36 protein-coding genes (2 of these 36 running past the window's edge) are annotated in these 57,671 nt (G+C 61.4%); 11 read left to right on the plus strand and 25 right to left on the minus strand.

Annotation, left to right across the window (positions count from 1 at the left end; genetic code table 11):
• The 3 genes in view from IPM84_09520 to IPM84_09530 are tightly spaced (at most 3 nt apart) and all read right to left on the minus strand, a layout consistent with a single transcriptional unit that may run on beyond the window.
• Window positions 1–1,268, minus strand: the 5' end (the start) of a protein-coding gene (locus IPM84_09520; protein ID MBK9093003.1) for a S8 family serine peptidase. It extends 1,660 nt beyond the left edge of the window; 1,268 of the gene's 2,928 nt are visible here — the first part of the coding sequence; its start codon is at window positions 1,266–1,268; the stop codon falls past the left edge of the window.
• Between the two features lie 3 nt (window positions 1,269–1,271).
• Entirely contained in the window at window positions 1,272–5,072 is a 3,801-nt protein-coding gene (locus IPM84_09525) for a hypothetical protein (protein MBK9093004.1), read from the minus strand.
• Window positions 5,069–7,477 carry a CHAT domain-containing protein gene (locus tag IPM84_09530; protein MBK9093005.1) on the minus strand — a complete coding sequence of 803 codons (2,409 nt, stop codon included), beginning with the start codon at window positions 7,475–7,477 and terminating at the stop codon, window positions 5,069–5,071. The genes IPM84_09525 and IPM84_09530 overlap by 4 nt, the downstream gene beginning before the upstream one ends.
• 287 nt (window positions 7,478–7,764) lie before the next feature.
• Between IPM84_09530 and eno the strand changes: the two genes are divergently transcribed.
• Together eno and IPM84_09540 are read left to right on the plus strand one after the other, a co-directional pair.
• Complete coding sequence (gene eno, locus IPM84_09535; protein ID MBK9093006.1) at window positions 7,765–9,063, plus strand: phosphopyruvate hydratase; 1,299 nt, start codon at window positions 7,765–7,767, stop codon at window positions 9,061–9,063.
• Window positions 9,064–9,299: 236 nt separating this feature from the next.
• Window positions 9,300–9,572, plus strand: coding sequence for a hypothetical protein (locus IPM84_09540; protein ID MBK9093007.1), 273 nt, complete (start codon window positions 9,300–9,302; stop codon window positions 9,570–9,572).
• Between the two features lie 2 nt (window positions 9,573–9,574).
• Here IPM84_09540 and IPM84_09545 read toward each other — a convergent pair whose 3' ends face one another.
• Window positions 9,575–9,892: a hypothetical protein gene (locus IPM84_09545; protein MBK9093008.1), complete on the minus strand. Its 318-nt coding sequence runs from the start codon at window positions 9,890–9,892 to the stop codon at window positions 9,575–9,577.
• Between IPM84_09545 and IPM84_09550 the strand changes: the two genes are divergently transcribed.
• Window positions 9,891–10,172: a nucleotidyltransferase domain-containing protein gene (locus IPM84_09550; protein ID MBK9093009.1), complete on the plus strand. Its 282-nt coding sequence runs from the start codon at window positions 9,891–9,893 to the stop codon at window positions 10,170–10,172. The genes IPM84_09545 and IPM84_09550 overlap by 2 nt on opposite strands.
• A 25-nt stretch (window positions 10,173–10,197) precedes the next feature.
• Window positions 10,198–12,732 carry a DUF87 domain-containing protein gene (locus IPM84_09555; protein ID MBK9093010.1) on the plus strand — a complete coding sequence of 845 codons (2,535 nt, stop codon included), beginning with the start codon at window positions 10,198–10,200 and terminating at the stop codon, window positions 12,730–12,732.
• 711 nt (window positions 12,733–13,443) lie between these two features.
• Here the strand turns inward: IPM84_09555 and IPM84_09560 are convergent.
• Both IPM84_09560 and IPM84_09565 read right to left on the minus strand, forming a co-directional pair.
• Window positions 13,444–14,313, minus strand: coding sequence for an SUMF1/EgtB/PvdO family nonheme iron enzyme (locus IPM84_09560; GenBank protein MBK9093011.1), 870 nt, complete (start codon window positions 14,311–14,313; stop codon window positions 13,444–13,446).
• Window positions 14,314–15,246: 933 nt separating this feature from the next.
• On the minus strand, window positions 15,247–16,404 hold the full coding sequence (locus IPM84_09565) for a serpin family protein (protein MBK9093012.1): 1,158 nt from the start codon (window positions 16,402–16,404) through the stop codon (window positions 15,247–15,249).
• Window positions 16,405–16,733: 329 nt separating this feature from the next.
• Between IPM84_09565 and IPM84_09570 the strand changes: the two genes are divergently transcribed.
• Window positions 16,734–17,537, plus strand: coding sequence for a DUF4397 domain-containing protein (locus IPM84_09570; protein MBK9093013.1), 804 nt, complete (start codon window positions 16,734–16,736; stop codon window positions 17,535–17,537).
• A gap of 172 nt (window positions 17,538–17,709) precedes the next feature.
• Here the strand turns inward: IPM84_09570 and IPM84_09575 are convergent, their stop codons facing one another.
• On the minus strand, window positions 17,710–17,967 hold the full coding sequence (locus tag IPM84_09575) for a hypothetical protein (protein ID MBK9093014.1): 258 nt from the start codon (window positions 17,965–17,967) through the stop codon (window positions 17,710–17,712).
• A gap of 270 nt (window positions 17,968–18,237) precedes the next feature.
• Between IPM84_09575 and IPM84_09580 the strand changes: the two genes are divergently transcribed.
• Complete coding sequence (locus IPM84_09580) at window positions 18,238–19,446, plus strand: 6-phosphofructokinase (protein ID MBK9093015.1); 1,209 nt, start codon at window positions 18,238–18,240, stop codon at window positions 19,444–19,446.
• 104 nt (window positions 19,447–19,550) lie between these two features.
• Here IPM84_09580 and IPM84_09585 read toward each other — a convergent pair whose 3' ends face one another.
• Entirely contained in the window at window positions 19,551–23,627 is a 4,077-nt protein-coding gene (locus IPM84_09585; protein MBK9093016.1) for a helix-turn-helix domain-containing protein, read from the minus strand.
• A 184-nt stretch (window positions 23,628–23,811) separates the two neighbouring features.
• Window positions 23,812–24,795: a hypothetical protein gene (locus tag IPM84_09590; protein MBK9093017.1), complete on the minus strand. Its 984-nt coding sequence runs from the start codon at window positions 24,793–24,795 to the stop codon at window positions 23,812–23,814.
• Between the two features lie 173 nt (window positions 24,796–24,968).
• Between IPM84_09590 and glgP the strand changes: the two genes are divergently transcribed.
• The 3 genes from glgP (at window position 24,969) to IPM84_09605 (ending at window position 33,308) form a co-directional block, all read left to right on the plus strand.
• Window positions 24,969–27,512 (plus strand): alpha-glucan family phosphorylase, encoded by a 2,544-nt coding sequence (glgP, locus tag IPM84_09595; GenBank protein ID MBK9093018.1) that lies wholly within the window; start codon window positions 24,969–24,971, stop codon window positions 27,510–27,512.
• Window positions 27,513–27,583: 71 nt separating this feature from the next.
• Window positions 27,584–31,321 (plus strand): glutamine synthetase adenylyltransferase, encoded by a 3,738-nt coding sequence (locus IPM84_09600; protein ID MBK9093019.1) that lies wholly within the window; start codon window positions 27,584–27,586, stop codon window positions 31,319–31,321.
• Between the two features lie 19 nt (window positions 31,322–31,340).
• Window positions 31,341–33,308 (plus strand): hypothetical protein, encoded by a 1,968-nt coding sequence (locus IPM84_09605; GenBank protein MBK9093020.1) that lies wholly within the window; start codon window positions 31,341–31,343, stop codon window positions 33,306–33,308.
• 72 nt (window positions 33,309–33,380) lie between these two features.
• Here the strand turns inward: IPM84_09605 and IPM84_09610 are convergent, their stop codons facing one another.
• The 11 genes from IPM84_09610 to IPM84_09660 all read right to left on the minus strand — a co-directional run bounded on the left by IPM84_09610 (window position 33,381) and on the right by IPM84_09660 (window position 47,615).
• The gene (locus tag IPM84_09610) at window positions 33,381–33,593 is read right to left on the minus strand and encodes a cold shock domain-containing protein (GenBank protein MBK9093021.1); all 213 of its coding nucleotides are present in this window, start codon (window positions 33,591–33,593) and stop codon (window positions 33,381–33,383) included.
• Window positions 33,594–33,883: 290 nt separating this feature from the next.
• Window positions 33,884–35,377: a glycoside hydrolase family 32 protein gene (locus IPM84_09615; protein ID MBK9093022.1), complete on the minus strand. Its 1,494-nt coding sequence runs from the start codon at window positions 35,375–35,377 to the stop codon at window positions 33,884–33,886.
• A 76-nt stretch (window positions 35,378–35,453) separates the two neighbouring features.
• Entirely contained in the window at window positions 35,454–36,485 is a 1,032-nt protein-coding gene (locus tag IPM84_09620; protein MBK9093023.1) for an ATP-binding cassette domain-containing protein, read from the minus strand.
• Window positions 36,466–37,485 carry an ABC transporter ATP-binding protein gene (locus tag IPM84_09625; GenBank protein MBK9093024.1) on the minus strand — a complete coding sequence of 340 codons (1,020 nt, stop codon included), beginning with the start codon at window positions 37,483–37,485 and terminating at the stop codon, window positions 36,466–36,468. Before IPM84_09625 ends, IPM84_09620 begins: the two co-directional genes overlap by 20 nt.
• Before the next feature lie 37 nt (window positions 37,486–37,522).
• Complete coding sequence (locus IPM84_09630; GenBank protein ID MBK9093025.1) at window positions 37,523–39,733, minus strand: GH32 C-terminal domain-containing protein; 2,211 nt, start codon at window positions 39,731–39,733, stop codon at window positions 37,523–37,525.
• 13 nt (window positions 39,734–39,746) lie between these two features.
• Window positions 39,747–40,946, minus strand: coding sequence for an ABC transporter permease (locus tag IPM84_09635; GenBank protein ID MBK9093026.1), 1,200 nt, complete (start codon window positions 40,944–40,946; stop codon window positions 39,747–39,749).
• 24 nt (window positions 40,947–40,970) lie between these two features.
• Complete coding sequence (locus IPM84_09640) at window positions 40,971–41,957, minus strand: ABC transporter permease (GenBank protein MBK9093027.1); 987 nt, start codon at window positions 41,955–41,957, stop codon at window positions 40,971–40,973.
• Window positions 41,958–42,068: 111 nt separating this feature from the next.
• Window positions 42,069–44,030 (minus strand): hypothetical protein, encoded by a 1,962-nt coding sequence (locus IPM84_09645; protein MBK9093028.1) that lies wholly within the window; start codon window positions 44,028–44,030, stop codon window positions 42,069–42,071.
• Window positions 44,031–44,197: 167 nt separating this feature from the next.
• Complete coding sequence (locus IPM84_09650) at window positions 44,198–45,214, minus strand: LacI family DNA-binding transcriptional regulator (GenBank protein ID MBK9093029.1); 1,017 nt, start codon at window positions 45,212–45,214, stop codon at window positions 44,198–44,200.
• A gap of 74 nt (window positions 45,215–45,288) precedes the next feature.
• A complete protein-coding gene (locus IPM84_09655; GenBank protein ID MBK9093030.1) occupies window positions 45,289–46,365 on the minus strand; it encodes a helix-turn-helix domain-containing protein in 1,077 nt (358 codons plus the stop codon).
• Between the two features lie 257 nt (window positions 46,366–46,622).
• Window positions 46,623–47,615 (minus strand): LacI family DNA-binding transcriptional regulator, encoded by a 993-nt coding sequence (locus IPM84_09660; protein ID MBK9093031.1) that lies wholly within the window; start codon window positions 47,613–47,615, stop codon window positions 46,623–46,625.
• A 383-nt stretch (window positions 47,616–47,998) separates the two neighbouring features.
• Here IPM84_09660 and glnA point away from each other — a divergent pair, with 383 nt between their 5' ends.
• Window positions 47,999–49,405: a type I glutamate--ammonia ligase gene (gene glnA / locus IPM84_09665; protein ID MBK9093032.1), complete on the plus strand. Its 1,407-nt coding sequence runs from the start codon at window positions 47,999–48,001 to the stop codon at window positions 49,403–49,405.
• Window positions 49,406–49,912: 507 nt separating this feature from the next.
• On the opposite strand, the gene IPM84_09670 is transcribed toward glnA, so the two are convergent.
• A complete protein-coding gene (locus IPM84_09670; GenBank protein ID MBK9093033.1) occupies window positions 49,913–52,993 on the minus strand; it encodes a response regulator in 3,081 nt (1,026 codons plus the stop codon).
• 168 nt (window positions 52,994–53,161) lie between these two features.
• Here IPM84_09670 and mutM point away from each other — a divergent pair, with 168 nt between their 5' ends.
• Window positions 53,162–53,974 (plus strand): bifunctional DNA-formamidopyrimidine glycosylase/DNA-(apurinic or apyrimidinic site) lyase, encoded by an 813-nt coding sequence (mutM, locus tag IPM84_09675; protein MBK9093034.1) that lies wholly within the window; start codon window positions 53,162–53,164, stop codon window positions 53,972–53,974.
• 6 nt (window positions 53,975–53,980) lie between these two features.
• On the opposite strand, the gene IPM84_09680 is transcribed toward mutM, so the two are convergent.
• The 4 genes from IPM84_09680 to ftsH all read right to left on the minus strand — a co-directional run.
• The gene (locus IPM84_09680; protein ID MBK9093035.1) at window positions 53,981–54,199 is read right to left on the minus strand and encodes a hypothetical protein; all 219 of its coding nucleotides are present in this window, start codon (window positions 54,197–54,199) and stop codon (window positions 53,981–53,983) included.
• 58 nt (window positions 54,200–54,257) lie between these two features.
• Window positions 54,258–54,869: a hypothetical protein gene (locus IPM84_09685; GenBank protein MBK9093036.1), complete on the minus strand. Its 612-nt coding sequence runs from the start codon at window positions 54,867–54,869 to the stop codon at window positions 54,258–54,260.
• Window positions 54,870–54,980: 111 nt separating this feature from the next.
• Window positions 54,981–55,706, minus strand: a complete 726-nt coding sequence (locus tag IPM84_09690) for a PspC domain-containing protein (protein ID MBK9093037.1) — start codon at window positions 55,704–55,706, stop codon at window positions 54,981–54,983.
• Window positions 55,707–55,969: 263 nt separating this feature from the next.
• Window positions 55,970–57,671, minus strand: the 3' portion of a protein-coding gene (gene ftsH / locus IPM84_09695) for an ATP-dependent zinc metalloprotease FtsH (GenBank protein ID MBK9093038.1). Its footprint extends 284 nt past the window's final position; 1,702 of the gene's 1,986 nt are visible here — the last part of the coding sequence; its start codon lies beyond the right edge, outside the window; the stop codon is at window positions 55,970–55,972.

A 57,671-nucleotide genomic window follows, 5' to 3' on the forward strand; every position in this document is an offset into this window, starting at 1 on the left:
CCGGCCACATGCGGCGCGGCCATCGAAGTACCGCTGTAGTTCTGATAGCCGCCGCCGGCAATGCTCGAACGCACCATCACCCCGGGCGCGGACACCTCCGGCCCGGTCCGCCCGCTGAAGGGATTGGGGCCGCGCGAGGATGAACCGGCGATGGCGTCGCTGCTGTCGGTGGAACCAACGCTGAACACCAGCGGATTGTCGCCCGGCGAGCCGAGCGTGCCGCACGCGCTGCCCATGTTGCCGGCCGAAATGCTGGAAAAGATGCCGCTGGCGCGTAAGGCGGCGAGCGCTGGCTGGAAAATCTCACTGCCGCCAGGCCCGCCCCACGACTGATTGAGCACATGCGGTCGCAGGTCAGGGTTGGCGTTGGCCCCGGCCAGGTCCGTGGGCGCCAGCATGAACTGCTGCGCCAGCAGCAGGGTCAGGTTGTCGGGGCAGCACCCGTACGCGGCGATCCAGGTCGCGCCGGGCGCAACGCCGATCTGATTGGCGCCGCCGTCCCAGCCCACCTCCGTGCCCATGACGTGCGTGCCATGACTACCCTCCACGGCCACAGGCGCGGGGTGTACGCCGGTCGGGTCATACCAGTTGAAATTGTGATCGAACACACCGTTGCTTACTGCGTTTTCTCCGAAAACGCTCAGGTTGCCGCGGTATTGGTTGACCAGCGCCGGATGGGTGAAATCCACGCCCGTATCCACATTGGCCGCCACCGCGCCCGCGCCATTGACCCGATAAGTCGTCCAGACCTCCGGCGCGCGAATTTTGCTCACGCCCCACTCCACCCCCGCGGGCGCCTGCGCCTGGCCCGCGGCCATTTCCACGCCCGGCGGCTCCAGCTTGCGATTGGGCACGATGCGCGCCACCTCCGGCCACGCGGCCAGCGTTTTCAGCGTCTCCGCGTCCGCGCGCACAGCAATTGCATTCACAATCCACAGCGGCTGCACCGCCTGCACATGGCCGGCCGCCTTCAGCCGCGCCAGCCGGTTCAACACACGCGGCTGCGTGCGCCCGGCCACCTCGCTCAGCGCCGCGTAAACCGCCCGCCCCCGCGCCGTCCAATCTTCGATCGTGGCCGCGCTCGTCAAATCTGCCTGCTCCCCCAACAACAAGAACACCGAGGAAAATTCCGCCCCGGCATCCCCAATCTCCGCATCGGGCGCCCCCGCACGCCCGGCCTCCAACCCGACGCCCCTTGCAGAAACCACCGCCCCCGCCATCAGCACCGCCACCACACCGATTCCAGCCAGTAGCCATTTCCCACACACTTCCTACCTCCTCACCGCCAGCTCATACAAATACTTCTGCCGCTCTTCCGCGGTCAGCTCGCGAGTCACATGGCTGGGCGCCAGGGCCAGCAGGTCGTCCAGGCTGCCGCAGACGTTGCAGTCGTAGACCTGCGCGGCGCCATCCGCGCCCGCGCTGGCGAAGTGACGACCGTCCGCGCTGAAGCTCAACCCGCGCACGCCCGCGGCATGTCCCCAAAAGGTCATCAGGGTCTGGCCGGTGCGCAGGTCCCACAGGCGCACCGTCGGGTCGCCGGTGTCACCGCCGGTGATGGCAAAGCGGCCATCCGGGCTGAACGCGGCCGCGGTGACCGGCGCCTGCTGGCCGGCCAGCCTGAACAGGCGACGACCGCTTGCCGCGTCCCACAGCGCCGCGGTCTGATCCTGGCTGGTGGTGAGCACGAAGCGGCCATCCGGGCTGAACAGGGCGTGCGTGACCGCGCCTTCGTGCGCCAGCGGAGCGCCCTGCGGCTGCCCGCTGCTCGCATCCCACAGGCGGGCCGTGCCATCGGCGCTGGTCGTGGCGACCAGGCGGCCGTCCGGGCTGAAAACCGCGTCATAGACCAACGCGCTGTGCCCGCTGAGGGTGCTTTGCGCCTCGCCGCGGCCCACATTCCAGATGATGGCGCTGCCGTCGGCGCCGGCCGTGACCGCACGCGTCCCGTCTGGGCTGAACGCGCCGGCCAGCACCGCGCCGCTGTGACCGCGTAGCGTTGCCATGACCTGGCCGCTGGCGACGTCCCAGAGCAGGGCGGTCTGATCGTTGCTGGTGGTGAGCGCCCGCTTGCCGTCCGCGCTGAAAACCGCGTGGTTGACCGGGCCGCTGTGCCCGCGCCAGATGACCGGTTCACCAGCGGGGTTGACCGGCCACAGACGCACGCTGCCATCTTGACCGGCGCTGAGGATCTGCTGTCCATCCGGGCTGAAGGCCGCCTGGTAGACTGCGCCCTCATGGCCGGCCAGCGTTGCCAGGCGGGCGCCGCTGAGCGCGTCCCACAGGCCGACTGTGCCGTTGGCGTTGGCGGTCACGACGCGACTGCCGTCCGGGCTGAAGATCGCGCTCCAGACCGGGTTGCACGAACCGTCGCAGCCGGGCGCGGTAGAGGGCATCTCCGCCAACACCTGCAAGGGCTGCCCGGCGTTGGCGGTCCACACGCGCACCGTGTTGTCCTGACCCGCGGTGATGACCAGGTGGCCGCTGGCGTCGAACTGGCTGCAGTTGACCGCATCGGTGTGGCCGCGCAAGGTGGTCAGGCGCTGCCAGGTGCGCGTGCTCCACAGGGCGGCCGTGCGATCGGCGCTGCTGGTCAACAACAGGCGCTCATCAGGGCTGAGTTCCAGGGCGGTGATTCGATCCTGATGGCGCAGCTCGGCCTGCGGCTGCCCGCTGGCCACATCCCAGACGATGGCACGACCGTCGGCTGAAGCGGTGAAAAGACGGCGGCCATCTGCGCTGAGCCTGACCACCAACACGCGGTCGGTGTGACCGCGAAATTCGCGATGGAACTCGCCGGCGGGCAGCTTCCACACGCGAGCCGTGTCATCCCCGCTTGCGGTTGCCAGCCATTGCCCGTTGGCGCTAAACGAGACATCTACGATCTCGGCATCATGGCCGGCCAGCACGGCCAGTGGCCGGCCGGAGGCTGTCTCCCACAGGCGCGCCGTGTTGTCCTGGCTGGTCGTGGCAATGACCGAGCCGTCGGGTGAAAAGACTGCACTGATGAGGCCGTTGCGGTGCCCTTCGAGAAAGAGGGTCATCTCCCCGGCCTGCACGTCCCACACGTATCCGGTGTGACTGCCGCTGCCAATCGCCAACAGGGCGCCGTCGGGGCTGAAATTGACATGATAGACCTCACCGCCGAGATTGGCGATCTCCGCGTGCAGGGCGCCGCTGGGCACGTCCCACAGACGCACGACCGCGCCGGTGCCGCCGCTGGCGAGCAGACGGCTGTCCGGGCTGAAGGCCAGATCGAAGATGCGCGGCGTGTGACCGCGCAGCCAGGCCACATGGCGAAACGTGGCGGCATCCCAGATTCCGATCAACCCGTTGTAGTCCGCGGCCGCGAGATAGCTGCCGTCAGGCGAGAAAATGGCCTTGACCACGCCACGTTCATAACCCGAAAGAATCGCACGAATGGGAGAGGCGATCAGCGCCTGGCGCAGGGCATCTTCGGCCTGCAGATTGGGGTACAACTGCGCGGCAGACTGCGCCAGCAGCACGCTCAACTCGGGGTCCGTCTGCATCTGCAGGTTGGCGCTGACGGCAATGTTGCGCGACGCGGCGTCCCTGGCCGCAACAGTGGCCTGCGTCGCGATCAGGTACTGGTTGCGCGCATAGGCCGCCAGGCCCACCATGAGCAGGAGCAGGGCGAGAAGGCCCAGCGCGGTCAGGCGCAGGCTCCGGACTCGGCGGCGTTCCTGGGCCAGGCGGGCCGCGGCTTCGGCCTGCTGCTGGCGCAGGCGCTGCTCGGCCGCGGCGCGTTCGGCCAGCAGGCGGGCCGCGGCCGCGGCCTGTTCCACCGCATGGACGTAGCGCGTCCGCCAGTCCAGGATGGGCGCGGCCAGGACATCGTGAAAAATCTCGAAGCGCGAGACAGCCGCCTGATCGGGCGGCGGCGCCACCGGGCGCAAGATGCGCATACTCGAACTGGACAGTTTTTCCAGCACCGGCTCCAACTGGGCAGGCGTCAGTCCGCTGTACTCGGCCAGGTCGGGCACGCTGTGCGCGATCTTGGTGCCGGACGGCGTGACCAGATGATGAAAGATACGCGCGGCGTGATCCTGCTCGGCGGGCGTCAGTGTGCTGATGACGGTGTCGAGATGGGTCCGTACGATGCGCTCCGCGCCGCCCAGACGCTGCAAGGTCGCCAGGCGCAGGACCGATTCGCCGGCCTGCACTTCTTCGGCCCACAGACGGCTCATCACCAACTGCAGATAGGGCGTCTCCACACGCGCCGGACCGCCGGCGCCGCTCACGGCGCCGCGGCCCGATTCTCCCACAAACACCTGGTTGGTCTGCACCTGCGCCAGCACCTCATCCACCAGGGCCGGTTCGATGGTGACGGGCTGGACTGGCGCCATGAGGCGGTTATAGGTCAGCAGCGGCTGCTCGATGGCGTCGCGGGCGGCCGCCACATCCAGGTGTTGGATGCGCAGGTAGTTCTCGAACAGGCGGGGAATGCGGCCCTTGAAGCGATCAAGCCGGGCCAGGGCATCCTCACGAATGGCAATGAGGAAGTTGACGCGCAGATCGGGGTGATTGACCGCGCGCGGAAACTCCATCGCCAGGGTGCCCAGACCATCTTCCGTGGCATGGTAGAAGAGGTATTCCTCGAATTGATCGAGGATCAGCAGGAGGTCGCAGTCGAGCGCGGTGGTCCAGGCCTGCAGGGTGGGCACGAACGCGGCGGCAGAGGGCGGAGCCAGGGAGGCGACGGCCGGATGCAGAGGTCCCAAGTCGGCCTGCAGGGCGGTGTAGACGCTGTTCAGCAGGCTGGTCAGGGGGTCATCGCGCCAGGCGTTGACGATGACGACGGCGAACTCCGGGTTGCCGTGGTTGGCCAGGTCCTCGGCGGCCAGGTGACGCAGGTGATGGACGACTCCGGCGCGCAGCACGGAGCTTTTGCCCACGCCGCTGGCGCCATAGAGCAGCGTCAGGCGTGTGGCAATCAGGTTGGCCTCGATCATGTCGCGCTCACGCTGGCGGCCAAAGAAGAAGTTGGCGTCATTCTCGCTGTAGGGAATCAAGCCTTTGTAGGGCGAGAATGGCAAGGCATGATCGTTCATGAACGGCTCCCGGTTCCCCGTCCCCCGTCGTTAAAGAGGTTTTGCAGACGTTCACTCAAGCCGGCCACGAACTGCTCCAGGCTCAGGTCGAGGATGTCCACGTTGTGACGGCTCCAGAATTTTTGGCTGATGATGGCCGGTTCCGGCTCCACGGCCCAGGCATAGCCACGCTTGGGGGAGAAAACACGGTGCAAGACCGTGCGCGAGTTCCAGGCGCTCAGATCGAAGCCGAGGAAGAGAAAGTAGCTGCGTTTGAGAAAGGCGAGAAGCGGCGCCGGCGCAATGGCAGCGATGTCCATGCGCGGGATGAAGTTGATGAAATGATCCTCGGTGATGACATAGCTGTCAGCGTCGTCGTGCTGGCGGTCAATGGCGCCATGAAGCTTGAGAATGAGCATGCGCCGGGCCGCGGTCTGATCAATCGGTAGATCCAGGTACTCATTGGGCCGCTCGATCAGGATATTCTCTGTCTCGCCGCTGGGGTCGTGCAGGAAAGATCCCCGCTGATCGCCTTCCGCCACATAGGTTACGACATCGCACGGTTCGCCCGCGGCCTGCAAGGTGCGCTCCAGAACATCATCGTAGTTAAGAGTAATAATTAGTTGATGCGGATAAGCGCAGCCCTGCTTGCGCAGCGCGGCGGGCAGAGCGGCCAGCAATTGGTGTACCGGCGTTGGCGGATAGTTGGCATCGAAGATAGGGTGCAGTTCTTCATAGAGCGGGCCCACATCGCGCATGACCGCGATGACTTGCGCGACTTTGGCCAGATTTGAGCGCTCGGTCAGGGGATACCCAAAGGTGTCAGCCAGGTGCGTGGACAGTTCATCGGCCGTAGGCAGGTATTGGCCGGTCTGCCAACCGACGCCGGGCGGCCGGCTGCACAGGTTGACGCCTGGCCCCAACACCGGCACCAGGCGTCCGGCCATCAGCGCCTTGATGATCGGACCATACACCAATTGCGTTTTCTCCGAAAACGCATGATCGGTAGCAGCGGGCTGGCGGGCGATTGGCTCGGGTTGTTCGCTCTGCGCGATCTTCATCTTGACGGTGGCCAACAGGCCAAAGACCCCCCTGAAGTTGCCGCCCAGGTCTTGCACGCGCAGGAAATAATCGAGCGCCTGCCGCCAGCGGCCGGCGTTATAGTGCTCCTGCCCGCTGGCAAAGGCTGCGACCATTTCCTGCTGTTTTTGCACATCACGCAAGCAACGAGCCGCTTCGGTCTGGTTTGGATCGAGTTGCAGAATCGTCTGTAGTTTCTGAACGGCGGTGGGCCAGTCCTCGCCGGCCTGTGCGCCCGCGGCCTGACGCAGCAGCGTGGCGATCTGATTCTGCTGCCGTTCAGCCTGGCTCAACGGCTGCACATCGAACAGGCGGCCATCCGGAGCGCGCATGAACAGCACCGGCACGCCCCATTCCAGCGGGTTGCCGGTGGCAAACACGGCTTTACGCGCTTCCACCAGCGCGCTGTCCACGGCATAGCCATCAGCCAGCGCGCCGTAGAATTCCTGGCTCAGGGCCACGGCGGCCGCATCGCTGATGGCGGTCTGCATGGCGATGACGGCAGGGATGCCCTGCTGTACCAGGCTCTGCGCCACCCCGGCAAAGGCATTACCGCTGCTGCTGGCCGCGCCTTCGCACGCGTTGAGAAACACCAGCGCGGGCGGGCGGCCGCCCAACAGGGTGCCCACGGTTTGTCCGCTGACCAGCCGACTCTGGCGCGCCTCATCCTCGAAGATCAGCAGCCCCTCCTGGGTGGTTGGATCGAAAGCGCCGTGGCCAATGAAGTGCAGCAAATGCACATCCTGCTGGCGTAAACGGCGCTGCAGAGCGGGCAGGGTCGCCTGCTCCAACCGCTCCACCTGCAACAGGCCGCGCGCCTCCAGGGGTTCCACCGCGGCGGCCAGGTGCGCCCATTCTTGCGCGGCGTTGAGCGCGGGCGTATCGCTCGGGTTAGCGATGACCACCAGGAGGCGCAGCGGCGGTTTGACGATCGCGCGGTGTTCCGGGATAGGCAGTTCCAGGAAGCGCACCAGCGGCGTGTCTGGCGTCAGGCACAGAAATCGAGCTTGCTGTGGGTCGAAAAGATATTCCCAGGGCCAGGCGCTCAGTTCGGGCGCGTCGGCCAGACGCAGGCGCAGGCGCAGCCCCGCGCCCTGACGCCGCGCTTCGTCCAGGCTGCGGCGGTAGCAGGCGCCCACATCGCCGGCCAGTACCGCTTCGAACAGGCGCTGCCCCTGCACGCGGGCCGCTGCCGGCGCGGACCAATCCGCGGACGCGGCGAAATCCGGCGGCAGGGTCAACGCGCCGCTGGCCTGACCGGCCGGCGAGTTCAGCACACGCACCCGATAGCCCGTGGCGCCGCGGTCAATCAATAAATCGAATTGCAGATACGTCGTGTCGGACATAGTATGGAATGATGAACGCTCAGAGCTGAATAGGTGGGAGAAGTGTGTGGATTATACAACGTGCAATGCGTTTTCGGAGAAAACGCAGAAAGTCCAATCTCCAATCTTGGAGAAAACACAGAGAGTGCAAAGTGCAAAGTGCAGAGGGCAGAGCGGTCTCCGATCTCCACTATAACCTTGCACTTTTGTTACTTTCGGGGTATCATCTTCTTGTTTGCAGTCGTCGGCGGCTGGCCCGCGGTGGCGCAACAAAAAGTAATACAAGAAGTCCACAAAGGAGTCTGAACATGACTATCATCGAAGATATTACGGCCCGTGAGATCCTGGATTCGCGCGGCAACCCCACGGTTGAGGTTGAGGTGGTATTGACCGATGGCTACAGCGGCATGGCGGCGGTGCCGTCCGGCGCTTCCACCGGTGTGCATGAGGCGCTGGAGTTGCGCGATGGCGATAAGTCGCGCTATGGCGGCAAAGGTGTGCTGAAGGCGGTGGAGAACATCAACGACAAGATCGCCGAGCAACTACTGGGCTGGGACGCGCTCGACCAGGTGGGGATTGACAACTTCCTCATCGGCCTGGACGGCACGCCCACCAAGCGCAACCTGGGCGCCAATGCCATCCTGGGTGTTTCACTGGCCGTGGCCAAGGCGGCCGCGGCGGCCGTCGGCCTGCCGCTCTACCGCTACCTGGGCGGCGTCAGTGCGCGCACCCTGCCAGTGCCGATGATGAACATCCTCAACGGCGGCAAGCATGCGGTCAACTCCACCGATTTTCAGGAGTTCATGGTGATGCCGGTGGGCGCGCCGACCTTCCGCGAGGGCCTGCGCTGGGGCGCGGAGACCTACGCGGCGCTGAAGAAGGTGCTGACCAAGAAGGGCTTCGGCACCAATGTGGGCGACGAGGGCGGTTTTGCGCCGTCGCTCGGCTCCAACGCCGAGGCCATCGAGGTGATCTTGCAGGCCATCGAGGTCGCCGGTTACAAGCCGGGTGTGGACATCTGGATTGCCCTGGATCCGGCTGCGAGTGAGATTTATGACGCGGAGCGCAAAGTCTATGTCCTGGCCAAGGAAGGCCGCGAGATGACCAGCGAGGCGATGGTAGAGTTCTACGTGGGCTGGGCAAATCAGTACCCGATCATCTCGCTGGAAGATGGCCTGGCCGAGGATGATTGGGAAGGCTGGCAGCATCTGAATGCCAAATTGGGCCACAGACTGCAGATCGTAGGCGATGACCTGCTGGTGACGAACGTGGAGCGCATCGAGCGTGCCATTGCCGAGAAATCGTGCAACTCCCTGCTGTGCAAGGTCAATCAGATCGGCACACTGACCGAGTCCATCGCCGCGGTGGACATGAGCCATCGCGCCGGCTGGACCGTCGTCACCTCGCACCGCTCCGGCGAGACCGAGGACTCGACGATTGCCGACCTGGTTGTGGGCCTGAACTGCGGCCAGATCAAGACCGGCGCGCCGGCCCGTTCGGACCGCGTGGCGAAGTATAATCAACTGCTGCGCATCGAAGAGCAACTGGGCAAAGCCGCGGTTTACCCCGGCCTCAAGGCGTTCCGTCAGAAGCACCAGGACAGTTAGGTGTAAGTGATCCGCTGGTTCGTAGTGGCGACTTCAGTCGCTCTGGCCGCAGAAACGGCTAAAGCCGTCACTACGAACTGCTGAGCACACGGGGACACAAAAGCCAGGATGCGACCACGTCATGTTCGGGAAGAATACAGATTTGACAGGCTAGAACACTTGTGCTATTCTTGATTCATGTCTCAGCCGATAGGTGAGGCTCAGGAAGACCGGTGACTATGGAGGAGGAAACGATCATGTTGGCATCTTTTGGGGCCATTTTGGCGCTTGTCACTCTGATTTTGGGCGGTATCGTATTGACCCTGACCTCCCAGGGCCGCGCGTGGCTGGGGCGCCTCTTCCTGCGTGTGACGCTGAACCTGTTGCGCGTCAGCCCGCGGCTGATGGGCAGTCACCCCATTGCCACCCGGCGTCTGCACAACGCCAGCAGCGAAGTGGCCTGGGCCTTGCAAGCGATCCCCTCACGCTCCATGCGTCATCGTCGCAGCCCGGCTGCCCGGCTCGGCTAAAGTCAATTCAAAGATCTATGCTGCAAGCGGGAATAGACTTCACTTTTCCGCCTAAGGAAACAGGCGCAAATCATGCCCGCTTGCAGTAGCCTGGTCAAAAAGCGAAAAATTGCTCCTTGACCGATTCTAAAAAACGTCGGCGGCCAGATTACCTGGTCGGCGGCGTTTTTTGTTGTCGGTACGCCGGAAAGGATAATCCTGGCTTCTACTGTTATCGCCAGCGCCGATCCGCTGACGCCAGCGGCCGTTGCGTTACGGCCGTTCATGATGACAATCCGCGTCACTTGTGCTAAAATGACTTCGACGAGGAACCTGGACATGGACACATCAACCTATCCTGCCGGCGACATGGCGCGGTACGTGGCGGTTTGTCGGCGCAGCCAGCAGCAGTTGGCAGCCCATCACGCATGCCTCGCCTGCCAAGCGCGCGCAGAGGCCAGCCGTTTGGCCGATCATCTGCGCCAGCAGTACAGCATGCATCGCGTGATCCTGTTCGGCTCCCTGGTGCGCGGCGGCTTCGTAGAGGGATCCGACTGGAGAACGCGCAGACTTCATCTGACTCTTAACCTTGGACGCGTAGACTGTGTTGATTGCCCCTGAACTCAAAAGACAAGGAGATGGCACTATGCAGGATTTCGAAAAACTCGGTGTGTTCTACCTGGGACGCGAGTATGACCTGGCCCGCAAAGCGGCGGAGGATAGCCCCATCCTCTACGACTCCAAAGACCTGGTTACCCACGCGGTCTGTGTCGGCATGACCGGTTCGGGCAAGACCGGCCTCTGTATCAGCCTGATCGAAGAAGCCGCGATTGACGGCATCCCATCCATTTTGATTGACCCCAAGGGCGACCTGAGCAACCTGTTCCTGACTTTCCCGCAACTGCGCGGCGAGGACTTCCTGCCCTGGATCAACGCCGAAGATGCCGCCAAGAAGGGCCTGTCGCCTGAAGACTACGCCAATCAGCAGGCCGCCACCTGGAAAAAAGGCCTGGGCGATTGGGGCGAGGACGGCGGCCGCATCCAGCGCCTGCGCGATGCCGCGGAGTTCGCCATCTACACCCCGGGCAGCAACGCCGGCATGCCGGTGTCTATCCTCAAATCGTTCGCGGTGCCGCCGTTCGAGATCCTGGACGATGGTGAGATGCTGCAAGAGCGCATCAACACCACCGTCACCAGCCTGCTGGGCATGGTGGGCATCAGCGCCGACCCGCTGACCAGTCGCGAGCACATCCTGGTCTCCACCATCATCGCCCGGACCTGGCTCGATGGTCACGATCTCGATCTGGCTTCGCTCATCCAGGCGATTCAGACTCCGCCCATGACCCGCATCGGCGTGCTCGATCTGGAGGCATTCTACCCGGCCAGAGATCGTTTCAACCTGGTGCTTGCGCTCAACAATCTGGTGGCCTCGCCCGGCTTTGCCACCTGGATGGAAGGCGTACCCCTGGACATCGGTCAAATCCTCTACACGCCCAAGGGCAAACCGCGCGTCGCCATCTTCTCGATTGCCCATCTCGGCGACGCCGAGCGCATGTTTTTCGTCTCCCTGTTGCTCAACCAGTTCCTCGGTTGGATGCGCACCCAGTCGGGCACTACCAGCCTGCGCGCGCTGGTCTACATGGATGAGATTTTTGGCTATTTCCCGCCCGTTGCCAACCCGCCCTCCAAGCTGCCGCTGTTGACCCTGCTCAAGCAGGCGCGCGCGTTTGGCGTGGGCATCGTCCTGGCCACGCAGAACCCGGTTGACCTGGATTACAAGGGCCTGAGCAATACCGGCACCTGGTTCATTGGCCGCCTGCAGACCGAGCGCGACAAGGCGCGCGTGATGGACGGCCTGGAGGGCGCGGTCACCGCGGCCGGCGCCAGTTTCGACCGCTCCCGCATGGAGCAGATCATCTCAGGGCTGGGCAATCGCGTCTTCCTGATGAACAACACGCACGAGGATGAGCCGGTGGTCTTCACCACGCGCTGGGCCATGTCCTACCTGCGCGGGCCGTTGACACGCAGCCAGATCAAGATATTGATGGATCCGTACAAGGCGCGCCTGCCCATTGCCGCGCCCGCGGCGGCGACCAGAACCAGGCCGGCGGCGGCAGCGGCGGTGACTGGGGCGTCTGACGACGCCGCACCGCCGCCCACATCTTTTGATGAGGATGCCCCGGCTGCCGTGGCCCTGGGCAAAGCGCCGGCCAGGGCCACACCAGGCGCCCAGGCCGCCGGCCTGCAACCCACCCTGCCGCCAGATGTCAGCCAGTTCTTCATTCCTGTGCGCGGCAGCGGCGGCATGTTGGTCTATCAGCCCATGCTCGTGGGCGCCGCCAAGATTCGCTATGCCGATGCGCGGTCGAAAATTGATACCGCAGACAGCACCATTGTGGTGACCGCCATCAGCGACGCGGCGGTGCCGGTCAACTGGGATGAGAGCGTCGCACCAGAGTGGAGCCTGAAGGATGTGGAGAAGAAGCCATCCAAGCCCGGCCAGTTTGCGGACCTGCCGGTGGCGGCCGGCCGCGCGAAGAGTTACGTGTCATGGAGCCGTGATTTTGTAGATTGGGTCTACAGCACGCGCCGGTTGGAGCTTTTCCGCAGTCCCGGCACCGGCGCCATTTCCAACCCCGGTGAAAGCGAGCGCGACTTCCGCGTGCGCCTGAGCCAGGTGGTGCATGAGCAGCGCGATGAGGCAGCCGACACCCTGCGCAGGAAATACGCGCCGAAGCGCGCCGCGCTCGTGGAGAAGCTTCGCCGCGCGCAGCAGGCGGAGGATCGCGAACAGAACCAGGCCAGCCAGGCCAAGATGCAGACCGCCATTTCGGTCGGCGCCACGATCCTCGGCGCCTTCCTGGGACGCAAGACGGTCAGCAGCTCAACCGTGGGCAAGGCCACAACGGCCGCGCGCGGGGTGGGCCGCGCCATGCAGCAGGGCGATGACGTGACGCGTGCGCAGGAGAATGTACGCGTGCTGCAGCAGCAGTTGGAAGACCTGGACGCCGAATTGGAGTCGGACATCAAGGCGTTGGCAGCCAGGAACGATCCAGCCATCGAGGACATGGACACGCTGGTGCTCAAACCCAAGAAGAGCGATATTGCAGTCCAGCTCGTTTCACTCGTATGGACGCCTTACTGGCAGAACGCCAATGGGATGCTGACGCCGGCGTGGTAGGCTGACCCAGGCGCACAACTTCCGCATCAACCGGCAGACCCTCGCCGTCGAACGGATTTGAGGGGGAGAAGTTTCAACGCAGGGATGCCAGAACGCAAAGCATATTCGGGAGAGCGTTGCGAATTCACGGGTGGCTCAGCCCGTGAATTCGCTCTGCCCCGAATCTCGCGCCTCGAGCCGTCACACCCAAAACCACCGAATGAATTCGGTGTCTGATACGTCAAACCCGCTCAAGCGGGTTGCGTTGGTGGGAACCCGTCGTGACAGGTTCTGGTGGTTGAGGCCGTGAATTCGCTCTCCGCGAGTTTTGCGAATTCAGCCGTCACACCCAAAACCACCGAATGAATTCGGTGTCTGATACGTCAAACCCGCTCAAGCGGGTTGCGCTGGTGGAAACCGGTCTTGTCAGGTTCTGGTGGTTGAGGCCGTCAATTCGCTCTCCGCGAGTTTGCGAATTCAGCCGTCATACCCAACACCAACCTGCTTCAGCAGGTTTCGGTGTATCAGACCGTGAATTCATTCACGGGGAGTGTATCAGACCATGAACGCTGCGATGTGTACGTACCCCTGCGAGGGTTGGCAGCCGGCCAATCGCCCAACCTTGCGCAGGCCCGCCGGGTAAGGGGCCTTCGCCGCCGAGAACGATCTCGGCTTGCCCGGCGATTCGAGCGGCAGCCAGCCTGCGCAAGGGGGAGTCAGAGGCCAGAGTCATCATGGGGACACCACCACCCGAAAACCGAGGTTGAAGTTCCAATTGAGCGGGAAGTACCTGAAGCGCCGGGCGCACCGAACGAGGGTTTTGTTGACATAATAAGAATCTCCTCGTATGATCCGCAGATCAGAAGATCCGACCGCCAGGTTCTCGCGGCCATCCGTTGCCACATACGGATAGCCGTAACTGGGCTTTTGGTAGTCGGATCCCCACAGGCTGCGCGTCCATTCCCACACATTGCCGCTCAGCTCCTCCACCCCATACACACTCGCGCCGCCCGCAAAACAGCCCACCGCGCTCGTCGTCCCGATCCCGCTCTCGTCGTAGTTCGCCCGGTTGGCGTCCGGCTCGTTCCCCCACGGGTAGCGCTGCCGTTCCAGGGGATTGAGCTGCATTCGCGGCGCCCTCTCGTCGGTCAGCCCTTGGGCAACCAACCGCATCAACGCCTGCGCCGGTATCTCGATCCCGCCCCGCGCCGCCTTCTCCCACTCCGGTTCGTTGGGCAGACGCACGCGCCACCCGGCCGGGATCTGTCCCGTCAGCCATTCCTGCAGCCAGCGCGTGTACGCCAGCCCCTCGTACCAGCTCACCTCGACGACCGGGTGATTCGGAAGATTGCGCGGCTCGCCAAAATTGGACGGCGTCTGGCGCCGCTCGTAGTCCCGTCTCCCCTTAAACCCGTCCGAATTCCAATACCCGGCCGCCTTAGCCTCGCCCCAGTAACGCGCCTCGCGGTAGCCGCCTGCGGCCGCGAACTCCCCGAACTGCGCATTCGTCACCGGGTAGCGGCCGATCCAGTAGCCGTAAGGGATTTCCAGCCGGTGCGGCTGCTCGTCCCTCTCCGCATCCGGATCGTCCCGGCTTCCCATCCAAAACGGCCCGGCCGGGACATAGCAGAACTCCATGGCCGCGCTGGTCAGCACTTCCACCCGCGGGTCGCCCAGCCGCGCCAGCACCGGCCTCGGCGCGTTCACGGGGCGTCAAGACATCATGTCGCATACCAAGCTGCAGCCAGCGCTGCACACGTTGTTGCACAGCCTGGCCCACCGGTTCTCGCTGCACGCCCACCAGGCCAATTTCCAGCAGCGCCATGCCGGCAAGCGGCGCCGCAGGCCAGTTTGTCAGCGCTGCCGACCGCGGCGCGTCCGGTTCGAAGGGGCAGAGCGCGTTGACGGCGTTGAGCGCCTGACCCAACAGATTGATGCGGGCAGAATAGCCGGCTGCCAGCAGAAAAACCTCGCGCCAGCGGTCTGGCTCTGCACGGACCAGCCGCGCCGCCTCGCTCGCATAATCGGGTAGACTGGCCAGGTGACACGCGGCCAGAAATTCCTGGAAGGTGCGATGTGGAAAGGTGTAGGCTTCGGTCTTGTGGCGGATGAGCAGACCGGCCCGCTCACGAATGTAATCAATGAACACGCCGGCCTTGTTCCAGTCGTTGTTCAAGAATTGCACCGCCTCGGTGTACAGTTGGGTGCGGTCTTCGGGCAGCTGCCCGGTGAAGGCGTGCAGCTGCGCCATGATCGTCAAGAGCAGAGGACGCTCGGCCAGGAGATCGTGCGCAGGCAATCATACCGCAAGCGGACGCCGCGGTCAATCCCCCGCCGCGCCAGGTCTTGCCACGAATTGCACGAATCGAAACGAAGGCAGAAGCTCAATTCGTGCAAATTAGTGAAATTCGTGGCAGGGAAAGCCGGGCGGATTCTTGCCACGAATTGCACGAATTGACACGAAGGCAGAAGCTCGATTCGTGCAATTCGTGGCAGGGAAAGCCGTAACGCAAGCCGGAGGCGTGATCCACGGTTCTACTCCGCGCCGCTGGGATCCACCACGCGGCCGCAAAACAGAATGCTGCGCGTGGCGTGGTCCATGATGAGAAAGACGAAGGGATGATCGGCCCGAAAGACCGGCGATGGCTCTGACACACCGCGAAAGTTCATGACAACGGCTGTGGCCGCGGCCGCCTCCGTACCCTCCTCGTTCACCTGCACCCAGGCCTTCTGCACCGCTGCGGCGATGTAGAGCCAGCGTGGGATGCCGTCCATGCCGGAAAAGTCGGCGATCATATCGTCGAACGCGTCGGTCATGCCCAACGCTTGCAGGGTGGCGTCCAGCCTGAGGGTGCTGGAGATCTTGAACCGCGGCAGGAAGACCTGCACCTCTCGCTCTCGCAGGCCCAACAGCCAGTGATCCAGGCGTTCCGCGGTGAACAGCGCGTCGAGACCGGCCAGCCCCTTTTCCCTGGCAGGCAAGAGCACGACCATCGAAAGAGCGTCGTCGGCGTAGGGCAGGCTCAAGACCTGGATGTCGTCAACCTCTGCATACGGCAGGCGGCAGTTCTGCTGCATGAGCGGCGCGGTGACGTGCTCACTGGCCGTCAGCCAGAAGCGCGCCTCGGCCGTGCGCGCCGGATCGAACTGGTAGAGCCAGGTTCCCTTGAAGTAAATGGCGTTGACCAGCACCAGGCGCGTCAATTCGTCGAGAATGCCGGGTTCCAACAGGTCCTTGATTTTGCCGGCGGTGTGCTGCTCGGCCCAGGTGTTGATTGCCTGGCGCGCCGTCTCGGTCGCTGTGGCATAATCCACGGGCGTGATGCTGACGCCGTAGAACCGCTGCAGCAGCGCCAGGAATTCTGGCAGGAACGGGTAGCCGATCTGCGGCCAGATGGAGTTCGCCAACGCCAACTGCACCTGGCCGGGTCGTTGGGCCGCGGCCAGGCTGGCCTGCAGTTGGGCAAAAGCAGCGTGAAGCGCCTCGTCGTCCAGGTCGAAGTGCAGAGTCTGGGCCATTTGGCCGGCCGTGTTGCCGCGCGCGCCGGCGAAGGTCATCGCCAGCGCGCTGGACAACGAAAACGGAGAACAAAAAAGATTGCCCTGGGCCTTGCTGAGCTGCCGGTAGAGATCAACGGCAAAGCCGTTGTTCCCCGTCACGAGCCGGGTCAGGGATGTTCGATCAGGTTTCATAGCAACAACCCTTCTGTTTGCTGGCGCATGCTGCGAACCAACATTTCGCGACTGCACCGCCGCGGACCAACCGCCGGCGACTGCAAGCAATTTCATGGTACCCCGAAAGCGGCAAAAGTGCAAGGTCTTGTGGGCGTCATCCCCGTCACAACCCTTGAATGCACAAACTCGGAGCCTCTCAAGGGTAGGTTTTCTGAGCTGAGATTGTAATGACGAACACTGTGCAAACGACAAGAGATGTATAAACTTTGCATCATGTTAGTAAATGGTTTGTTTAATGTAAAAACAAACTATCAATGTTTCAGACGAGTTTCAAGGAGATTACAGTGATGAAGTTCGGTCGTCTTTTCAAGAGCACAGTGTTGCTTGTGATGGTTGCCGCCCTGATGGTTTCTGCGCTCAGCGCGTATGCCGCAGGCCCACGGGTCCGTGTTGTTCATGCTTCACCGGATGCACCGGCTGTTGATGTGTGGGTAGATGGGGCCAAGGCTTTCACCAATGCACCGTTCAAGGGCATTACGCAGTACGCCGGTCTGACCGCGGGCGAGCACAAGGTGCAGGTTGTTCCCACAGGCCAGACTGAACCGGCCGTGATTTCCGCTACATTGACCCTGGACAACGACAAGGATTACACCGTTGTCGCCGTTGGTAAGCTCGCCAACATCGAGCCGCTGGTTCTGGTTGATAACAACAGCGCCCCGGCCGCTGGCAAGGCTCACGTGCGCTTCGTCCATGCGTCTCCTGACGCTCCGGCCGTTGATATTGCCGTCAAGGGTGGGGCAGTGATCTTCAGCAACGTGGCCTTCAAGGGTGTAGGCGACTACACGCCGGTGGATGCCGGCACGTATGACCTGGAAGTGCGCCTGGCCGGCACTGAGACTGTAGCTCTGTCCGTTCCTGGCGTCAAGCTGGACGATGGCTCGGTTTACACCGTCTTCGCGATGGGTCTGGCTGGCGGTGAGCCGGCGCTGGTAGCGGTTCCGAGTGTGGATTCGACCCATGTGAGCGCCGCTGCGCCGACAACCCTGCCCACGACTGGCGGCGAGAACATCATGCTGTTGGCCCTGTTGGCTGGCGCTGCTCTCCTGATGATGGGCGGCGGTGTGCGTATGGCCGCTAAGCGCAACCGCTAAAACCAACTGCTCCCCTGATGATCGTGAAAAAGGCCGGTGTTGAACACCGGCCTTTTTTGATATACTCATCCCAATCACCGGAACAAAGGGGGGCGAGTTGGCAGCTCGTTTCACTCGTATGGGCGCCTTACTGACAGAACGCCAATGGGACCTAACCCCGGCGTGGTGAAACTCAACGCGCCGACCGCGCCCCGCGCAGCAGCCATACGCCGAGCCAAATTTGAGCCACGGCGAAGATCGCCACAAACAGAATTAGCCCCAACGACACGACATCGAAAAGACCGGTGCGTTGGAAAAAAATAAAGCTCAGGACGGTGAGGATGGCAAATGCGCCGCCGGTGCCGATGAAGATGCAGCCAAAGCCGTTGGGCTGCCGTTCTTCCCAGGGCGCTACGCCCATCGCCTGGTCTTGGTCGTCTGGAGATTGCATGGTTCGCCTCATTCGTAAATTCCAATACTCCAGCCATTGTACACCGGCGGGAGATGCTGTCAATTGGAGACCGGAGACCGGAGACCGGAGATTGAAGATTGGAGATCGGACCGGAGAGACCCCCTGTAGGGGTATGATATAGACCATAGTCAGGCTGACATGCATGGCTATACTTTGGTCGTGGGTTCAGGTGTCCATGGGGGGCCTGGCTCAGGAGCAAAATTCGATCACCATCCGATGAACAGACGAGGACAGACAGAGGTTGACTTTATGGCAAACATCAACAAGATCAAGGGCGTTATTGGTATCCTGACCGGCGGCGGCGACGTGCCCGGACTCAATCCGGCCATTCGCGCCGTGACGATCCGGGCACTGCGCGAGGGCTACAAGGTGGTCGGCATCCGTCACGGCTGGGCCGGCGCCATTGACATCATGCGCGATGACAAGGCTGACAACAGCGATAACTTCCAGTGGCTGACGGAAGAGGTGGTGAACAGAGCGGGCCGCACCGGCGGCACCTTCCTGCACAGTTCGCGCACGCGGCCCAGCACCGTGTCACGCAAGAGCGTGCCCGCACATCTGCAGGAGCAATATCAGGCAGACACCAACGACCTGACCCCGGAAGTGCTCAAGAACCTGGCCTGGTTGGGCGTGGATTACATGATCCCCATCGGCGGTGATGATACCTTGAGCTACGGCGTGCGCCTGGCGCAGGAAGGTTTCAAGGTGGTCGCCATTCCCAAGACGATGGACAACGACGTGCCTGGCACCGATTACTGCATCGGTTTCAGCACCTGCGTCACCCGCACGATTGCGATGACCAACATCCTGCGTACTTCGGCCGGCTCGCATGAGCGTTTTCTGGTCATGGAAGTGTTTGGCCGCTATGCCGGGTTCACGGCCATGCTGCCAACCATGGCCGGCGTCGCCAATCGCTGTGTGATCCCGGAGTACAGATTCAATGTGGAGCATCTAACTGAATTGCTCGTGGCCGATCGTTTCAAGAACCCCAGCAAGTATTCTGTGGTGCTGGTTTCCGAAGGCGCCATGTTCGAGGGCGGCGAGATGATTTTTCACAACGCGGAGAAGGACGCGTATGGTCATGCCAAACTGGGCGGCATCGGCGACGTGGTTTCGGAAAAGCTCAAGGAGACCTCGGCCAAATTCAACAACGGCAAGAAGATCGAATGTATCAACCAGAAGCTGGGCTACCTGGTGCGCGGCGGCGACCCCGACGCCATTGACTCGGTGGTGCCGATGGCCTACGGCAACCTGGCGTTGGACTTGATCCTGCAAAACTTGCATGGCCGGCTGGTGGTACTGAAGAACGGACGCTACGATCACGTGCCGCTGGACGTTGTGACCAGCACCAAGAAGGTGGTGGATGTCGGGCGCTTCTACAACACCGAGCGCCTACGCCCTCACTACAAGAGCTTCGAGATGAAGCCGCTCTTCATCATGACCAGCAGCGATTTATAACATGACCAGCAGCGATTTATAACATGACCAGCAGCGATTTATAACGGTCCTCACATGAGACTTCCGAAGTCATCAAGGCTTCGGAAGTCTCTGTCAATGACTTCTCATACATCCAGATTCCTGACCTGCTTGGCGTGCGTCTGGATGAAACGCTTGCGCGGGGGCACCGCTTCGCCCATCAACATGTCGAAGGTGCGATCAGACGCCGCCGCGTCCTCGATGGTCACCTGCAGTAGGGTGCGGTTCTCCGGGTTCATGGTGGTAGACCACAACTGCTCTGGATTCATTTCGCCCAGACCCTTGTAACGCTGCACGACCAGGTTGCCGCTGTCGCTCCCCATCTCCTTCACCAGGCGATCCTTCTCTGCATCCGAGTAGGCGTAGCGCTGATCTTTGCCCTTCTTGACGAGATAAAGGGGCGGTTGCGCGATGTACAGATGTCCCTTTTCGATCAACGACTCCATGTAGCGGAAGAACATCGTCAGCAGCAGCGTGCGGATGTGGCTACCGTCCACGTCAGCGTCTGTGTTGTGCAGCGCTATGCCGCCGACGCCGGCGATGAAGTTTTCGTCTCCTTCAACCGAAAAGTCGTAAACCTTGCGCTTGGACGCCGGCGTCTGGTGTACCGAACGAACTGCAAGACCAAGCAGATCACCGCGCAGCGGGGTGGCTGCATGCGGTCCGCCATGACCAGCATCGGTTGCCAGCCAACTGCGCACGTCAGGCGCCCGCTGATGATCCTGCCAGATCAACGCCAGGGTAGTCATGGCCCCGCGCCCGGACACCGTCACGTGAAAGGCCGTGCGCCGCGTGATGACCGGCTTGCCGCGAATCAAACCGCTCGGCTGCCCCGTCGGCTCACGCTGCGACAAGGATGCTGTCACCCCATGCGCGGCCAGCAGATACATCAATTGGTTGGCCAGCAGCTCCGATGTCGTCGTGAAGGACATCGCGCGTGTGCTCAGGGTGCCGTCGCCGAGGAAATAGCCGCGCAGGAACGCAATCTGCATGGATTGGTCTACATTGAACACAAGATCAGGAATGTGCTTGCTTTCGGCATGGACGCCGTCGAAGCCGAACAGCAGACGGAACACCGCCGTGACGACTCGATTCAAGATTCGCAGCTCATGCGCACGCCCATCCGCTGCGGCATACCAGGTTGGCTCCAGTCCAAAGACTCGCTTGATCGCCTCCGTGAGTTCAGGCACCAGGGCTTCGTTCCGCTTTCCGATGGACAGGCGCACACCGTTGCGCTGGCTCAGGGAGCCTTCAGCCACAAAGAAGCCAAGCAGCAGCATGAGCGATTCATCAATGGGCAAGTAACGCGGCACTCCCTGGTCGGCGTAATGGCGCGGAGTCAGACAGATGTTGTCACCTAACAAGGTCAAATCAGCGTCCTGCAGCCGCGACAGAGTCACGTAATTGCGCACGCGATTGGCCGGCGCAGCCCGATACTGCGTGTTCCAGATATGATCCAGGCGACTGTTCCCCACCGTGACCTGGGAGAGAACCGTTTGTCTGTTGATACCCAGCAGGTCCACATAACGAAGGAAATGGTCCAGGGCGGGACGACCGCTGCCTTTTTCCCAGGCATAGTACGTGACCGGTTGACGAATTCCCACCGCCTCACAGATGTCAGCCTGACTCAGGCCCAGGGCCTGGCGCTGCGCCTTGAGCAAGTTGCCAACGTCGGGTGGAATCGTCACCCGCGGCTCCACCATCTGCGGGGCGTCGGCATATTCAGCGCGCACCGTGGCCTTGTACCACGCCTCGACGCCAATGCCGCGCACCACCAAGTCTGTGTCCAGGGCCTCATCCAGCGCCAGGAAGGCCTGGAGAAGGTCAAGCTGCGCCGGCGCCGGCTGGCTGAGCGGCAATCGTCCGGGTGCAACCAGGAGATCGCCGGGGCGAACCTCGTCGCCCCGCTTGAGCACCGGCTTGCCATCCGCATCGGCCACAAAGACGCTGTGCTCGCCGGTCACTCGCACACTCCGGCCATAGGTCGTCTTGATCTCGAAGAGCGGGCCATCGTGATCGTGGCGCAGAACGGCCTTGATGGGCTTGAAGCGCACCTGGCCCGACGTCGCGTCGAAACAGATCACTTGATAGGCTGACGGATTCGCGCCCGTTTCCCACAGCCAGTCAATGAACGGCCCTACCCGCTCGGCGCAGATGCGCCCGGCCGGGTCCTTGACGAAGGTCAATTCCTCGCCATCCACGCTCATAATCACAACCCGGCCATAGCGCAGGTTGTCCAGCGAGAAATCGTTGCCAATGCCGGTGCCCAGGGCGGTAATCAGGGCTTGAATTTCGCGATTGGCCAGCGATTTCTCCAGCCGCGCCTTCTCCACATTGAGGATCTTGCCGCGCAGAGGCAAGATGGCCTGGAACCTGCGATCACGACCCTGCTTGGCACTATTATGGACGAATACGCCGCTCGCCAGGGCAAAATTGTGTGAATGCGGCACCTCGATGTCGTATACGTCTATCCATTCTGCCAATCTTTCGACCACCGCCACACGATGATTGTAGTTTGCTGGTTCTTTCATGTCCGACAGCTTACGATACAGGGGCATTAGTGAATCCCCATTGGCAAGTGATGCTGCTGGCTTGTAACTTCCATCTCGGAGCATGAATGGATGATCGGGCGTGCAGACAATCGTCTCTCCATTATCGAGCGTGACGCGGATGACTTCCGCGCCAGCCTTCGTCATGCGAGGGTTGACGATCTGCTCCAAGCCGATTTTGCCGTCATGGCGTATCGTATAGCAGAAATGCTTCAAACCGGCCTGGTGTTCGGCAACGATCTCCTTGAGACTCAAGGCTCGCCCATCTGCCAGCGCAATCTGTGTCTCTCCCGAAAAACAGCCTCCGGCCGAATCTCCTTCTACGATATAGATCTCTGCCTTACTCGGATCGCGTTCGGAGCAGTCGGCCAGTTTGCCGGGGAGGGTCATGCTCTCCAGCGCGCTCTTGCGGAAGACCAGGTCACGCGCCTGGCGGGCCGCTTCGCGCGCGCGCGCCGAGGTGCGGCACTTTTCCACAATCGCCTTCGCCTCTTTGGGGAACTGCTCCATCCATGCGTTCAGCGCCTCGACCACAGCCGATTCCACCTGACCGCGAACTTCGGCGTTGAGCAGCTTGACCTTGGTCTGGCTCTCGAACTGCGGGTCCGGCAGCTTGACGCTGACGATGGCGGTCAGCCCTTCTTTGGTGTCCTCACCAGTGAAACTGGCGTCGCCTTCCTTGATGAAACCGATCTTGCGCGCATAATCGTTGAGCGAACGCGTCAGCGCGGAGCGCAGGCCGGTCATGTGACTGCCGCCGTCCGGGGTGTTGATGGTGTTAGCAAAGCTGTAGCTGGATTCGTTATAGCCATCGGTATACTGCACCGCGACTTCGATCTGTGTGCCATCCACTTCCCTCTGCGCGTAGATCGGCTCGTGCAGTACCGCGCGGTTCTTGTTCAGATAGCGCACAAAGCTGCTGACGCCGCCCTCGAAGTAGAAGGTGGTGGCATGGGGATAGGCCACCTGCTGCCCCTGTTTGTCGAACGCGCCGCGTTCATCCATAAAGGTGATCTTCAGGCCGCGGTTCAGAAACGCCATCTCGCGGAAGCGCTGCAGAAGCGTCTCGTAGCGGTATTCCAGGACCTCGAAGATGGTGGGGTCGCGCAGAAAGGTGATGATCGTGCCGGTATCGTCCTCGGGCACATCGCCGATGATCTCCAGTTCGCTGACGGGCGTGCCGCGCTCGAAGCGTTGGCGGTAAATATGGCCGTGACGCCGCACGCGCACCTCCAGCCAATCCGACAGCGCGTTGACAGCCGAAACGCCGACGCCGTGCAAACCGCCCGACACCTTGTATCCGCCGCCGCCAAACTTACTGCCGGCGTGCAGTTTGGTCAGGACAACAGTGACGGCCGGCTGGCCGGTCTGCGGTTGAATGCCCACCGGGATACCGCGGCCGTTGTCAATGACGCTGACGCTTTCATCGGGGTGAATCACCACCTCGATGTGCGTGCAATAGCCTGCCATGGCCTCGTCAACCGCATTATCGGTGACCTCATACACCATGTGATGCAGCGCCTTGCCGTCCGTGCCGCCGATGTACATGCCTGGGCGGCGGCGTACTGCCTCCAACCCTTCGAGTACCTGAATATCACTGGCTTCGTATTGCATCTCAGGCCGGTTGCCGTTCGCCCCGTTTTGTTTTCCTGCCATCTTATGTCTCCTCCGGCTCTATGTGCATGGTCTACTATTTCTGCGGCGCTCACTTGACCCCCATGGCGCCCCATGCGCTTGTGAGCGTGCGGGTCATTCATCATCGTTCTGCGGCGGTCGGGAGATCGCCGCTCGCAAGTCCTTACGCTGTCGCCAGGTTGGTGATGTCCGCCTGCCAGCGCTGCATGCGGTCGCGATAGAAAATAAACACGCCGATCAGCAGCCCGGTGCCGAGTGCGGCATTGCCCAGGATGCCGATCGCCATCCCAAGCGGCCCGCTTGCCAGGCGCTGCCACACCAGGCTGAAGCCAGTGCCGATCAGGTTCAGCACGATGACCAGGCCCATGGTGCTGAGCAGATTGCGCGCCGCCAGGTTGATGCTGCGCCAGATGCCCTGGCGCAGACCGACCTCATCCAACACCAGCGCAGGCACCATGAAGGTAAAACCGAGCCGGACCCACCAGCCAACAAATACGACCAATGATACCGCGAACAGGGTGCCGGCCGCGCCTCCCACCAGCGTCAGCACGCCGGCGAACAGCGCCAGGGGGATACTGGCCAGCGCCAGTAGCAAACCGATCAACAGGGTGAAGATCAGCAGACGCCCCAACGTGCGCACAAAACTGCGGGCCAGGGCGGGCAGCGACAAAGGCGCGGCGCGCACATGCTGGGCAATGAGCACCAGGTAGAGCGCGCCGATAATGACACTGAGGATGAGCAGGCCCACCAACCAACCGGTCAGCGAGCCAAACGATGACAGATCGAGTCGTCCTGCCTGGCGTGTGATGCTCTGACCCAGACCAATGTCACTGATCAGGCTGGGCGTCCCCAGCAGGCCGTTGGCCAGGACCGACAACAGGTTGTATTGATCGCCGAATTGGGTCAGCAGTTGACGGCTGGCATCCAGGGCTTCCTGGTACTCGCTGGTCAAGGTCGTGCCTGGTGGGGCCTGCACGGCAGCCACCAGTGGCGTCATCAGGGGTTGTACCGATAATTGGGGGCCAAGCCAGAGGGCCACATCGAGTAGAACCGGTACGAGAATGAGCCAGGGAGCGCGGGCCAAAACCCGAAATCCGGCTGCAATGCTTTCGATGACGCTAAGTTTTGGTGTTGTTTCGCTATTCACCGGCCTATTTTACCACAAACAGGCCGGAAATGCGAACAAAGGTGCGATACAGCAGCGTATCAGCGCGCACGGCAACCAGCTTGACAAGTTGCGCTATCCTGTCTAAACTGTGATTGTAAGGTGATGGTCCTGATCTATGGTGCATACCCCTCGCGGGTAAAGGAGCTCTTGTTGTGAATATCCTCGGAACCCTTTCCGTTTTTCCCCACATCCCCGAGCGCATCCAACGCCTGCACGAATTAGCCGATAATTTGTGGTGGAGTTGGAACCCCGATGCGCAGGCCCTCTATGCCACCCTGAATGTGTCTCTGTGGGACAGCCTCGCGCACAATCCCGTCAAGTTTCTGCGTGAGGTCAGTCAGAAGAGCCTCAACCAGGCCGCCGGCGATGAGAACTACACCGCACTGTACGACCGGGTCATGGCTGCATTCGACGCCTACATGCACCCGGACGCCACCTGGTTCGATCAGACCTACCCGGAATTGAAGGGCAAGAGCATCGCCTATTTTTCGGCTGAATTTGGCCTGCACGAAGCGCTCCCCATCTATTCGGGCGGCCTCGGCGTCCTTTCGGGCGATCATTGCAAGGCCGCCAGTGACTTGGGCCTGCCGTTCATTGGCGTGGGTTTTCTCTATTCTGGCGGCTATTTTACCCAACGCATCACCGGCGATGGCCGCCAGGATGCATTCTACAGCAAGATCAAGTTCGACGAAGTGCCAACGACGGCCGCGCGCAACAGCAACGGCGAGGAGGTCATTGTCAAGGTTGACCTATCGGGCCGTGCGGTCTACGCCAAAATCTGGAAGGTCCAGGTGGGACGTATCCCGCTCTTCCTGATGGACACCGATGTGCCGCTCAACGACCCCCAAGACCGCGAGCTGTCGGCCCGGCTGTACGGCGGTGATAACGAGATCCGCATCTCGCAGGAGATCGTGCTTGGCATCGGCGGCGTGCGGGCCATACGCGCGTTGGGCTACGACCCCGCCGTCTGGCATATGAACGAAGGCCATGCGGCCTTCCTGGGCCTGGAGCGCATCCGCGAACTGGTGCAAAATCAAGGGTTGACTTTCCAGCAGGCGCTGGAGGTTACCCGCGCCAGTTGCGTCTTCACCACGCATACGCCGGTGCCTGCAGGCCATGACGCCTTCGGTTTCGACATGATGGACAAACACTTTGGGCACTACTGGGGCCAATTGGGTATCAATCGCGAGGCCTTCCTGCAGTTTGCGCGCCAGGATCAGCCCTGGGGCGCCACCTTCAGCATGACGGTGCTGGCGTTGCGCTGCTCCGGACAGGCCAACGGCGTCAGCAAGCTGCATGGCGAAGTCTCGCGCGAAATGTGGACCTGGCTGTGGCCCGGTACTCCGGCAGCCGAGGTGCCCATCGGCCACATCACCAACGGCGTACACACGGAAACCTGGCTCTCGCCCGCGCTGTGTCCCCTGTTCGATAAATACCTGGGCACGGACTGGCGCATGCGCATTGACGATCCCACGCTCTGGCAGGGTGTCTACAACATTCCGGATGAAGAGCTGTGGTCGGCGCTGCAGGAAGGCAAGGAGCGCCTCTTCCGCTTCATGGAGGCACGCGCCACAAATCGGGCCTACCGCATGGGCGAAGGGCCGGCGCGGCTCAAGCAGATTGCCACCTTCTTCAGCCCGAATACCCTGGTCATCGGCTTTGCCCGCCGCTTCGCAACCTACAAGCGCGCCACCATGATCTTCAGCGATGTGGAGCGCATCAAACGCCTGGTGTCCAACCGCGAACGCCCGGTCATGATTCTGTTCTCGGGCAAGGCACACCCGGCCGACGAACCGGGCAAGGAGTTCATTCGCCAGATCTGCCAGATTGCCCAGCACCCCGATTTCGAGCACAAGGTGATGTTCATCGAGGACTACGACATGAACATCGGGCGCTACCTGGTGCAGGGCGTAGATGTCTGGCTGAACAACCCGCGGCGCCCGCGTGAAGCCAGCGGCACCAGCGGTCAAAAAGCCGCGCTCAACGGCTGCCCCAATTTGAGTGTCCTCGACGGTTGGTGGGCTGAGGGTTACGACGGTCGCAATGGCTGGTCTATCGGCGAAGAACGCATGTACAAGGATGAGGCTACGCAGGACGCAGCTGACGCCCTGTCCCTCTACACCACCCTGGAAGATGAGGTCGTGCCGGCCTATTACCAGCGCGACGACGATGGTATTTCTCGTCGCTGGCTGAACATCACGCGGGCCTCGATGAGCAGTGCTGGCTGGCTCTTCAGCATGGCGCGCATGATCAAAGAGTACACCACCGACATGTACGTGCCGGCCGCGCGTCATGACGCGGTGATGAGCGCCAACGGTTACGCACGCGCCCGCGAGGTGGCCGAGTGGAAGCATCGCGTCCAGTTCCACTGGCCGCAGATGTTCATCGAAGCCAGCGGCCCGCGCGATGGTCAACTGACCGTGGGCGAACCGGTCGAAATAAACGCAACCGTGCGCCTGAGCGGATTGACGCCCTCCGAGGTGGCGGTGGAGATCGTCCACGGTTTCCAGGATGGCGCCGTTGGCTTCACCGACGAGCCGATGCAGCTTGTGGGGCGCACCAACGATGGCGGCTATCTCTACCGTGGCCTGCTTGCCCCCGCCGCCAGCGGCCAGATCATCTATGGCGTGCGCATCGTTCCCGTGCATCCCGACTTGTTCAACAAACACGAAATGGCCCTGGTGCGCTGGGCCTGAACCCGTGACGTTTGTCGTCGCAGAAACCCGGCTTCTCGCACAGCCGGGTTTCTGCCCTTTGTAATTGACCTATGAATCCCTATCTTGAACTTCTGCGCGCGCAACTGACCCCGGCCGCGGCCGCCGACCTGTTGACGGCCGCGCAGGTCACCGACCCCCACGCGGCGGTGCGGCGGCTGCAAGGCATCAGCCAGGATGCACTGACCCAGGAGGCGTTGGCCGCGTGTCTGGCCGTTGTGCTGCCCGCGGTGGCCGGCGCGGCCAGCCCCACTGCAGCCCTCGTCAGCTTCGAACGCTTCGCCCGCAGCGCGGCACAGCCGGCCGACCTGTTTCTCTACCTGGCAGCCAACCCGCGCCAGGTGGAAATGCTCATCACCCTTTTTGCCGGCAGCCATTTTCTCAGCGAAATCCTCCTGCGCAATCCAGACTACTTTCGCCTGTTCAGCGAACGCCGCGAGCTGTCACAGCCCAAAACCGCGGCGCAGCTCTATGCCGAAGCGCAGAAGGCCCTGGCGCCTTTTGTCGAACCGTTCGATCAGCTCAACGCCCTGCGCCGTTTTCAGCGTTGGGAACTGCTGCGCATCGGCGCGGCCGACTTCTTCGGCCTGCTCGATCTGCCCAAAGTGACCCTGCAGCTCTCGCGTCTGGCCGACGCCCTGGTGTGGCAATGCCTGACCATGGCCGCCTGGCGCGCCGAGCGCGCCAGCGCCGGCTTCATCGTCATCGCCCTGGGCAAACTGGGCGGCGAAGAACTGAACTACAGCTCAGACATTGACCTGCTCTTCATCGCTCGTGACCATCCTACCGATTATCAGGCCCTCAGCCAGCACCTGATTGACGCCCTCGTGCGCGCCACGCCAGAGGGTTTCCTCTACCGGGTGGACATGCGACTGCGCCCCTGGGGCGGCGTCGGCCCGCTCGTCTCCTCACTCGATGGTTACCTGGGCTACCTGCGCCAGGACGCCCGTCTGTGGGAAAAACAGGCCCTGCTCAAGGCGCGCGTCATCGCCGGCGATGACGCGCTGGCCGCGGACTTCATGCAACAGGTGCAGCCGTTCATCTTCAGCGCCACGCCCGCAGAGGTTCGCACCAGCGTGGCCGCCATGAAACAGCGCACCGAATCCAGCCTGGCCGCGCGCGGACGCACCTGGGGTGAGGTCAAACTGGGCGAAGGCTCCATCCGGGACGCCGAATTTGTCGCCCAATATCTGCAACTGGCGCACGGCGCTGAGCGCCCAGCTTTGCGTACCGGCAAGACCCTGGAAGCCCTGCCGCAGCTCTTCAGCGCCGATTTGATCACCGCCGACGACTATCGCACCCTGTCCGACGGCTACATCTTCATGCGCGCCGTCGAACATTACCTGCAGCTCATGCACTACCGTCAAACCTCCAGCCTGCCCACGGCCGCAGACGAACTGACCACCTTTGCGCGGCGCCTCGGTTTCAACGGCGCCGACGCCGGCGCGCGCTTTCTCGCCCGCTACGAACAGCAGCGCGCCGCCATTCGCGCGGTCTATCTGCGCCACCTGGGCGATCTCAGCGTCCCCGCCGCGGACCCGGCCCAGCCGCCGGCCGACTCGATGGCCTCGCCGGCCGTGCAGCGCCACCTGGCCCGGCTTGACCCCGCCTACACCCTGGTCTTCAGCGAGGCGGAGATCGAACGCCACACGTCGCTTGTCGCGCGCCTGAGCGCCGCTAACCTGGTGGAGGTGGATGCCGCGGCGGTCGAAGGCGGCCTGTGGCGAGTGACCATCGTAGCGTTCGATTACCTGGGCGAGCTATCGCTGATCTGCGGCCTGCTGGCGGTGCATGGCTTCGACATCCTGGATGGCGATGTCTTCACCTACGAACCGGTCAGCGGCCCCGCGCCCCCCGGCGACCGCGGGCGCGGGTTCTACCGCGATAGCCTGCGCCGCGCGCCCCTGCAGGCCACGCGCCCGCCGGAGGCCGATGTCCGGCAAAAGATCGTAGATGTCTTCACGGTGCGCCCCACCCTACACGATCTGGCGCCGGACGTGTGGACGCGTTACCGTCGCGACCTCGACGCGCTTCTGCGCCTGCTGCAGGAGCATCAGAGCGCGCTGGCGCAGGGTGCTCTGGTCAAACGGTTTGCCGCGCGTCTGCGTGAGGCGAGCAGCAGCGGCAGCACGCTCTACCCCATCGAAGTGCAGATTGACAACCGGCAGTCTGCGCGCTACACCGTGCTGACCATCGAGGCGCAGGACACGACCGGCTTTCTCTACGAACTGACCAACGCGTTGGCGCTCAACGACCTTTACATTGCGCGGGTCACGGTGGACACTCTCGGCAGCCATGTGCATGACACTCTCTATGTCACCGACGCCCGCGGCGACAAGATCACTGCGCCGGCGCGCCAGCGCGAGCTACGTGCCGCGATCGTCCTGGTCAAACACTTTACCCATCTGCTGCCACGTTCGCCCGACCCGGAATCGGCCCTGCTGCACTTTCGCGCCTTCCTGGGCCAGCTCTTCAGCCAGCCCAACTGGCCCGATGAACTGGTGTCACTGGAACGGCCAGAGGTGTTGAGCGCGCTGGCCCGCCTGCTGGGCGTCAGCGATTTCCTCTGGAACGACTTTCTGCGTATGCAGTACGCCAACCTCTTTCCGGTGGTACGCGATGTGGATGCACTGCACGCCGCGCGCCCCCGCGCACAATTGGCCGCCGATCTGGATGCTCGCCTGCGCGCGACGCCGGATGCGCCCGGCCGGCGTGACGTGCTCAACGCGTTCAAGGATCGCGAGATATTCCGCATTGACATGCGCTATATCTTGGGCCATGTGACCGAGTTTGGTCAGTTCTCCGGCGAGCTGAGCGATCTGGCGGATGTGGTGGTGCAGGCCACCTTTGGCGTTGTCCTGCAGCCACTGCTCGCCGAGCACGGCGCCCCTCTCCTCGACCCTGTGGCTGACCAGACGCCTGCATCTGCGCCAACCGCTTGCCCGCTGACGGTGTGCGCGCTGGGCAAGGCTGGCGGCCGCGAGTTGGGCTTTGCCTCAGACATCGAACTGCTGTTCATCTACGCGGGCAGTGGTCAGACGCGCGGCCCGGCCGTCATCTCCAACGCGGAGTTCTACGAGCGCCTGGTGCAGTCCTTTGTCAGTACCATCCGCGCCAAGCGCGAGGGCATCTTTGAGATTGATCTGCGCCTGCGCCCGTACGGCAAAGCCGGCAGCCTGGCCGTCTCCCTGGCCTCATTTCAGCGTTACTTTGCGCCCGGCGGCCCGGCCTGGGCCTATGAACGCCAGGCCCTGATTCGCTTGCGCCCCCTCGCCGGCGATGTCGAGTTTGGCCGCCAGATCGTAGCGCAGCGCGATCAGTTTGTCTACACCGGCGAGCCATTCGATGTCGCGGCCATGCGCGCCATGCGCGAACGCCAGTTGCGTCACCTGGTCACCGCAGGCGCGTTCAACGCCAAGTTCAGCCCCGGCGGTGCAGTGGACATCGAATACCTGGTGCAGGGGCTGCAGATCAACCACGGCCTTGCGCACCCGGCCCTGCGCCTGACCAACACGCGCGAGGCCCTGGCCGCGCTGGCGCAGGTCGGCATCCTGGCTCAGGACGACTATGAGCGCCTGCGTGACGCCCATATGTTCATCCGTCGCCTGGTCAACGCCCTGCGCATGGTGCGCGGCAACACCAAAGACCTGACCGTGCCACCGGCCGCCAGCGAAGAATACCGCTTCCTGGCTGACCGCCTGGGCTACGGCGCCGATCTGGAGCGCCTGCGCGCCGATCTCAACCGCCATCCAACCTTCGTGCAACAACTGAGCGTACGCTTATTGGGCTAATAGCCGCGTGGAGGACGCCATGAAACACAGCCAATCTTTCATCGTGACGTTTGTTCTTGCTCTGTTCGTAGCCGTGACCAACGCAGCCTCGGCGCAACCTGTTGCCCCCGGCAACTGGCAGTGCTGGGGGCTGAATGATCCTAATCCGTGCCAGCTCTCATTAAGCTCGGCGGCGATGGTCTCGCCCACGGACGGCTGGGCCGTCGGTGAAGGCGGCATCATCCTGCACTGGAATGGCAGCGTGTGGTCTCAGGTTACCAGCCCGATCACCGGCTGGCTACTCTCAGTGGCGATGGTTTCGACCACGGACGGTTGGGCTGTTGGTGAAGGAGGCGTCATTCTGCATTGGAACGGCAGCACCTGGTCCTCAGCACCAGTTTCGCTTGCTGCAAAGGCTGCCAGTCCCCTCACGAGTTCGCTCCATTCCGTAGACATGACCTCGGCCAGCGACGGGTGGATTGTGGGTGAAGCGGGCATCATCTTACACTGGAATGGCAACACTTGGATGCAGGTCGTTGGCCCGACACTGTCGGACCTGAAGTCGGTCGCCATGGTGTCGGCCATGGACGGCTGGGCAGTGGGCGAGGGCGTTATCCTGCACTGGGATGGCAGTAGCTGGTCCCAGGTCACCAGCCCGACGACTCAGGTCATAAGCTCTGTCGCCATGGTATCGGCAACGGATGGATGGGCTGCGGGCTACGACACCCTCTTTCACTGGGACGGCAGCGCCTGGGTGCAGTTCGCTACTCCTGCCACGGAGCCGTTGTTTTCAGTGGGAATGGTATCGGCAACGGACGGCTGGGCGGTGGGCTACAATGGGGTTATCCTGCACTGGGACGGCGACACCTGGGCTGTGGCCACCAGCCCAACCACAGGCTCACTCAATTCTGTGTTCATGGTGTCGCCAACGGACGGCTGGGCCGTGGGCGAAGGGGGCATCATCATACACTGGAATGGCGGCTTTTGGGCCTATGTCGTCAGTCCGCGACAACATGACCTGACTTCGGTGGACATGGTTTCAGCGACAGACGGCTGGGCCCTGGCCTACGACACCATGTTGCGTTGGAACGGCAACACCTGGACGCAAGTCGCCCTCCCCACGACAGAGGCGCTCTTCTCAGTGGACATGGTCGCAGCGACGGACGGCTGGGCGGTGGGCTACAATGGGGTTATCCTGCGCTGGAACGGCAACGCCTGGACACAGGTCGCCAGCCCAACCACGGAATGGCTGCTGTCAGTGGCAATGGTCTCGGCTACGGATGGCTGGGCAGTTGGTGAAGGCGGCAATATCGTACACTGGAACGGCAACGCCTGGACGCAGGAGGCCAGCCCCACATCGTCGGGCTTGGGTTCGGTGAGCATGGTATCGGCCACGGATGGCTGGGCCGTGGGCAACTACGGCATCATTTTGCATTGGAACGGCAGCGACTGGTTACAGGTCACCAGCCCAACCACTGGCTCACTCAATTCTGTGTTCATGGTGTCGCCAACGGACGGCTGGGCCGTGGGCAACTACGGCATCATCATACATTGGGATGGCACTGCGTGGATGCAAGCCGCCAGTTCGACCACGCAATGGCTGAGATCGGTGGTCATGGTCTCAGCCGCGGAGGGCTGGGCAGTGGGCAATGGTGGGGCCATTCTTTACTGGGATGGCACTACTTGGACCCAAGCCGCCAGCCCTACCACCCATCCCCTGTCTGCGGTGGACATGGTGTCGGCCATAGACGGCTGGGCGGTGAGCGATTCGGGTGTTATCGTGCGCTACACGGCGCCAGCGCCTCCCACTGGTATTCACTTCACCGCGTTCAATCAGGCGCCGCCAGGCCTGGCCAAGCAAGGGTGGGGACTCTTCGGACTGGGAGCGATGCTACTCCTGCTGGGTCGTTTGGTTCGACATTTGGCATTGCAGACGCCAGCCGACGTTGATATTCGGAATACAAACGAGAAGGACCCGATCAATGACCGAATCCTTCTCGTTTACTGAGCACGGGAGGAGGTAATCTCGACGATTGCCTCCTCGTGCATTTTTCAACCCGCGCATCACGCGCGCGAGTCACTAGATCTTTTGGACGTTGCTAGCCGACGGGCCTTTGGGTCCCTGTTCGATTGCAAACTCGACGTGATCGCCTTCGGCCAGGCTGCGGAAGCCCTGACCCATGATTGCGGACTGGTGGACAAATACGTCTTTTGCGCCGGACTCAGGCGTAATGAAGCCGAAGCCCTTCTGATCGTTGAACCACTTGACGACGCCCTTTTCGCGAACTGCCATGTTGAAAACTCCTTTTCCAAATTATGATCCTGCGCTACAACCGTAGCCATGGTGCAAAACGTGGTCGTTCCCAACGGTAAAATAAAAGAGCCGTAAGACTTAAAGTCTTTACGGCTCATTTGCTTGGCACATCAAAGGACTTACTACATCTTGCAGAGTGTATCATACTTTAATTCGCTAACGGTGTCAAATTGACGATACGCGAAAAACAAGGATGAGGCGCGCAAGATCAGTTGGAGTAAGACCAAAACTCCACAGGGCCATGACTACATTCTCTGTCTTCTCGTCGCCTAATCTACCAGTTCCTCAACCTGCCAGATCGCCCCCATCGTCCAGACATCCAGCGATGTCACCTTCGCCGAACCACCGCGGCTGAAAAGGCGGACGCCCAGGCTGTCCGGTCGTGTGGGATAGATGCGGGTGACCAGGTTGGTCCGGCCACCGTTGGCGAAGACCTCCACCACCGAGCGGTCGAGGAAGATGTGTAGGGTCACCGACTCACCTGCGGCCAATGTGATCGGCGCGACGCACGGGGCGCGATCGACCTCGGTGTCTAGGCTGGCGTGATCACGCTCGATCACGATCCGCTGGGCCGCCTGTTGGATCATGATCGTCGTATATTCCTCGTCCTCCGGTGTACAGCGCACCTTGAAACCAACTTCTGCGCCAGCGCCCGGCTCCACCTGCGCGATGATCTCCAGGCAGTCACCGCGCACATTTTCTAGCCACGCGTTGGATTCGGCTGCGCGCGCGACGCCATCGCAATGCCAGTGTTGGCCGCGCAGGGCCTGCACCTCGGGCGTGGGTTCGAGGGCCAGGCTGCCGTCAGACGTCAACGAGACTCGCAGCGGCAGGGATAGCGCACCAGCCCAGCCTGCTTGCCGGCGCGCGGCCTCATTGCGGCCTTCGTTGAGCCAGCCCCACAGCAGGTAGCTACCATCGTTTCGCCGCAACGCTTGCGGCGCGTAGAAATCGCCGCCGGTGCCCGGATGCACCAGGATCTCCTGTCGTTCAACCTCGAAGCCGGAAAGCCCCAGGATACCCGTGACGTAGAAAGGGTACATTAGGCGCCAGGCGGGATCCTGGACCGAGATGATGAGGGCCTGCTTCGCCCCGAAGTCGAGCAGGTTGGGGCATTCCCACATCGCGCCCGTCGAGAAGGGGGCGGTTTGGTTGAGATTACCGCGGTGGATTGGCCCCAGGTACTCCCAGTCCCGCAGGTCATCCGAGCGGTAGCGTAGCACCAGGCCCCCCACGCCTGCGATCCGCGTACCGATGACCATGTGCCACTGGCCGTCGGCGCGCCATACGAAGGGGTCGCGGAAATCGCCGCCTGCGGTCGCAGCCAGCTCGGCTGGCAGCCCGGGGATCACGGGGTTGTCTGCCCATTTGTCCCAGGTCAGCAGGCCGTCCGTGCTGGTGGCGATGCTCACCGCCTGGGGGGCAACGCCTGTGTAGACGAGCGTGGGCAGCCCATTGTCGTCCACCGTACAGCCGGACCAGCACCCGCGCGCATCAGGGCCGCCTGGCGTGGGCGCGAGCGCAATAGGCAGATCGCGCCAGTGGACAAGATCGTCACTGACCGCATGACCCCAGTGGATACTGCCGTGGACCGGGGCATGGGGGTTGTGCTGATAGAACAGATGATACTGCCCCTGCCACTGGATAAGACCGTTGGGGTCGTTCAGCCAGTTGGCGGGCGCAGTGAAGTGATACTGCGGGCGGTGCGGGTCACATGCGTGCCGTCGCCGCGCGATAAGCGTCGGGTTGCTGCCGAAATTCATGAAAGAGATCCTATTCGCCTATATTTGGCTTGCTCCTGCCCGTTGAGTAGCCTGTTCTGATGGTTTGAACCTACGCCTACATCATCCCCTTCAGTTGAAGTTGGTCGGCATGATGGCAAGAGACAAAATGCTCCGGCGTGATTTCGCGCCATTGTGGCGTTTCGTTTTTACATTGTGAGGTCGCATAAGGACAGCGCGGGTGGAAGTAACAGCCGCTCGGCGGATGAGCAGGGTTGGCGACTTCGCCTTCCAGGATCATCCGCGCTGACTTGCGGGTCGGGTCCGGCAGCGGCACTGCCGACAGCAGCGCCTCGGTGTATGGGTGGCGCGGATGGTTGAACATTTCGTCCGACTTGGCCAGCTCGACGATCTTGCCCACATACATGACCGCCACCCGGTCGGAGATGTGCTCCACCACCGCCAAGTCATGGGCGATAAAGATATAGGAAAGATTCAGCTCTTGCTGCAGTTCTTTCAACAGGTTGAGGATCTGCGCCTGGACCGACACATCCAGCGCGGACACCGATTCATCGCAGACGATCAACTTGGGGTGACACACCAGCGACCGCGCGATGCCAATCCGCTGGCGTTGTCCGCCACTGAAGGCGTGCGGATAGCGGCGCAGGTGCCGTTCTTCCAGCCCGACCCGTTTGAGCGTGTCGATGACTTTCTCACGCACCTCTGCGCCCCTGGCAAGCTTGTTATAGACGAGCGGCTCCTTAACAATATCGAAAACCGTCATGCGCGGGTCGAGTGAGGAATAGGGGTCCTGGAAGATCATGTGGAAATGACGCCGGGTGGCCCGCAGCTCTTCGCCTTTCAGCGCGGTCAAATCGATCCACCGGCCGTCTATCTGCAGTTGGACCCGCCCGCGGGTCGGCTCAAGGGCCCGCACAATGCAGCGACCCAGCGTAGTCTTGCCGGAGCCGGATTCACCCACAATCGACAGCGTCTCACCCACGTTGACATACAGGTCCACATTATCCACGGCGCGGACATGGCCGGACACGCGCTTCATCAGGCCCTGTGTGATGGGGAAGTACTTAGCCAGATCATGCACGGCAAGGATCCGCGGGTCGGTCGTTGGGTTAGATATTTGTCCACTCATCTTCTGGCTCCGTTTCTTGGCTGTACAGGAAGCACCGCACGAAGTGCCCCGGTTCTTTTTCGAATAGCGCCGGCATAGACTTATCGCACAGGCCGGACATGGCGCTCGGGCAGCGGGTGGCGAATCCACATTGCCTGGGGCGGTCAATCGGGGTTGGCACCGTCCCGCTGATCACTTCGAGCTTATCCACTTTCTGGCCGGGTTTGGGGATGGAGCGCAGCAGCATCTGGGTGTAGGGGTGCAGCGGGTTGGCAAACAGCTGTTGCGTGGTGGTGCTTTCCACTACCTGGCCCAGGTACATCACGTAGACCCGCTCGACCGTTTCAGCGATTACCGCCATATTGTGGGTGATATAGATGATTGACATGCCCACTTCGTGTTGCAGCTCTCGCATCAGGTCAAGGATCTGCGCCTGGATGGTCACGTCCAGCGCTGTAGTCGGCTCATCCGCCAGGATGATCTTCGGGCTGCAGCTCAGGGCCATGGCGATCATCGCGCGTTGGCGCATGCCACCGGAAAGCTGATGCGGATATTCGTCATAGCGCTGGGCCGGGTTGGAGATGCCTACCCGGTTGAGCAACCCGATCACGTGCTCGCGATTCTTCTTCCGGTCGAGCTGCGTGTGCAACGCGACCATTTCGCTGATCTGGTGGCCGATGGTATAGACGGGCGAAAAGGCAGTCATCGGTTCCTGGAAAATCATGGCGATTTCGTTGCCCCGGATGGCGCGCAGCTCCGGCGCGTTGGGCGCCAGGGCGAAAACATCGATGGTGCTCCCATTCTTGCGGTGCAGCAGCGCCGTTCCCTTGACAATCTCACCCGGCGGCTGCACCAGGCGCATGATTGATTGGGACATCACGCTTTTTCCGCAACCGGACTCACCGATAATGCCGATCGTCTCCTGGTCCCCGACCATAAGGTCTACGCCATCTACCGCCTTCACAATGCCTTCATCGAGGAAGAAGAAGGTTTTCAGGTTTCGGATTTCTAGTTGATTCATTGGTGCGTATCCTTCGTTCTCGCGATTGTGCGACCCTTCACTCTGCGGGCACACCCCAGATGGAATCCAGCTCCCATGCCCTGAGACTCTGTAAATTAGTCTCGCCGCCTTCCGAGAACAATTCAGTGCCGAGACTGTTGGGGCTGGGAAACATCAGTGCAGACATGGTTACCACACCGTCATTGGCGAACACCTCAATGGATGACTGGTCGACGAAGATGTGCAGCCGGACCTTCCCATTTTGGGGAGCCAGTGGTGCGGTCATATACTTGGCAAAGCGGCCGCTGAACCTGGCGTTCTCCGAGTTTGTGCGGTCGAGAAACAGCGTCGCTGTGTTCGCGTCGTATCCGACGCTCACCCCATGATCACCGTTCACCACGGTCTTGATGCCGAACTTCGCTTTCGGATCGGTGATTTCAAAGGTCGCGTCGATCTCGTAGGTGTTCCTGGCTGGTTTGAACTCGGAAAGCGGCGTGATGCCTTGCAGCGTTCGCTGTTTGATCTGGATCGGTTCCTGGCGCAGGCCTTCCAAGGCTGGAATCGGCCGCTGGACGATGCGCAACCCGCCGGCATACGACGCCAGGCTGATTTCGCGGGGCAGGGCCAGCGCGCCTTTACCCCAAGAGGTGGGTACATCGTTGGCGTACTCCCAGTTGCCCAGCCAGCCCATCGTGACCACGCGATCTTCCGCGTTGTCGTAATCGCGATACGTGCGCACGGCGTAGTAATCCGCGCCGTGGTCGAGCCAGTTGGCGTGCTCGCGGCCGCTCACCATCGGCGTATCCGAGAACAAGATGTGATCCACGCTGACATGCCCGAGATCGGAAGCAGTGCGCTGATCGACGATCTGAATCTGCGCCTTCTTGCCCGCCAGTTCGGTCACGTCCCAGCTCACCCACTTCATGATATCGGAGCCGTCGCCGCTGGCGCGACGAATCGCGGCGCCATCCACAACCAGGCTGATACTGCCATCGCTGCCGTGAGCGCCACCGGCGACCAGAAAGTTAATGAAGCGCGTGCTGATGACAAACTCAGGCGACGTGACGGTTGCCAGTCCCCGGTCGCCGGTCTTTGATCCGGGCGTGTACGTGCTCAAGAAACCGGCGCCAAGAAAGCCTGACGTTTTGTAGAGGCCGAGATTTTCGCCGTTGCCGATGGCAATCTCGTCCCCTTCGCTGGTCCAGCCCGCCGGCAGGCCCTTCTCAAAGTCGGCAAACACTGCGCCCGGCAGGCCCTCGCCACGCAGGAGATACCCGTTCAAGGCCGGGTCCAGCGTGAATCTCTTCCCGTTAAAGTCCCCGACAAAGTACTGCTCCCGGTTGGGGCCTATCCCGCACAGCAGAACCCATTTCTTCTGAGTCGGGTCGCCATCCACGCTCAACTGGAAGATGTCAGGCACCTCCCAAACCTGCGACTGCGCGCCGATCGGGCCGAAGTCGCTCAGGTGCTCCCAGTGCTTGAGATCCTGCGAGGCATAGAAGCTGACCTTGCGATCATCCGAGAGCGTGATGATCATGATCCAGCGGTCGGTCTCAGGATGATAGAACACCTGCGGATCGCGGAACGCGGGTCGCTCGGAATCGAGCACCGGGTTCTGGTCGTAATATACGAAGCTCGTATAGTCGTAGCTGATCGATAGGCCCTGCACCTCTTCGCCTGTGCCTTGATAGTGCATGGTGTAGACGGCGATCATCGGCGGCTGATCGGAGTCCACCGCCAGGCCGCTGGTGTTATATTTATCTACAACGACCGAACCGGAATAGTAGACGAAGGAGCCGTTATCGCCGATCATCGGCCAGATGCGTTCGTTCCAGTGCACCAGGTCTTTCGACTCGGCATGGCCCCACCAGAAGATGTGATAGAGGTTGTTGAAGCGGATCATCCCATCCGGATCGCCTAGCCATCCCTTGGCAGGTGAAAAATGAAACTGGGGACGATATACCTGCTGGTAACGCGATGCTTCCGAGATGGGATATTCGTATGCGTCCCGTGCCTCGGACGTCGCCAGATAGTCTACCGGGGTCTTCGGTCCCGGCGTGGGTTGCACGCTTGCCGCGGCTTGGGTCTCCACCGGCCGCGGCGTTGGGGCGGCGCTGGGAACGGCAGGCCGCGATTCCGGGCTATTCTGAGGCGCAAGCGCCGTCTGAGAATCATTCATCGGTCTCTGACATCCTCCAACTAACAAGAGCACCAGCAAAAGGAGCGAGAAACGTTTGTGCATCACAGAGAAAACCATTCGGCCACTCATGACAGGCCCTCCTTCAGCGTGTGTAGGGGTCCGCTGCGTCGCGCAGGCCGTCGCCAATGAAGTTGAACAGGACTACGGCCAAGATGATCGCAGCGCAGGGATATAGCAGCCACGGGTAGAAGGCGATCACGGTCACATCCTGGGCTTGCTGGAGCAGCGAGCCCCAGCTCACGTCGGGCGGGTTGATGCCCAAGCCCAGAAAGCTCAGGGTGGTCTCGCCCAGGATCATGCCCGGGATGGCGATGGTGATGTGAACGATGAGATAGCTCATGAAGCCGGGCAGCAGGTGTCTGAAGATGATCGCCAGGTTGCCGGCCGACGAGATCTTGGCCGCGGTGACATAGTCTTCTTCCCGCAGCGAAATGATCTTCCCGCGCACCACGCGCGCCAACCCCGTCCAGCCGACCAGCGACAGGATGATGGTAATGGCGAGGAAGGTTTGGATGCCGGTCCAATTCTCCGGGATGGCGGCTGAAAGGCCCATCCACAGGGGGATCTGCGGAATGCTCATGAAGAACTCGATCACCCGCTGGATGATGAGATCGATCGTGCCGCCGAAGAACCCGGAGATACCGCCAAGCAGGATGCCCAGGAAAAAGCTGACAAGCACGCCGCCGAAACCGATAAAGAGCGACACCCGCGCGGCATGCACGATTCGCGAAAACAGGTCGCGCCCAAGCTGGTCGCTGCCCATCAACATCAAGGGCTGCTCAGAACCAACTCCGATCAGATGCACGTCAGAGGAAATTACCCCCCACAGCTTGTACGGCTCACCTTTGGCAAAGAGACGCACGGGGTAACGCGTGCTGGTGTCGTCTACGAACGTATAGGTATACGTCGCCTCATCCAGTTGGCTGGTCCGGCCGTACACGAACGGCAGGTGGAAAGCCCCTTCCGCGTCGCGGATGTGAATCTTGGTCGGACTGGCGTAGACCAGGTCGCCGAAGCGCGTGACCGGGCTGTAGGGCGCCACAAAGTTCGCCAAGATGGCCATCAGATAGATGCTAGCCAGCACCCAGAAACTAATCAGGGCCAGGCGGTGCTTTTTGAACTTGGCCAGCATCAGCCCATACTGCGACGCCTCCAGCAACTGCTCAGCGACCTTCTGGCGCCGTGTGCGGGTCCCCCGGTAACGCCGCAGCAGCTCGCCGGACCGGCGATTTACATAGTGTTCTGATGCTCCTGATGCGCTGTTCGTGATTGTTGTTTGCATATTTGCACCCTTTCGCCGGGCTGCTTATTCGAAGCGGATGCGTGGATCGGCCCACGCCAGAAGAATATCGGATATCAACGTGCCGACAATGGTCAGTGAGCACAGGATCAACACGAACGCGCCGGCCAGGTACATATCCTGCCCTAAAGTGGCATCCAGGATCATGGGGCCAACCGTCGGTATGTTCAACACTTTGGATACGACCAACTCGCCGCCGACGACGCCAGGCAGCATCCAGCCGATAGTGCTGATGATCGGATTGATGGCGATGCGAATGGGATACGATAAAATCACCCGCCATTCAGGCAGGCCCTTAGCCCGCGCGGTCGTGACATATTGCTTCTTCAATTCATCCAGCAGCGTAGCGCGCAGGATGCGGATGAGCCCCGCCGCGCCGGTCACGGCCAAAACAACCAGCGGCAGCCAGATGTTCTTCAGCATATCTACGAACTTGGCCATGGACCAGGCCGCGTTGCGGAACTCATCTGAGAACAGCCCGGTCACCAGATATCCTGTCCGGGAGAAGACGACATACATGAGCACCAGCGCCAGCAGGAACGCCGGGATCGAAAGTCCTAAGAAGCTCAGAAAGGTGAAGAAATAGTCCCACACGGAGTACTTCTTCAATGCAGAGAGAATGCCGATGGGAATCGCGATGACCCAGGTTAGCGCAATGGACGCCAAAGACAATGCGATGGTGCGCGGCACGCGCTCCCCCAACAGGTCGGCGACCGGTCGCTGGTACCGGAATGAATTGCCGAAATCGCCGTGCAGGACGATCTTGGAGATCCACACGCCGTACTGCATGATCAAGGGCTTATCCAACCCATACTGCCGTTGAAGCGCAAGTTTCTGAGCGTCATTCAATGACCCGCCCTGCAGCTCAAGATTTCGTATGTAGCTGTCAACATAGTCGCCAGGCGGCAACTGAATGATGACGAACGAAACGATCGAGACAAGAATCAGCAATGGGATGAGGGCTCCCAAACGACGCACTAAGAACTTAAGCATGGCCGCTCCTTTCGGCTCGTTGGCGAGCGCGTGGGCGAGGATCGCTGTGGATTGCGCAGCCTTCAGGCCTGGCCCACGCCGCGGGCTGGGCCTGAAGGCTGACGACTTCATCTATTTCGCAGCAAACCAGTACCCTTCGGCGTTGATGTAAACGTCGAGGTCAAAGGGAGAACCATCATTCGGGAGATTTCGCAACCGGGCATCCACCGAATTAGGCTTGACCTGGTGCCCGACCACTGGGATCATCACGTAGTTGTCCGACATCCACTTGTACAGCTTGTTGTAGATTTCCATACCCTTGTCTGACTCGGGTGGGTACGCCTTGCGCGCTGTGTGCAGATCGTAGAACTCCTTGACGTACGCTGGCGGCTGGCGACCCTGTTTGCCGCCGGTGCTGTAGTACAACCAGGTCATCGGGGACCAGGGGCCTTTATGGTTAGGCAGGTAATCTTCGGAGATACCCGTAGCCCAGGCCTCGCCGTCGTTCCATTTCAAGGAGGCCATAATCTCGTTGGCGCTCCGGCGCTGATCCCACAGCGTGCCATCGACCACTTCGAGCTCGACATGCAGGCCGGATTTCTGAATCTGCTCCTTGAGCAGTTCGGCAATCGGCGCGGTTTCGGGCGCTTCCGTATTGAAGGTGATGCGGAAGATGAAGGGCTGCCCATCCGGCCCCAGGCGGAGGCCATCGCTGCCGCGCTTGTCAAGGCCCAGCGCGTCCAGCAGGCTATTGGCCTTCTCCAGGTCAGGCCCCGTGGCATTCATGAAGGGCTGGCCGAACTTGCCAAAGAAGATGGTCTTGTTAACCTCATTCGGATCCATCGCGGCGGCGATCGCCTGCCCGAAGCGACGTTCGGGATCCGTGATCAGCTTCTGCCAGACGCTGCCTTCCTTGTCATACTCATAGTCCAGGTTGAGGAAGAGCATGGTCGGATAGTTGAAGGAACCGGTGGTGAAGATCTTGCGGTTGAACTGAGCTGCCGTCTGCACCAGAACCGGCATGTCGCTGAGCGAGACGTTGTTGCCGCCCGCGAGCGTGACCTTGCCGGCCATGACGGCGTTGAGTGTGGCCGCGCTGTCAATGGCGAGGTTGTTGACCACGCGGTCGACATAGGGCAGCTGGCGGCCGTTGGAGTCAACATGCCAGAAGTAGGGGTTGCGCTCGAAGACACGGCGATCTTGGGTTGCTTCGGTGAGCACCCAGGCGTTCAACGTGGGCTGGCCCAAGGCGCGAATCTCACCGCAATCCCAATGCGCGACGTCCTTGGTGTTGAGCAAGTTGACCCAACTGGTTTCATTCGCTTCCTTGAGCAGTTTCTCAAGTTCGGCCGGATCAGCATATTTTGCATGGAACTTCTTCAAGTAGTGCGCCGGCTTGAACATGAAGTCGTAGTTCGGGATCCAGGAGTTGAGGGCGGCGACGAACGCGCCATAGGGCTTGCTGAACTTCAACTCAAAGTTGTACTCGTCGATGATCTTCAGCTCAGCGGCCCCGTTGGCGGCGCTGCCCTGGGCATTCAGTTCAGAGGGGAAGCCGCGCAGCACATCCGGGTCGGCATAGATATCCTCGAAGGCGAAGCGGATGTCCTCGGTGGTCAGCGGCTCGCCGTCCGACCAGCGCAAGCCCTTGCGCATGCCGAAGGTATAGGTGGTGTAATCATCTGAAATCTTCAGCGAGCCGATAACATTGGGCAAGGAGGCCTTAGTTGTCTGGCTGGGGGAGCGCAAGATGGTCGAACCTTGACCGATATTCAGGAATCCCGAGCCCCAGGACGCAGCGATATTGATGTCGCCGCCGTATTGGCCGTTTTCCCAGGCGCCGTACTCTTCTTGCAACAGGACGCCGGGGCCAACGACGAAAACGTCATCTGGCAGGCGCTGGTCGATGGGTGGGAGCTTGCCAGAAGCGACACGATCGGCCAGGAAGGGCGGTTCGATGAACCCGCGGGCTGATTTGGCTTCGGCAGGGGCAGCAACCGGCGGCTGGGTCGCGGCCGCGGGTTGAGTCGCGGCTGGTGGCGGCGTCGGGGTAGGCGAGCTGCACCCAGCAACAGCCAGGATGATGGTGATCAATATGATGATCTGCGCAAAGTGAAGTAGCTTTCTCATTCTTTCCTCCAAATTCGATCTTGGTGATGCTGCGTAATCGCACATGACGGTGCCTGGCTGTCTGAGACGTATTCCTGAACGATGCAATCACCTCCTTATTTGCCTGCACGTGTCGGAATGGCAGCGGCGGGTTAGACCGAGAACCGCTCAATATACGGACATTCGATGGAATGTTGAATTGGCTGCATGTCGTCTTCCGGGTCCAGGTGTTCCAGCAGGTAGTTGATAGCCCATTGGCCCATCGCATAATGGGGTAATTCCATGGTGGAAAGGCCAGGGTTAAGATGGGCGGCAATGATCTCCTGGTTGTCGAACCCTATCACCGCGACATCGTCAGGCACGGTGAGATTGAGCTTGCGCAAGGCATAGTACGCGCCCATCGCCATGCGGTCATTGAAACAAAACAGCGCGGTCGGCGGGTTCGGCACCTGCATGACTGTCTGCGCGGCGCGCTGGCCGCCATCAGGATCCGAGTTATCAGAGACCACCAGCGCCGGGTCGAAAGCGATGCCGTGCGCCGCCAAAGCAGCCAAATAGCCTTGCAGGCGGGCGGCGGTCGCGGGGATGGGGTCAATATTGTTGAGAAAGCCCACCCGCTTGTGCCCCTTTTCCAGCAGAATCTTGGTGGCATTGTAGCCCCCGCCGACCTCATCCGGGACAACCGAAGGCAGCGAGCGGTCGGCTACAAAGCAGTCGAGCAATACCGACGGGATCTCCCACAGCAGATCGGGCGGGGTCACGGGGCGATGATAAAAAGTCGCGTAGATGATGCCGTCGACCTGGCGCTCCAGCATCATATCGAACGCGGCTGCCTGCAACTGGGGGTCATTCTTGGTATTGGCTAGAAGCAGAACCTTGCCCAGTGTCCAGGCAGCATCTTGAGCGCCCTCAAAGATTTTTCCTGCATACGGCGTGGTGACAATTTCATCGGACACAAATCCGAAGTTGCCGGATCGTTGAGCGCGGATTATCTTGGCTGCCAGGTTTGGGCTATAGCCAAGCTCGGACATCGCCGCCATGACTCGTTTCTTGGCTTCATCTGGGATATGAGAATTATCGTTAATCACCAGAGAAACAGTCGTCCGTGAGACACCAGCCAGATTGGCCACATCAATCAGCGTCGGATTGGGTTTTGTTTGTTTTGCCATTTGGAGGTCCTTATGGTTAAGCGGCAGGGCCTTGGGTTACTATAATTGAATTATACAAAGCGCGAGCGCGGCAGTCATGCACAAAAGGAAGTGAATCCTGCAGAATTGGGAGCAAGATCGGACAGGTCGTTCGAGTCTTGCTGGCAACGGACCTGGCGGCGGAAGGCGCACGGGCTGCGGCCGGTTTCCCGATGGAAGACCCGACTAAAATAGGCGCCGTCGTTGTAGCCAACCCGACCGGCGATCTCAGTGGCAGTGAGATTCGTGACGCGCAGTAATGTTTTGGCTTGCTCGATGCGGGAGCGAGTCAGGTATTCCCACGGTGTGATGCCCAGGTCGCGTCGGAAAACGTGCGTGAGGTGCCGTTCGCAAACTGCGACGTGCGACGCGATCTGGCGGCGCGACAACTGCTCGGCGGCATAATTCTGCCGGAGATAGGTGATGGTCCGGCGGGTCAACTCATGGACCTGCAGTGGCAGGTCCATCTCGACGGGTAGTGTGCTCGGCGACGCCTCCACCGGACGGTCCATGCGGCGTTTCGGCTGGAGCAGCGGCAGATAGATGTGGAAGGTGACCCCTGCGCCGGGGGGGCTCGAAAAAGTCATCTTGCCGTCATGCAGTCTGACCAGCTGGTAGGTCACGTGTAGCCCAAACCCCAGGCCTGCGACAGGGTGTGATGGCCGCTCCGCCGTCAGAAGGGCGTGAAAGATGTACTGCTGCTCTAACGGCATACCCTGCCCGGTGTCGGCAACCCAGAAGTGAAGATGGGTGGTCGTGGGCAAGGCGCCTAGCGTGATGTGACCTTGCTTCGCGAACCTGTAGGCGTTGCTGAGCAGGTTGTAGAGGATCTGATGCAAACACAGCGGGTCAACGCGGATAGCAGGCAGCGCTTCGGGCAGTTCCAGCCGCCACTCCATCCCAACGCGCGGCGGCAAGCTCTCTGACATCGCCCGGAACGCGTCGGCCAGAAGAGCGTTTGGGGCCACAAGCACAGGGAGGACCTTCATCTCAAGGATTCCTAGCCGTTCTTCGGGCGCGAGGGACACCAGGTCTGCTTCATGGGAGATCAGCGCGACGCCCAACTCGCTGGCTCGCTGGTGTATGACCTCGCGTGCCAGGGACCAAGAGGGGGCGTCCGCTTCCAGTTGCATGCCACTCCGCGTCATTCGAAACATAGAAGGTCCTCCCTGGTTCCTGCCATCAGGTTTTCGACAATCTTTGGGCCTATCCGCGAAGATGATTCGTATTACTAATACGTATTAGTAATACGATTTTTTTCCCTGTACGTCTGCAGTGCTCAGAGAACGTACAGGGAAGCGCGACGTTTTTGACGGGTGTTCTTTTCTCGGAGGACCGCCCTACCGTGGCGATCATTCGGGACTGAAGCGATCCGTGTCCTAATGGCGTCTCAAGCCGATTCCCGCTTGACGAGCGGGCATTCGATCTTGTGCTGGATCGGCCCGCCGGCCGCCAGGTTGGCGTCGTGTTCGATAAGGTAATTGACGGCCCACTCCCCCATCTCGTAGTGGGGCAACTGCATTGTGGAGAGGGGCGGGTACAAGTGGGCGGCGATGAGCTGTTCGTTGTCGAAGCCCATCACCGCGATATCTTCGGGAATCGCGAGGCCTAGCTTGCGCAGCGCATCGTAGGCCCCCATCGCCATCCGGTCGTTAAAGCAGAAGATCGCACTGGGACGATCAAGGCGTTGCATCAGCTTCATACACCCCCGGTAGCCGCCCCCCTGATCGCTCAGATCAGACAGCACCAGGCTGTCATCGTACACGATTCCGCGGCCGGCCAGAGCTTGTTGGTAGCCCTCCAGGCGCCCCAGCGTGGCAGGGATCACGTGGACGTTATTGATGAATCCAATGCGGCTATGTCCTTTGCTCAGCAGATGCTCGGTGGCCCTGCGGCCTCCTTGTATGTCATCCGGCACTACCGAGGGCAGCGATCTATCCTGAACGAAACAGTCGAGCAGAACGGTGGGAACGCTGCGCACGGTATCAGGCGGATCAGCTGGACGGTGGTACATGGTGGCATAGATGATGCCCTCAACCTGTCGCTCCAGGAGCATTTCGATGGCGGCCTTTTCCACATCCTCATTGCCACCGGTATTCGTCAGCATCAGCAGCTTGCCGTTGGCCCACGCTGCATTTTGCGCGCCTTCGATGATCTGCCCAGCGTGCGGCGTGGTGGCGATCACATCGCTGATCAGACCGATGAGGTGGGTCTTGCTGGTGCGCAGAATCTGCGCCGCAACATTGGGACGGTACCCCAACTGCTCAACGGCTTCGAGTACGCGGCCTTTGGTCTCATCGCTGATCATGATGCCCGACCGCTTGTTGAACACAAAGGAAACAGTTGTCTGCGATACACCCGCGACGCGGGCGACATCTCTCATCGTCGGAGCTCGTTTTCTTTGGGCCGTCATCCTATTTACCCTCGCGTTTCGTCAGGCTGACCGACTAATACGTAGTAGTAATACGTATCAAATTATAACATGGCAACGCGCGTTTGTCAAGCCCCCAAAATCGTTTTTTGAGAGACAATTTAGCACGATTATGAGATCTTCGCGAGATAACTTTCTCGTATAGATTGCACAAACGCCTCTCCCATCTTCCATACACTTTCGCGCTGGCAAAAACGGACGGCAGGTGATAAAAATAGGTAGTATACTGCCGAACAGGGCGTGCGCCCGGGTGTTGGCTCCCAACACGCGTGCGCACCGTGTGGAATCGTGGTTCAGGCAGCGAGACAAGGTAAACGTAGGGAGGATTTTGGATTATGCCGACTACACCGGCCGACGTTTTGAAGATGGCCGCCGATGTCAAGATTATTGATTTCAAGTTCATTGACCTGCCCGGCACCTGGCAGCACACCAGTATTCCGGCCGTCAGGCTGGATGCCGACTCCTTCAGCGAAGGGATCGGCTTCGATGGCTCTTCGATCCGCGGTTTCCAGGAAATCCACGAATCGGACATGCTGCTGATGCCTGACCCCACCACGGCCTTCATTGATCCCGTGCTGGGCGTGCCTACCCTTTCGATCATTTGCGACGTCGCGGACCCGATCACGCGCCAGCCCTATTCCCGCGATCCGCGCTACATTGCGCGCAAGGCCGAAGCCTATCTCAAGCAGACCGGCATCGCCGACACCAGTTTCTGGGGGCCGGAAGCCGAATTCTTCATCTTCAATGATGTGAAGTATCACCAGGACACCAACTCCGCCTATTACGAGGTGGACAGCCAGGAAGGTTGGTGGAACAGTGGCTTGGGCGGCCGCGGCGGGCAGATTCCGCCCAAGCGCGGTTATTTCCCGGTGCCGCCCACCGACACGCTGCAAGATATCCGCAGCGAGATGGTGCTGACGCTGATGCAGGTTGGTATTCCGATCGAGGTGCATCACCATGAGGTCGCCACGGCCGGTCAGTCCGAGATTGGCATGCGCTTTGCTACCCTGACCCGCATGGCCGACAATCTGCTGCTCTACAAATACATCATCAAGAATGTGGCGCGCAAGAATGGCTTGACCGCGACCTTCATGCCCAAGCCGCTTTTTGGCGACAATGGTTCTGGGATGCACTGTCATCAGAGCCTATGGAACGCGGGCAGCAATGTCTTCTACAGCGACAGCGGCTATGCGCAGTTGTCAGACACGGCCAAGTATTACATCGGCGGCCTGTTGAAGCACGCGCCGGCCCTGCTGGCCCTGTGCGCACCGACAACTAACTCGTACCGTCGCCTGGTGCCGGGCTTCGAGGCGCCGGTCAACCTGGCCTATTCACAGCGCAATCGTTCGGCCATCTGTCGCATCCCGGTCTACTCCGCCAGCCCCAAGGCCAAGCGTGTGGAGTTCCGTGCGCCAGACGCCACCTGTAACCCGTACCTGGCCTTCTCAGCCATGCTGATGGCGGGCCTGGACGGCATTCAGAACCGCATTGATCCGGGCGAGCCGATGGACAAGGACCTGTACGAACTGCCGCCGGAAGAGTTGAAGCTGATCAAGCAGGTGCCCGGTTCGCTGGATGACGTGCTGCGTGCGCTGGAGGCCGATCACGAATTCCTGCTGCGCGGCGATGTCTTCACGATGGATCTGTTGGAAGCCTACATCAACTACAAGCGCCAGGTGGAGTTGAACCCCGTGCGCATGCGGCCCCATCCGTACGAGTTCGTGTTGTACTACGATATCTAAGCCTGTTTTCGACACCCCAATGGGTAGTAGGTCATCAGGCACTTGCCACAAGCCGTCGCGTAGAACGTTTGAGCGAAAACAGGACTGTTCCTACAGGTTGTGTGCGATTTGCCAATGACCACAAGCTGTTGTATGGTGTTGTATAGAAACATCTGTTCTATGTCGAAAACAGGCTAAGGCCCAAAGTCATTCTTGAACGAAAGAAGCCCGGTTCCTTGCAGGAACCGGGCTTCTTTGTTGCTTCGATCGCCGTGGCCCTCTCTGCCACGAATTTCACTAATTTGCACGAACTGTTTTTTCGTGTCAATTCGTGCAATTCGTGCCAAGAATCCGCCCAGTTTTCTCTGCCACGAATTTCACTAATTTACACGAATCGAGCACCTGGCCGGTGAAGCGGCGCTACATCGGCGTCGCTTCATTGGTCGCCCCGCGAGTCTCACGAGGCAAAATTTAGGTTTTGGGCGCCTGTCATTTCGTCCCTACGCCGTGGCGGTGAAGAAAACACGATCAGACCGGCGGCGCGATCTGCGGGGCGGGCGAGACGCCCGCGCTCCCAGGGGCAACACCGTTGCTCTGGTGACGGAGCAGGATGCCGATGATCTGATCGGGCGTGACCGGCTTGCCGACGAACGCGTCCATGCCCGCGGCCAGGCAGGCATCCCTGTCTTCGCGCAGCACGCTGGCCGTCATCGCCACGATTATCGGTTGGCCGGCAGGCAGGTTCAGTTGGCGGATGCGGCGGGTGGCTTCCAGGCCATCCATGCCCGGCATCTGCACGTCCATCAGAATCACATCGTAAGGCTGGTGCGCCACCGCGTCCAGTACCTCGAAGCCATCGGCGGCCAGATCCGCCTTCACCCCCAGGCGCTTGAGGATCAAGAGGGCCACCTTCTGGTTGACCACATTATCTTCGGCCACCAGCACGCGCGTGTCAGGCCAGATATCAGACGCGCTGCTTGACGCCAGGCGCGGCGTCGGCGCGGCAATCGTGCGCTGATCGCTGGTCAGATCGAGCAGGATGTCGTGCAGGCGCGCAGATTTCACTGGCTTCGACAGGTGCGTCGTGCGGGTCAGATCCGCCACTGCGCGCGCCACGTAGGTGTCAGCCATGGGCGCCAGGATGATCAGCGGGCAGATCAACGGCGGATCGAGATGGCGTAGGGTTCGCGCCAGCTGTAGGCCATCGTAGTCGCTCATGCGCAGGCCGAGGATGGCGACATCTGGCAGCGGCGCATCGTTCTGCAGGCTGGCCACAGCCGCCGCGCCCGTGTCCACGGCCATGGACGTCATTCCCCATCGGTGTACTTGTGTCTGTAAGAATTGACGCGTGGCTGCATGACCGTCCACGAGCAGAACGTGCTTGCCGGCCAGGCGTTCATCGCGCTCGTTCCACGGCGCCTGGTCAGCGGTCACGCCCACCAGGACATTGACGTAGAAGGTGGAGCCGACGCCCGGCTCGCTCTCCACCCAGATCGAGCCATCCATCAACGCGGCCAGGCGCTGGCTGATGGCCAATCCCAGGCCGGTGCCACCGTAGCGGCGGGTTGTCGAAGCATCTATCTGTGAGAAGGCACGAAAGAGGCGTTCTCTACGCTCGATGGGGATGCCGATACCGGTGTCGCGAATGGCGATGTGCAAACGGAAGCGCTCGTTCACCGGTTCCCCGTCAACCGTGACGACGACTTCGCCGTGATCGGTAAATTTGACGGCGTTGCCGATGAGGTTGAGCAGAATCTGGCGCAGGCGCGGCATGTCACCGCTGAGCATGCCGGGGACTTCCGGCGCTACCAGGTAGGCCAACTCGATCTTCTTTTCGGCCGCTTTGGCGCTAACGAGGTCGAGCGCCTCTTCGATGCACTCGACCAGCCGGAAGGGGCGGTCTTCCAGCTCCAAAAGACCCGATTCGATCTTGGAAAAATCGAGAATTTCGTCAATGATGCTCAAGAGGGCATCACCGCTGGCATGGACGACGTTCAGCATCTCGATTTGTTCGGCGTTCAGCGCCGTGTCTACCAGCAGGCTCGTCATGCCAATCACGGCGTTGAGGGGCGTGCGGATTTCGTGACTCATGTGAGCCAGGAAGGCGCTCTTGGCCCGATTGGCTGCTTCCGCGGCATCCCTGGCCTGGCGCAGTTCGGCTTGGACCTGTTTGATGGTAGTGATGTCAGGAAAGGCGGCGAAGGCTGCGATCAATTCGCCGGCCTGGTTGAAGATGGGCGCCGCGCTGACCAGTTCCCAGCGTTCGTTACCGTGCCTGGTGCGAACCCGGTACTCCTGATTGTGGGTCGTGATGCCCTGCACCGCCAGGGCGAGCGGCATCTGCGCCACGGAGATCGGGTTCCCGGCAGCGTCGAAATGTTGCCAGGTAGGATTCAAGGTCAGCAGGGAGAGCTCCGGGGTGCGCGGTGCATCCGCCATATCCAGGTGATGGCGCGTGGCCGAGTTGGCAATCCGAATGATGCCATCGGGCGCAGTAACCAATACCAGCGGGATGGGCGTTTGCTCCAGGGCAGCTTCCAGCATGGCTTTGGTGTCGGCCAGTTCCTTGTCAGCCTGCCTGCGTGCGGTGATGTCGCGCACGGTGATCAGGCGCCCGGTCAGGCGCCCGCGCTTGTCGGTCAGGGCGATCAGGCGCACGTCAACGAAGCGCGCAGCCAGGCCAAGCGCCGGTTGCGCGTCGAGGAGCAGCTCCTGCTGTTGGGTCTGTTGATCGTCGAGCGTGGCGACCAGCGTGGGCCAGGGCGCAAGGGCTGTGCCAACACGCTGTCCGATCGGCAGGGTGGTCATGTCGAACATTTGCCTGGCGGCCGGGTTGGCATCAACAATGCGCCCCAGGTCGTCGAGCACGATGACGCCATCGCTCAGGTTCTCGATCAGGGCATCGCGCGCGACCGGCGCCAGGTCGAGCAACTGAAAGCGCGTGAGCGCCCAGGCCAGGGCGATGCCGGTGAGCGAGAAGGAGATCGGCGTGAGATCGAAGCCGGGGAATGGGTTCAGATCGAGGATGTAGGACAGATTGCTGACGATGGGAAACGTGGCGCTCAGGATCAGGGCCGCGGCCTGACGTTGATAGAGCGCGGGGAAGCGGATCAGGCCGCGCAGCATGACCACGGTGGCGGTCATGAGCGCAAGATAGCTATGGACTACCGCCAGCCAAAACCAGGGGCCATGCCCGTAGATGAGGCCGTTGTTGGGCGCCGGGGTGAAGTCGGTCCACAGCCAATGGTGCCAGCCGTTGGTGGCAGCGACGATGAAGGTGAGGAGCGGCATGATACCCAAGAGGGGGCGGTAGCGCCGCGGAATCCATTCGGACTGTTGGGTAAAGTCGAGCGTAAAGAGCAGATAGAAAACAGGCACACTGTGGGTGCTCAGGTAGGACACGACAGACCAGAAGATCTTGTTGGCAATCGGCACGGAAGCCGTCTCGAAACCAGCGGCCAGCGACCAGATGGAAACGGCCACGAGAAGGCCAACCAGATACGGGGCGCCCGGCATCCGGCGTCGCAGCCACACGGCCCGCACAAGGATGAACAAGAGGCCGACCGTGAAGAATGAGATGATCGAATAGAATGAAAACTGCCAGGTCATGATGGGAATAGCATACGCCAAAAGAGGGTAAACGTCCAATTTGAGCCACTGACCGCACCCCTGGCACGGCCGCGCCGCCGTGCCCAGGTCAACGTGACAGATTGGCCGGCCTGGCCTATAATCTGCGCCGGGCGAGTATGGAAAACGGGCGCGAGCGGGAGAGGCATCATGCCAGAACTGCCTGAAGTAGAGACAATTGCACGTGAGTTACGCCGGGACCTGGTGGGAAGGCGCATTGTGGATGTCGAGGTGCGCTGGGAACGCACGATTGCGCTGCCTTCTGCGGCCGAGGTGAAGCCGCTGCTGGTCGGCCGCCAGATCATGGGCACCGACCGTCGCGGCAAGTACCTGCTTTTTCCCCTCTCCGGCGGGCAGACGCTGGTCATTCATCTGCGTATGACCGGGCAGTTGCACGTGGTAGGCCCCGAAGCGACGCCTGACAAGCACACGCACCTGGTGTTGACGCTGGATTCAGGTCGGCGCCTCTTTTTTCGGGACATGCGTAAGTTTGGGCGGGTCTATGTGGTGGCTGATGTGGCTACGATTTTGCGCCAACTAGGGCCGGAGCCGCTCAATCCTGATTTGACCCCGCAGCAGTTGGCCGCGCGCCTGGCCGGGCGCAAGGCGCCGATCAAAAGCCTGCTGCTCGATCAACGCGTGGTGGCCGGCATCGGCAACATCTACGCCGATGAGATTCTGTTTGCGGCCAGCATTGACCCGCGGCGCCCCGGCGGTGATTTGCAGATGAATGAGATTGCGCGCATCCACACGGTGACGCGTCAGGTGTTGGCCCAGGCCATCTTCGATCATGGCAGCAGTCTGCAGAACTATCAGCGTCCTGGCGGCGCCAAAGGGCAGAACCAGGAGCGGCACCAGGTCTTTCGGCGCACGGGCAAGCCGTGTGCGCGCTGTGGAACGGCGATTGTGCGCGTGGTGATCGGGCAGCGGGCCACGCATTTCTGCCCGCAGTGCCAGCGTTGAGACCGCTCAGGCCAGCGGGGTGTGCTTGGCGGCGTTGAACTGTGCCAATAATTCCTGCTCGCGGGCGCTGGCGGCCTGCTTGCCCTCTGCCAACGCCTGAGTGACACGGTTGCGCACCTGCGTCTGTAGATCATCGCCAGAGGCCGGCGTCAGCAGGAGGCCGGTCACGTAACCGGTCGCCATGCTCAAGCCGATGCCCACAAAATATCCAAGTATTTTTTTCATGTCCTGATGCCCTTTTGTTCCTGTGCTTTTCCGCTGTGTTTGTCCCCGGTTGCGTCTATTATACACCGGGCGGCGATAGACAAACAAACAGGCCGCGGCAGAAACGCGGCCTGTGTTTGTTTGGGGCAAGATCAGGGATCAGCGGTCGTTGCTGCGATTGAGTAGCCCTTGCAGCAGGAAAGCCCAAACCCGCGAGGATGATGAAGATCGGCCACAGGCGGGCTAACTGCTGCGCCAGGTCGCCTTCGATGGCGCCGGTGGTGTAGGCGAAACCTACAGCCGCCACGGCCAGGCCGATGAACGCCCACAGGAGCTGACCCCAGCGCCGCCAGTGCAAGAGCCAGTTGATGCCGCTGCTGACGCCGAGCAGGAACGGGAAGATGGGCCAGGCAACCTCCCATTCTTGCCCAAACCAATTGAGGTTGTACCAGCCCAGGAAGAAGACGCCGAGCAGGGTCATAAAGATGGCGCCGCCCAGGTCATCGGGATCGGCTGTGGGGTTGGTGAAGTAGCGGATGATCAGGGCGATGCCGCCGATGACCAGGAAGATTGGCCAAAAGGCCTCCAGGCGAACGCCCGGCACGTTCAGGTTTTGCAGTAAGAACCAGACGCCCACCAGGATCAGAATGATGGCGGGAATGATCGGTCTTGTACGTGTTGGGTCATCCATGTTTTTTCCCCTCTGAGACGAACAGATTGATGCGGAAGCCTGGCTTCCGGGAGAAGCCAGGCCTTTTTGTCAGCGGCCCGGCTTCTCTCAGAAGCCGGGCTGCCGGCGTTGTCAGATAACGGTGCTGTTGGACGGCGTAACCGCTTCCTCGGCGGGCGCTTCGGGGATGACGATCAAGGCCAGGATGTAGAGCATCACGCCGAGGCCCACGGTGGAGAGTGACGCAATGACCCACACGATACGCACCAGGCGGGCATCGAGACCCAGGTACGCGGCCAGGCCGGCGCAGACACCGCCGATGACGCGGTTGCTGCGGCTGCGCAGCAGGGCGCGATCACCGCGCACGATGCCCTTCCAATCCACGCCGCGGCCGGAGATGCCGAGCAGCAGGACGATGCCCACGCCGATGAGCACGGCCGGCCAGAACAACTGCCAGAAGGTGCGCCACAGGCCGCGCAGGGGGATCACATCGAAATTGCTCAGCAGGAAGAGGATGCCCGCGGCCACCAGGACGCCGCCCCAGAGCAGGCCACGATTGCTGTCACGGCTGGCCCATGCGCGCACGTCAGCCCCACGCCGCGTCACCGTCGGCTTGCTGGCGGCATGTTCTACCGTCTCTTCCGGCAGCACGATGGCCATGACGATGTAGGCCAGGGCGCCGGCTCCCCCAAAGAGAACTGAAATCAGCCAGACAATACGAATCAAGGTGGGGTCAACCCCCAGAAACTCGGCCAAACCGCCAGCCACACCGGCCACCTGCCGCTCGGTGCGCGAGCGGTAGATACGGTGCGGTTCGTAATGCGGTGTTCCTTCGATGATCACCGGTTGTTGATTCATGGTCATACTCCTTGTGTCCGTTTTTTGTTACCTGGGCGGCATCGCCGTCCAGTGCTCAGAGTCTTCGTTCATGCACTCAGCCTGTAATACGCAGAACTGCCGGGCAAGGTTGCAGACGAACCTGCATGGACGCAATTCCGGTCGGCGCAGGCCGACCTGGCGGCGGAACGCCCTTGCGCCCCGAATTCATTCGGCGGCTGGGCAAAAAAAGCCCTTGCCGGAAATACCCGGCAAGGGCTTGATTGGCGTGTTGGCTGCCTGGTCTAGGCCGGCAAGGGTGCTGGCGTGCCGGGTAGCGTGCCGCGCTGCTCACGGCGTTCGTCGGTTGGGCGCGGGGTCGAGATGGGACCGACACTGCTGGGCGACGGGCCGCGTTGGGTTGGCGGCGCCTGCTCCGGCAGGTCCGACAGCAAGGCCACGAACTCCTCGTGTGACAACGTCTCTTTCTGGATCAAGGTCTTGGCCAACAGGTCCAGCTTTTCGCGGTAAGTTGACAGAATTTCTTTGGCTCGCACGTACGCTTCATTCACGAGACGGCGCACCTCGTGGTCAATCTCTTCGGCCACATCCTCACTGTAGTTGCGCTGCTCGGCGACTTCACGCCCCATGAAAATCATATCCGCCTTACGACCGAACACCATGGGGCCGAGTTTGGTGCTCATACCGTATTGCGTCACCATCGAGCGTGCCAGTTTGGTCACGTGATCGAGGTCACTGGCGGCGCCGTTGGTGATGTCGGTGAACACCAGGGCTTCGGCCGCGCGGCCGCCCAGGGTCATCGCCAGTTCATCCTCGAACTTGTTCTTGCTCTTGAGAACACTGTCGTTTTCCGGCACGGCCATTGTGTAGCCCAGGGCCATGCCGCGCGAGATGATGCTGATCTTATGAATGGGATCACAGTTCGGCAGCATGTGCCCAACCAGCGCATGACCCGCCTCATGATAGGCGATGATCTCTTTCTCGCGGTCCGAAATAATGCGGCTGCGTCGCTCCGGCCCCGCCATCACCCGCTCCACGGCCTCCTGCAATTCAGGCATACCGATTTTGCGCTTGTTGCGTCGCGCCGTCAGGATGGCTGCTTCGTTCAGCAGATTCTCCAGGTCAGCGCCGACAAAGCCCGGGGTCTGCCGCGCCAGCGATTCCATTTCGACATCGGCCGCCAGCGGTTTGCCCTTGGCATGTACCTCCAGGATCGCTCTGCGCCCCCTCATGTCAGGGCGGTCCATAACCACCTGGCGGTCGAAACGACCAGGGCGCAGCAACGCGGGGTCCAGGATGTCCGGCCGATTAGTGGCCGCGACGACGATGATATTAGTCACGGTATCGAAGCCGTCCATCTCCACCAGGATCTGATTCAGCGTCTGCTCGCGCTCGTCATGGCTGCCGCCCAGACCCGCGCCGCGATGGCGACCGACAGCATCAATCTCATCAATGAAGATGATGCATGGGTTGTTGCGTTTGGCCTGCTCGAACAGATCACGCACGCGGCTGGCGCCAACACCAACGAACATTTCCACGAATTCGGAGCCGGAAATAGAGAAGAAGGGCACGCCAGCTTCACCGGCCACTGCCTTGGCCATCAGCGTCTTGCCAGTGCCGGGTGCGCCGACCATCAGGACGCCCTTGGGGATGCGCGCGCCGAGGGCAACGAATTTCTGTGGTTCTTTGAGAAACTCAACCACTTCCTGCAGCTCTTGTTTGGCCTCATCCGCACCGGCCACGTCGGCAAAGGTGACTGTTGGCTTGTCGCCGGTGAACATGCGCGCCCGGCTCTTACCAAAGGCCATCGCCTGATTGTTACCGCCCTGCGCCTGACGCAGCAAGAAGAAGAAGAGGGCGCCGACAAACACCAGCGGCAGCAGGCTGCCCAGGAAGGTCAGCCAGTTGCCCACGTCACTGGGCGGATCCACCCGCAGGTCAAGCCGTCGAAGTTGTTCGGCGGTCACACCCAGGTTGGTCAATTGC

Origin of the sequence: Candidatus Amarolinea dominans, assembly GCA_016719785.1 — a bacterium.
Lineage (GTDB): Bacteria > Chloroflexota > Anaerolineae > SSC4 > Amarolineaceae > Amarolinea > Amarolinea dominans.

What these genes read in the sequence shown, in the direction of transcription:
- IPM84_09525 (MBK9093004.1), bottom strand. Translation starts at nt 5,072, where the DNA reads ATGAACGATCATGCCTTGCCATTCTCGCCCTACAAAGGCTTGATTCCC.
- IPM84_09530 (MBK9093005.1), bottom strand. Translation starts at nt 7,477, where the DNA reads ATGTCCGACACGACGTATCTGCAATTCGATTTATTGATTGACCGCGGC.
- eno (MBK9093006.1), top strand. Translation starts at nt 7,765, where the DNA reads ATGACTATCATCGAAGATATTACGGCCCGTGAGATCCTGGATTCGCGC.
- IPM84_09540 (MBK9093007.1), top strand. Translation starts at nt 9,300, where the DNA reads ATGTTGGCATCTTTTGGGGCCATTTTGGCGCTTGTCACTCTGATTTTG.
- IPM84_09550 (MBK9093009.1), top strand. Translation starts at nt 9,891, where the DNA reads ATGGACACATCAACCTATCCTGCCGGCGACATGGCGCGGTACGTGGCG.
- IPM84_09545 (MBK9093008.1), bottom strand. Translation starts at nt 9,892, where the DNA reads ATGTCCAGGTTCCTCGTCGAAGTCATTTTAGCACAAGTGACGCGGATT.
- IPM84_09555 (MBK9093010.1), top strand. Translation starts at nt 10,198, where the DNA reads ATGCAGGATTTCGAAAAACTCGGTGTGTTCTACCTGGGACGCGAGTAT.
- IPM84_09560 (MBK9093011.1), bottom strand. Translation starts at nt 14,313, where the DNA reads ATGGGAAGCCGGGACGATCCGGATGCGGAGAGGGACGAGCAGCCGCAC.
- IPM84_09565 (MBK9093012.1), bottom strand. Translation starts at nt 16,404, where the DNA reads ATGAAACCTGATCGAACATCCCTGACCCGGCTCGTGACGGGGAACAAC.
- IPM84_09570 (MBK9093013.1), top strand. Translation starts at nt 16,734, where the DNA reads ATGAAGTTCGGTCGTCTTTTCAAGAGCACAGTGTTGCTTGTGATGGTT.
- IPM84_09575 (MBK9093014.1), bottom strand. Translation starts at nt 17,967, where the DNA reads ATGCAATCTCCAGACGACCAAGACCAGGCGATGGGCGTAGCGCCCTGG.
- IPM84_09580 (MBK9093015.1), top strand. Translation starts at nt 18,238, where the DNA reads ATGGCAAACATCAACAAGATCAAGGGCGTTATTGGTATCCTGACCGGC.
- IPM84_09585 (MBK9093016.1), bottom strand. Translation starts at nt 23,627, where the DNA reads ATGCAATACGAAGCCAGTGATATTCAGGTACTCGAAGGGTTGGAGGCA.
- IPM84_09600 (MBK9093019.1), top strand. Translation starts at nt 27,584, where the DNA reads ATGAATCCCTATCTTGAACTTCTGCGCGCGCAACTGACCCCGGCCGCG.
- IPM84_09605 (MBK9093020.1), top strand. Translation starts at nt 31,341, where the DNA reads ATGAAACACAGCCAATCTTTCATCGTGACGTTTGTTCTTGCTCTGTTC.
- IPM84_09610 (MBK9093021.1), bottom strand. Translation starts at nt 33,593, where the DNA reads ATGGCAGTTCGCGAAAAGGGCGTCGTCAAGTGGTTCAACGATCAGAAG.
- IPM84_09615 (MBK9093022.1), bottom strand. Translation starts at nt 35,377, where the DNA reads ATGAATTTCGGCAGCAACCCGACGCTTATCGCGCGGCGACGGCACGCA.
- IPM84_09620 (MBK9093023.1), bottom strand. Translation starts at nt 36,485, where the DNA reads ATGAGTGGACAAATATCTAACCCAACGACCGACCCGCGGATCCTTGCC.
- IPM84_09625 (MBK9093024.1), bottom strand. Translation starts at nt 37,485, where the DNA reads ATGAATCAACTAGAAATCCGAAACCTGAAAACCTTCTTCTTCCTCGAT.
- IPM84_09630 (MBK9093025.1), bottom strand. Translation starts at nt 39,733, where the DNA reads ATGAGTGGCCGAATGGTTTTCTCTGTGATGCACAAACGTTTCTCGCTC.
- IPM84_09635 (MBK9093026.1), bottom strand. Translation starts at nt 40,946, where the DNA reads ATGCAAACAACAATCACGAACAGCGCATCAGGAGCATCAGAACACTAT.
- IPM84_09640 (MBK9093027.1), bottom strand. Translation starts at nt 41,957, where the DNA reads ATGCTTAAGTTCTTAGTGCGTCGTTTGGGAGCCCTCATCCCATTGCTG.
- IPM84_09650 (MBK9093029.1), bottom strand. Translation starts at nt 45,214, where the DNA reads ATGGCAAAACAAACAAAACCCAATCCGACGCTGATTGATGTGGCCAAT.
- IPM84_09655 (MBK9093030.1), bottom strand. Translation starts at nt 46,365, where the DNA reads ATGCAACTGGAAGCGGACGCCCCCTCTTGGTCCCTGGCACGCGAGGTC.
- IPM84_09660 (MBK9093031.1), bottom strand. Translation starts at nt 47,615, where the DNA reads ATGAGAGATGTCGCCCGCGTCGCGGGTGTATCGCAGACAACTGTTTCC.
- glnA (MBK9093032.1), top strand. Translation starts at nt 47,999, where the DNA reads ATGCCGACTACACCGGCCGACGTTTTGAAGATGGCCGCCGATGTCAAG.
- IPM84_09670 (MBK9093033.1), bottom strand. Translation starts at nt 52,993, where the DNA reads ATGACCTGGCAGTTTTCATTCTATTCGATCATCTCATTCTTCACGGTC.
- mutM (MBK9093034.1), top strand. Translation starts at nt 53,162, where the DNA reads ATGCCAGAACTGCCTGAAGTAGAGACAATTGCACGTGAGTTACGCCGG.
- IPM84_09680 (MBK9093035.1), bottom strand. Translation starts at nt 54,199, where the DNA reads ATGAAAAAAATACTTGGATATTTTGTGGGCATCGGCTTGAGCATGGCG.
- IPM84_09685 (MBK9093036.1), bottom strand. Translation starts at nt 54,869, where the DNA reads ATGGATGACCCAACACGTACAAGACCGATCATTCCCGCCATCATTCTG.
- IPM84_09690 (MBK9093037.1), bottom strand. Translation starts at nt 55,706, where the DNA reads ATGAATCAACAACCGGTGATCATCGAAGGAACACCGCATTACGAACCG.